The 55850-nt window shown below is 69.1% G+C and carries 55 protein-coding genes (2 of these 55 only partly in view); 18 read left to right on the top strand and 37 right to left on the bottom strand.

Translation table 11 applies throughout. The features are described from left to right. The 5 genes from ACSSVZ_RS08890 to ACSSVZ_RS08910 form a co-directional block, all read left to right on the top strand. Positions 1-229, top strand: the 3' end of a protein-coding gene (locus ACSSVZ_RS08890; RefSeq protein ID WP_453969454.1) for an alkaline phosphatase. The gene continues 1274 nt to the left of window position 1, outside the view; 229 of the gene's 1503 nt are visible here — the last part of the coding sequence; the start codon falls outside the window, past its left edge; it ends in the stop codon at positions 227-229. 86 nt (positions 230-315) lie between these two features. Next, a complete protein-coding gene (locus ACSSVZ_RS08895) occupies positions 316-774 on the top strand; it encodes a hypothetical protein (RefSeq protein ID WP_453969455.1) in 459 nt (152 codons plus the stop codon). 1 nt (position 775) lies between these two features. Next, entirely contained in the window at positions 776-1459 is a 684-nt protein-coding gene (locus tag ACSSVZ_RS08900; RefSeq protein WP_453969456.1) for an ABC transporter ATP-binding protein, read from the top strand. After that, entirely contained in the window at positions 1452-2774 is a 1323-nt protein-coding gene (locus ACSSVZ_RS08905) for an FtsX-like permease family protein (protein ID WP_453969457.1), read from the top strand. Before ACSSVZ_RS08900 ends, ACSSVZ_RS08905 begins: the two co-directional genes overlap by 8 nt. Before the next feature lie 21 nt (positions 2775-2795). Continuing rightward, a complete protein-coding gene (locus ACSSVZ_RS08910) occupies positions 2796-3287 on the top strand; it encodes a copper chaperone PCu(A)C (RefSeq protein ID WP_453969458.1) in 492 nt (163 codons plus the stop codon). A gap of 107 nt (positions 3288-3394) precedes the next feature. On the opposite strand, the gene ACSSVZ_RS08915 is transcribed toward ACSSVZ_RS08910, so the two are convergent. The 5 genes from ACSSVZ_RS08915 to ACSSVZ_RS08935 all read right to left on the bottom strand — a co-directional run bounded on the left by ACSSVZ_RS08915 (position 3395) and on the right by ACSSVZ_RS08935 (position 8270). Next, positions 3395-3952: a TlpA family protein disulfide reductase gene (locus ACSSVZ_RS08915; protein WP_453969459.1), complete on the bottom strand. Its 558-nt coding sequence runs from the start codon at positions 3950-3952 to the stop codon at positions 3395-3397. 300 nt (positions 3953-4252) lie between these two features. Then, complete coding sequence (locus tag ACSSVZ_RS08920; protein WP_453969460.1) at positions 4253-5857, bottom strand: FAD-dependent monooxygenase; 1605 nt, start codon at positions 5855-5857, stop codon at positions 4253-4255. 27 nt (positions 5858-5884) lie between these two features. After that, complete coding sequence (locus tag ACSSVZ_RS08925; protein WP_453969461.1) at positions 5885-6898, bottom strand: amidohydrolase family protein; 1014 nt, start codon at positions 6896-6898, stop codon at positions 5885-5887. Positions 6899-7025: 127 nt separating this feature from the next. Then, the gene (locus tag ACSSVZ_RS08930) at positions 7026-7616 is read right to left on the bottom strand and encodes a hypothetical protein (protein WP_453969462.1); all 591 of its coding nucleotides are present in this window, start codon (positions 7614-7616) and stop codon (positions 7026-7028) included. A 3-nt stretch (positions 7617-7619) separates the two neighbouring features. Next, a complete protein-coding gene (locus ACSSVZ_RS08935; RefSeq protein ID WP_453969463.1) occupies positions 7620-8270 on the bottom strand; it encodes a permease in 651 nt (216 codons plus the stop codon). Positions 8271-8569: 299 nt separating this feature from the next. Between ACSSVZ_RS08935 and ACSSVZ_RS08940 the strand changes: the two genes are divergently transcribed. Continuing rightward, a complete protein-coding gene (locus ACSSVZ_RS08940) occupies positions 8570-9310 on the top strand; it encodes an IclR family transcriptional regulator (protein ID WP_453969464.1) in 741 nt (246 codons plus the stop codon). A gap of 96 nt (positions 9311-9406) precedes the next feature. Here the strand turns inward: ACSSVZ_RS08940 and ACSSVZ_RS08945 are convergent, their stop codons facing one another. From ACSSVZ_RS08945 to ACSSVZ_RS08965, 5 genes are all read right to left on the bottom strand, one after another. After that, positions 9407-11917 (bottom strand): membrane-bound PQQ-dependent dehydrogenase, glucose/quinate/shikimate family, encoded by a 2511-nt coding sequence (locus ACSSVZ_RS08945; RefSeq protein ID WP_453969465.1) that lies wholly within the window; start codon positions 11915-11917, stop codon positions 9407-9409. A gap of 197 nt (positions 11918-12114) precedes the next feature. Next, positions 12115-12885 carry a VOC family protein gene (locus ACSSVZ_RS08950; protein ID WP_453969466.1) on the bottom strand — a complete coding sequence of 257 codons (771 nt, stop codon included), beginning with the start codon at positions 12883-12885 and terminating at the stop codon, positions 12115-12117. A gap of 140 nt (positions 12886-13025) precedes the next feature. After that, positions 13026-13493 (bottom strand): DUF1579 domain-containing protein, encoded by a 468-nt coding sequence (locus ACSSVZ_RS08955; protein WP_453969467.1) that lies wholly within the window; start codon positions 13491-13493, stop codon positions 13026-13028. Then, positions 13490-13882: a VOC family protein gene (locus tag ACSSVZ_RS08960; protein ID WP_453969469.1), complete on the bottom strand. Its 393-nt coding sequence runs from the start codon at positions 13880-13882 to the stop codon at positions 13490-13492. Before ACSSVZ_RS08960 ends, ACSSVZ_RS08955 begins: the two co-directional genes overlap by 4 nt. A gap of 8 nt (positions 13883-13890) precedes the next feature. Beyond that, entirely contained in the window at positions 13891-14631 is a 741-nt protein-coding gene (locus ACSSVZ_RS08965; protein ID WP_453969470.1) for a DUF899 domain-containing protein, read from the bottom strand. A 179-nt stretch (positions 14632-14810) separates the two neighbouring features. Here ACSSVZ_RS08965 and ACSSVZ_RS08970 point away from each other — a divergent pair, with 179 nt between their 5' ends. After that, entirely contained in the window at positions 14811-15320 is a 510-nt protein-coding gene (locus ACSSVZ_RS08970) for a MarR family winged helix-turn-helix transcriptional regulator (protein ID WP_453969471.1), read from the top strand. Positions 15321-15416: 96 nt separating this feature from the next. On the opposite strand, the gene ACSSVZ_RS08975 is transcribed toward ACSSVZ_RS08970, so the two are convergent. After that, positions 15417-16637 carry a polyhydroxyalkanoate depolymerase gene (locus tag ACSSVZ_RS08975; RefSeq protein WP_453969472.1) on the bottom strand — a complete coding sequence of 407 codons (1221 nt, stop codon included), beginning with the start codon at positions 16635-16637 and terminating at the stop codon, positions 15417-15419. 239 nt (positions 16638-16876) lie between these two features. Between ACSSVZ_RS08975 and ACSSVZ_RS08980 the strand changes: the two genes are divergently transcribed. Continuing rightward, positions 16877-17533: a glutathione S-transferase gene (locus tag ACSSVZ_RS08980; RefSeq protein ID WP_453969601.1), complete on the top strand. Its 657-nt coding sequence runs from the start codon at positions 16877-16879 to the stop codon at positions 17531-17533. 59 nt (positions 17534-17592) lie between these two features. On the opposite strand, the gene ACSSVZ_RS08985 is transcribed toward ACSSVZ_RS08980, so the two are convergent. From ACSSVZ_RS08985 to ACSSVZ_RS08995, 3 genes are read right to left on the bottom strand one after another with little or no spacing between them, the layout of a single operon-like run. After that, the gene (locus tag ACSSVZ_RS08985; RefSeq protein WP_453969473.1) at positions 17593-18066 is read right to left on the bottom strand and encodes a hypothetical protein; all 474 of its coding nucleotides are present in this window, start codon (positions 18064-18066) and stop codon (positions 17593-17595) included. After that, a complete protein-coding gene (locus ACSSVZ_RS08990; protein WP_453969474.1) occupies positions 18063-18866 on the bottom strand; it encodes a hypothetical protein in 804 nt (267 codons plus the stop codon). Before ACSSVZ_RS08990 ends, ACSSVZ_RS08985 begins: the two co-directional genes overlap by 4 nt. Continuing rightward, the gene (locus tag ACSSVZ_RS08995; RefSeq protein WP_453969475.1) at positions 18863-19966 is read right to left on the bottom strand and encodes a hypothetical protein; all 1104 of its coding nucleotides are present in this window, start codon (positions 19964-19966) and stop codon (positions 18863-18865) included. Before ACSSVZ_RS08995 ends, ACSSVZ_RS08990 begins: the two co-directional genes overlap by 4 nt. A 317-nt stretch (positions 19967-20283) precedes the next feature. Here ACSSVZ_RS08995 and ACSSVZ_RS09000 point away from each other — a divergent pair, with 317 nt between their 5' ends. Continuing rightward, positions 20284-21216, top strand: coding sequence for a cation diffusion facilitator family transporter (locus ACSSVZ_RS09000; RefSeq protein WP_453969476.1), 933 nt, complete (start codon positions 20284-20286; stop codon positions 21214-21216). Between the two features lie 53 nt (positions 21217-21269). Here the strand turns inward: ACSSVZ_RS09000 and ACSSVZ_RS09005 are convergent, their stop codons facing one another. The 8 genes from ACSSVZ_RS09005 to ACSSVZ_RS09040 form a co-directional block, all read right to left on the bottom strand. Continuing rightward, positions 21270-22481: a quaternary amine ABC transporter ATP-binding protein gene (locus tag ACSSVZ_RS09005; RefSeq protein ID WP_453969477.1), complete on the bottom strand. Its 1212-nt coding sequence runs from the start codon at positions 22479-22481 to the stop codon at positions 21270-21272. 6 nt (positions 22482-22487) lie between these two features. Further along, entirely contained in the window at positions 22488-23357 is an 870-nt protein-coding gene (locus tag ACSSVZ_RS09010; protein WP_453969478.1) for an ABC transporter permease, read from the bottom strand. Between the two features lie 392 nt (positions 23358-23749). Beyond that, entirely contained in the window at positions 23750-24763 is a 1014-nt protein-coding gene (locus tag ACSSVZ_RS09015) for an ABC transporter substrate-binding protein (protein WP_453969479.1), read from the bottom strand. Between the two features lie 397 nt (positions 24764-25160). Further along, positions 25161-26165: an Ldh family oxidoreductase gene (locus ACSSVZ_RS09020; RefSeq protein WP_453969480.1), complete on the bottom strand. Its 1005-nt coding sequence runs from the start codon at positions 26163-26165 to the stop codon at positions 25161-25163. A gap of 130 nt (positions 26166-26295) precedes the next feature. Then, the gene (locus ACSSVZ_RS09025; RefSeq protein ID WP_453969481.1) at positions 26296-26991 is read right to left on the bottom strand and encodes a DUF3726 domain-containing protein; all 696 of its coding nucleotides are present in this window, start codon (positions 26989-26991) and stop codon (positions 26296-26298) included. Beyond that, positions 26988-28694: a hypothetical protein gene (locus ACSSVZ_RS09030; protein ID WP_453969482.1), complete on the bottom strand. Its 1707-nt coding sequence runs from the start codon at positions 28692-28694 to the stop codon at positions 26988-26990. The genes ACSSVZ_RS09025 and ACSSVZ_RS09030 overlap by 4 nt, the downstream gene beginning before the upstream one ends. Before the next feature lie 4 nt (positions 28695-28698). Further along, positions 28699-29718 carry a membrane dipeptidase gene (locus ACSSVZ_RS09035; protein ID WP_453969483.1) on the bottom strand — a complete coding sequence of 340 codons (1020 nt, stop codon included), beginning with the start codon at positions 29716-29718 and terminating at the stop codon, positions 28699-28701. A gap of 10 nt (positions 29719-29728) precedes the next feature. After that, positions 29729-31183, bottom strand: coding sequence for an aldehyde dehydrogenase family protein (locus ACSSVZ_RS09040; RefSeq protein ID WP_453969484.1), 1455 nt, complete (start codon positions 31181-31183; stop codon positions 29729-29731). 122 nt (positions 31184-31305) lie between these two features. Here ACSSVZ_RS09040 and ACSSVZ_RS09045 point away from each other — a divergent pair, with 122 nt between their 5' ends. Further along, complete coding sequence (locus ACSSVZ_RS09045) at positions 31306-32199, top strand: LysR family transcriptional regulator (RefSeq protein WP_453969485.1); 894 nt, start codon at positions 31306-31308, stop codon at positions 32197-32199. Between the two features lie 7 nt (positions 32200-32206). Here ACSSVZ_RS09045 and ACSSVZ_RS09050 read toward each other — a convergent pair whose 3' ends face one another. The 5 genes from ACSSVZ_RS09050 to ACSSVZ_RS09070 all read right to left on the bottom strand — a co-directional run bounded on the left by ACSSVZ_RS09050 (position 32207) and on the right by ACSSVZ_RS09070 (position 37289). Beyond that, the gene (locus tag ACSSVZ_RS09050; protein WP_453969486.1) at positions 32207-33328 is read right to left on the bottom strand and encodes an SAM-dependent methyltransferase; all 1122 of its coding nucleotides are present in this window, start codon (positions 33326-33328) and stop codon (positions 32207-32209) included. An 83-nt stretch (positions 33329-33411) separates the two neighbouring features. Beyond that, complete coding sequence (locus tag ACSSVZ_RS09055) at positions 33412-34494, bottom strand: TRAP transporter substrate-binding protein (RefSeq protein WP_453969487.1); 1083 nt, start codon at positions 34492-34494, stop codon at positions 33412-33414. A gap of 115 nt (positions 34495-34609) precedes the next feature. Then, positions 34610-35989 (bottom strand): TRAP transporter large permease, encoded by a 1380-nt coding sequence (locus ACSSVZ_RS09060; protein WP_453969488.1) that lies wholly within the window; start codon positions 35987-35989, stop codon positions 34610-34612. 1 nt (position 35990) lies between these two features. Next, entirely contained in the window at positions 35991-36503 is a 513-nt protein-coding gene (locus tag ACSSVZ_RS09065; RefSeq protein ID WP_453969489.1) for a TRAP transporter small permease subunit, read from the bottom strand. 324 nt (positions 36504-36827) lie between these two features. Continuing rightward, positions 36828-37289, bottom strand: a complete 462-nt coding sequence (locus tag ACSSVZ_RS09070; protein ID WP_453969490.1) for a L,D-transpeptidase — start codon at positions 37287-37289, stop codon at positions 36828-36830. A gap of 383 nt (positions 37290-37672) precedes the next feature. On the opposite strand from ACSSVZ_RS09070, the gene ACSSVZ_RS09075 reads away from it, so the two are divergent. The 4 genes from ACSSVZ_RS09075 (at position 37673) to der (ending at position 41975) form a co-directional block, all read left to right on the top strand. Further along, positions 37673-38251, top strand: coding sequence for an NnrU family protein (locus ACSSVZ_RS09075; RefSeq protein WP_453969602.1), 579 nt, complete (start codon positions 37673-37675; stop codon positions 38249-38251). 138 nt (positions 38252-38389) lie between these two features. Next, the gene (locus tag ACSSVZ_RS09080) at positions 38390-39142 is read left to right on the top strand and encodes a tetratricopeptide repeat protein (protein WP_453969491.1); all 753 of its coding nucleotides are present in this window, start codon (positions 38390-38392) and stop codon (positions 39140-39142) included. A 77-nt stretch (positions 39143-39219) separates the two neighbouring features. Next, positions 39220-40491 (top strand): outer membrane protein assembly factor BamB family protein, encoded by a 1272-nt coding sequence (locus tag ACSSVZ_RS09085; RefSeq protein WP_453969492.1) that lies wholly within the window; start codon positions 39220-39222, stop codon positions 40489-40491. Beyond that, the gene (gene der / locus ACSSVZ_RS09090; protein WP_453969493.1) at positions 40488-41975 is read left to right on the top strand and encodes a ribosome biogenesis GTPase Der; all 1488 of its coding nucleotides are present in this window, start codon (positions 40488-40490) and stop codon (positions 41973-41975) included. The genes ACSSVZ_RS09085 and der overlap by 4 nt, the downstream gene beginning before the upstream one ends. Positions 41976-42084: 109 nt before the next feature. On the opposite strand, the gene ACSSVZ_RS09095 is transcribed toward der, so the two are convergent. The 10 genes from ACSSVZ_RS09095 to rpsF all read right to left on the bottom strand — a co-directional run bounded on the left by ACSSVZ_RS09095 (position 42085) and on the right by rpsF (position 52743). Further along, positions 42085-42849: an SDR family NAD(P)-dependent oxidoreductase gene (locus ACSSVZ_RS09095; RefSeq protein ID WP_453969494.1), complete on the bottom strand. Its 765-nt coding sequence runs from the start codon at positions 42847-42849 to the stop codon at positions 42085-42087. Positions 42850-42851: 2 nt separating this feature from the next. Then, on the bottom strand, positions 42852-44345 hold the full coding sequence (gene purF / locus ACSSVZ_RS09100; protein ID WP_453969496.1) for an amidophosphoribosyltransferase: 1494 nt from the start codon (positions 44343-44345) through the stop codon (positions 42852-42854). 278 nt (positions 44346-44623) lie between these two features. Further along, positions 44624-45316 (bottom strand): CvpA family protein, encoded by a 693-nt coding sequence (locus ACSSVZ_RS09105; protein WP_453969497.1) that lies wholly within the window; start codon positions 45314-45316, stop codon positions 44624-44626. Between the two features lie 52 nt (positions 45317-45368). After that, positions 45369-46805, bottom strand: a complete 1437-nt coding sequence (radA, locus tag ACSSVZ_RS09110; RefSeq protein ID WP_453969498.1) for a DNA repair protein RadA — start codon at positions 46803-46805, stop codon at positions 45369-45371. Next, the gene (gene alr, locus ACSSVZ_RS09115; protein ID WP_453969499.1) at positions 46805-47953 is read right to left on the bottom strand and encodes an alanine racemase; all 1149 of its coding nucleotides are present in this window, start codon (positions 47951-47953) and stop codon (positions 46805-46807) included. Before alr ends, radA begins: the two co-directional genes overlap by 1 nt. A gap of 15 nt (positions 47954-47968) precedes the next feature. Further along, positions 47969-49456, bottom strand: a complete 1488-nt coding sequence (locus ACSSVZ_RS09120) for a replicative DNA helicase (RefSeq protein ID WP_453969500.1) — start codon at positions 49454-49456, stop codon at positions 47969-47971. A 289-nt stretch (positions 49457-49745) separates the two neighbouring features. Beyond that, the gene (locus ACSSVZ_RS09125; RefSeq protein WP_453969501.1) at positions 49746-50999 is read right to left on the bottom strand and encodes a class I SAM-dependent methyltransferase; all 1254 of its coding nucleotides are present in this window, start codon (positions 50997-50999) and stop codon (positions 49746-49748) included. Between the two features lie 167 nt (positions 51000-51166). Beyond that, complete coding sequence (gene rplI / locus ACSSVZ_RS09130; RefSeq protein ID WP_453969502.1) at positions 51167-51772, bottom strand: 50S ribosomal protein L9; 606 nt, start codon at positions 51770-51772, stop codon at positions 51167-51169. Between the two features lie 246 nt (positions 51773-52018). After that, positions 52019-52267, bottom strand: a complete 249-nt coding sequence (gene rpsR, locus ACSSVZ_RS09135; RefSeq protein WP_453969503.1) for a 30S ribosomal protein S18 — start codon at positions 52265-52267, stop codon at positions 52019-52021. Then, positions 52264-52743 (bottom strand): 30S ribosomal protein S6, encoded by a 480-nt coding sequence (gene rpsF / locus ACSSVZ_RS09140; RefSeq protein ID WP_453969504.1) that lies wholly within the window; start codon positions 52741-52743, stop codon positions 52264-52266. The genes rpsR and rpsF overlap by 4 nt, the downstream gene beginning before the upstream one ends. A gap of 369 nt (positions 52744-53112) precedes the next feature. Here rpsF and fabD point away from each other — a divergent pair, with 369 nt between their 5' ends. From fabD to fabF, 4 genes are all read left to right on the top strand, one after another. Beyond that, positions 53113-54063: an ACP S-malonyltransferase gene (gene fabD, locus ACSSVZ_RS09145; protein ID WP_453969505.1), complete on the top strand. Its 951-nt coding sequence runs from the start codon at positions 53113-53115 to the stop codon at positions 54061-54063. Positions 54064-54073: 10 nt separating this feature from the next. Beyond that, positions 54074-54811 carry a 3-oxoacyl-[acyl-carrier-protein] reductase gene (gene fabG / locus ACSSVZ_RS09150; RefSeq protein WP_453969506.1) on the top strand — a complete coding sequence of 246 codons (738 nt, stop codon included), beginning with the start codon at positions 54074-54076 and terminating at the stop codon, positions 54809-54811. A 265-nt stretch (positions 54812-55076) separates the two neighbouring features. Then, a complete protein-coding gene (locus tag ACSSVZ_RS09155) occupies positions 55077-55313 on the top strand; it encodes an acyl carrier protein (protein ID WP_453957003.1) in 237 nt (78 codons plus the stop codon). Positions 55314-55413: 100 nt separating this feature from the next. Beyond that, positions 55414-55850: the 5' portion of a beta-ketoacyl-ACP synthase II gene (fabF, locus tag ACSSVZ_RS09160; RefSeq protein WP_453969507.1), read on the top strand. The gene runs 829 nt beyond the window's last position; 437 of the gene's 1266 nt are visible here — the first part of the coding sequence; its start codon is at positions 55414-55416; its stop codon lies beyond the right edge, outside the window.

Here is a 55850-nt window from a genome sequence, read left to right on the forward strand (position 1 = left end):
GGAAGGCAACGACTACACGGGCTCGCGCGCCGAGCTCACCCAGGAAGAGGCGACCGACAAGGACTACGTCCAGCAGGCGCTGATCCCGATGTCGTCGGAGACCCATTCGGGCGAGGACGTCGCGGTGTTCGCCAAGGGTCCGTGGGCGCACCTGTTCGACGGCATGATCGAGCAGAACTACATCTTCCACGTGATGAACTACGCCGCCAACGGCGGTGCGGCCCAGTAGGGTCGGCGCCGACCTCCGACCGGACACGACGGCTCGGAAAGGCCCGCTTCGGCGGGCCTTTCTCCGTTCTGTCACGGAGATCCGCTATGGGCGATGCGAGCAGCAGCGAGGCGCAATCGATGGACCGGAGACGTTTTCTCGTAGCCCTGGCGGGCATGACGGCGCTGCCGCGGCTCGCCCGCGCCGACGCCGAGCCGCTGCGCATCCGCGCGCTCTACGACAAGGGCTTCGTGTTCTCCAGCGCCGCCGAGGCGCTCGACGGCGACCGCGTCGCCTTCCGCGGCTTCATGGCGCCGCCGCTGAAGGCGGAGTCCACCTTCTTCGTGCTGACGGCGCGGCCGATGGCGGTCTGCCCGTTCTGCGAATCCGAGGCCCAGTGGCCCGACGACATCCTCGCCGTCTACGCCAAGCGGGTGGTCGACGTGATCCCCTTCAACGTCGAGATCGTCGCCCGCGGGCGGCTCGAACTCGGCACCTTCAAGGATCCGGAGACGGGCTTCGTCAGCCGCGTGCGGATCGTCGACGCCACCTTCGAGCGCGTCTGAGGTGGGCCTTCCGCTCGCCATCGACGGGCTGACGGTCACCGGCGACGGCAACCGGACGATCCTGTCGGTCGGCCGGCTGCGGGTGGCGGCGGGCGAGACGATCGGCGTGCGCGGGCCGTCGGGGGCCGGCAAGTCGACGCTGCTGCATGCGCTCGCCGGACTGGTGACGGCGGCCTCCGGCACGGTGCGGTGGGGAGAGACGGACATCGCGGCGCTGTCGGACGGCGGCCGCTCGGCCTTCCGCCGCGATCGCATCGGCATGGTGTTCCAGGACTATCTGCTGTTCGAGGAGCTGACGCCGCTGGCCAATGCCGCCCTCGCCGGCGCCTATGCGCCGCGCCGCCGCCGTGCCGCCATCGACGCGCGGGCCTGCGCCGTCCTCGACCGGCTGGGCATCGGCACGCGCGGAACCCGCAGCGTCGCGAGCTTTTCCGGCGGCGAGCGCCAGCGGGTGGCGGTCGCCCGGGCGCTGGCCACCGATCCGGCCATCGTCCTCGCCGACGAGCCGACGGCGAGCCTCGACCGGGCCGCCGCCGACGCGCTGATCGACGATCTCGTGCGGCTGGCGCGCGACGGCGGCACGACGCTGATCGCCGTCAGCCACGATCCGGCGCTGCACGCCCGCATGGACCGGCTCGTCGACGTGGTCGACGGCCGGCTGGTGGAGGGGGCCGCCGATGCCTGACGCGCTCCTCGACCTGTGGGCGGGGCTTCCGGCCGATGCCCAGGATGCCGTGGTGCTGGTCCTCCTGCTGCTGCCGGCGCTGGTGGTGGGGGCGGGGGTGATCGCCGGCTACCGGCCGTTCGCGCTGGTGCGGGCGCTGCTCTGGCGCTTTCGCTGGACCAACCTGCTGTTCGTGGCGCTGATCGCCGTGTCGATCGGCATCGGCGTCGGGTTGATCGCCCAGGAGCGCGGCCTGCGCCAGGGCACGGCGCGCGCCGCGGAGAAGTTCGACCTCATTGTCGCCGCCCCCGGCAGCGAGCTGACGATGCTGTTCGCGGCCGTCTACCTGCAGCCGAGCGACGTGCCTCTGCTCTCCGGCACGATCTACGACGAGATCGCCACCCACGAGCACGTCAGCCTTGCGGCGCCCATCGCCTACGGCGACAGCTTCGAGAGTTCGCCGGTGATCGGCACGACGGCGGACTTCGTCACCCACCTGTCCGGTGCGCTCGCCGGCGGCCGCCTGTTCGCGGCCCGCCAGGAGGCGGTGATCGGATCCCGCGTGCCGCTGGAGATCGGCGCCACCTTCGAGGCGGCGCACGGCGTCGGCGCGTCGGCCGAGCACGATGCCCACACCGGCTACGCCTACACTGTCGTCGGCCGCATGCAGCCGTCCGGCAGTCCGTGGGACCGGGCGATCCTGGTGCCGGTCGAGGCGGTCTGGGACGTCCACGGCCTGCCGCTCGGCCATGTGCACGCGCGCAGCGACCAGATCGGCCCGCCGTTCGATGCGGAGGAGTTTCCCGGCACCCCCGCCGTGCTGGTGCGCGCCGACGAGCTGTGGGCGAACTACGCGCTGCGCTCCGACTTCACCCGCGACGACACCATGGCCTTCTTTCCCGGCGCCGTTCTGGCGCGGCTGCACGGGCTGATGGGCGACGTGCGCGAGGTCATGTCGGTGATGGCCATCGTCACCCAGGTGCTGGTGACGGCCGGGGTGCTCGCCGGGCTCGTCATCCTGACCCGGCTGTTCGCGCGGCGGCTGGCGCTGCTGCGCGCGCTCGGCGCGCCGCGGCGGTTCGTGTTCGCGGTGGTGTGGAGCTACGCCGCCTGCCTGATCGCCACCGGCGCGCTCGCCGGCCTCGGTCTCGGCGTGGCGGCGACCTCGGTCATCTCGCGGATCGTCACGGAGCGCACCGACATCCTGGTGCGGGCCAGCCTCGGCTGGCCGGAATTCCACCTGATCGCCGGCTTCGTCAGCCTGACCGTCCTGCTGGCGCTGACGCCCGCCTTCATCGCTTCGACCCGGCCCGTGGTCGCCGACCTCAGGGCCTGAGACCCGTCAAGGAAACCCGCCATGGTCCGCGCCGTCTCCCGAGCCTGCCTAGCTCTCGTCGCCGCCACCTCGGTGGCGTTTGCCGCCGACGAGCACGACCCCGATCATCACGTCAGCGAGCTCGCGGGGGTGCGGGCGATCCATGCCTGGACGCGGGCCACCGACGGCGACACGGCGCTGGTCTTCGTGGAGATCGAGAACCGGTCGGAGGCGACTGTCGTGCTGGAAGGCGGGGAGAGCGAGGCGGCGGCGTCCGCCGACCTGGTCGGCTTCCAGATGACCGACGGCCGGCCGGAGTACGTGACGCTACCGAAGATGACGATCGCCGCCGGCCGGGAGCTGGTGCTGGAGCCGGAAGGCCTGGCGTTCCGCCTGACGGGGCTCGGCGCGCCGCTGGCGCAGGGCGACGAGATCGAGTTGGAGCTGGAGTTCGACATCGGCCACATGGACGTGCACGTCGCCGTCGAGGCCGAGACCGCCACCCATCACAGCCACGCCGGCCACGTGCACTGAAGGACCGCGCCCGGGATGCGCCGCGCGGCGGGCGCGGCTCGGCTCCGGAACAATACTTGGAGCCACTCCTCTTCGTTCAGATCGCTTCGATCTGAACGGGAAATGCTCTATTTCGACGCGGTGCTGAACGGCCGGCCGGCGAGCGCGCCGAGAAGTTCGCCGCGTACCTTCGGGTCGGTCCAGTCCAGGGTGCCCGACTTGAGCGCGACCATGCGGTGGTCGGCGTCGAGCAGCACGGTGCTCGGAACGCCCTTCAGGCGGAAGATCCGCGGCGACCATCCGTCCGGATCCTGCCAGACGTCGAAGCCGGTGACGCCGTATGTGGTGCGCAGGGAATGGGCGACGAACTCGTAGGACGTGCGGTCGATCGAGATGACGACCAGCTGCTTGCCAAGCCCCTGTCGCTTCAGGTCCGCGGCGAATGCCGCCACTTCCGGGAGTTCGCGCCGGCACGGGGCGCACCAGGTGGCCCAGAAGTGGACCAGGACCGGGCCCGAGGGCAGCGCGGCCTCGAGCGGCGTGTCGCCGTTCGGACCGCGCAGGTCGACGCGCGTGAAGTCGATGACCTTCGGGGCAACGGGCTGGAGCGTCTGCGCGCTCGCGGTTCCGGCGGTGAACAGAACGGCGAGGCAGGCAAGGGCTGGCAGCAAGCGGAAGCGCTTCATCGAATGTCCTTCTTCTGTGAAAGACGGCGCCCCGCCGGCCTGGCGAGACACCTCATATACCATCGTATTGCGCCGCGAAATGCTTTCGCCGAACCAAATCGATGGCGGGTTTTCAACGGATCGGAGCAGCTGGACTTGCAATTGTTGCATCCGCCTGCCGCGATCGGCCGCTGCCATGCATGCGCATGCTTGCGCAAAGATCGCACACGGCCCGCTCACGCTGGTGTGTCGGGGCGTGAGAGCGGCAGAATAGTCGCCTTCATCTGCGCCCCCGGTGCCGGCCGCAGGCGGATCCGGGTATCAGCCGTGGCCGGTGACGCGGCGGGCGAGCACTCCCGGATCGTCCGGCAGCGCGTTGCCCCGCCATGCGACGTGCAGGTCCGGCCGCAGCAGCAGGAGGTCGCGGCCGTAGACGGCGCGGGGATCCGCGTCGGGGAGCGTCAGCGTCTCGAACGGCGCGCCGATCGCCGCGAACGCCTCGCCAAGCGGCCGCGGATCGACCGATGCACCGCCGAGCACCAGCAGCGTGTAGCCGCTGTCGATCCGGTCCTGGATCGGCGTGCCGTCGTCGAGCCAGGTGTGGGGCAGGCGGAAACCCGGCCAGGCCGACGGCTCGTACGCCATGAACCCGGCGTCCGGCGCCGCGCCGTCCTCGTCGACGATCAGCGGCGACCCGGCGTAGCGGTAGCCGAGCTCTGCACCGATCATCTCGTTGGTCTTGCGCTGTTCGACGTCGGCCACGGCGGCGAGATGCTGGCGGGCGGCGGCGCCTTCCGGGGTGGCGTCGCGGATCTCCGGGCGCCATTCGCCCCGCCATTTCCGGCGCCCCGCCGAGGCGTGCCGGGAGGCGGCGACATTGCGCGCCGCGATCTGGCGCCGCTCGGTCTCGTAGGAGGCCAGCAACTCCGGCCCGCCCCAGCCGGCCAGCGTCGCCGCCAGCTTCCAGCCGAGATCGATGGCGTCGCCGACGCCGGTGTTCATGCCGAGCCCGCCGGTGGGCACCACCAGGTGCACGGCATCGCCGGCGAGAAACACCCGGCCGGCGCCGTAGCGCTCCGCCAGCAGCAGGTTCTGCTTCCACTCGCCGACATAGAGCATCTCGTAGTCGACCGGCATCGCGACGGTCCGCTCGAACATCCCGGCCATCTCGGCGTCGGTCTCGACGACGGAATGCAGCGTGAAGTGGCGGGTGTCGTCCTGGGTGATGAGGAAGGTCGCCCGGTCGTCGGCGACGTGGTAGTGGCGCCCCTTGCCGATCGGGATGCGGTCGAACAGGTCGTCGGCCCGGTAGAGCGCCTGGCGCAGGCGCAGCAGGTCGCCGTCGCCGGCAAGCGCGATGCCGAGGCGCTTGCGCACCAGGCTGCCACCGCCGTCGCAGCCGACCATGAAGGCGGCGCGCAGCGTGTCCGTCGCGCCGTCGGTCGTGCGCAGCATCGCCGTGACGGAGGCCGGGTCCTGCGTGAAGTCCTCCAGCGCGCAGCCGTAGCGCACGGTCACGCTCGGCAGCCCCTCGCAGGCGGCTTTCAGCAGCGGCTCCAGCGTGTACTGGGAAATCAGCTGGTAGGGCTCCAGCGCCAGCGAGCCGTCGCGGGTCTCCGTGATCGCCGCGCGGGCCTCGTCCACGGACGGATAGGGAAGGTGCAGGAGCGGCGGCTCGACGAGGCTGGTGACGATGAAGACGTCCATCGGCACGTCGGCCGGAAAGCCGGCGGCGCGGATCGCCTCGGCCATGCCGAGCCGCCGGTAGATTTCCATGGAGCGGGCGTTGCAGCGCTCCATCTTCGGCAGGAACTCGGGCGCCTCCTTGCGCTCGATCAGCGTGCAGCGCACGCCGCGCCGGCCGAGGTCGAGGGCGAGCGTCAGCCCGACCGGGCCGGCGCCGACGATCAGGACGGCAGTTTCCATGCGCGCGCTCCCGCCTTTGGCCCCTTGCTAGTCCTTCAGCCCGAACAGGGCCTGGGCGTTGCGGAACGAGATCTTCTCCCGGTCCTGCTGGCTCATCTCGATGGATTCCAGCACCTGGATGGTGTCGCGGATGTAGCCGGGCCCGCCTTCCGGATCGAACGGGCAGTCGGAGGCGAAGACGGCCCGGTCCGGGCCGTAGAACTCCAGCCCGCAGACGGTCGCGGCGCGTGACCCGAACACCGCCGTGTCGGCGTAGAAGTCCTTGAAATAATCGAGCGGGCGCTTCTTCAGCCGCTCCAGCACGGGGGCCAGGTCCTCGTCAGAGGTGCGCTTGCCGAGCTGGTCCCAGCCCGGCCCGACGCGGCCCTCGAAATAGGGGACCATGGCGCCGAGATGGTGGGCGACGATCTTCAGGTCCGGGATGCGGTCGAGGATGCCGGAGAAGACGAAGCGCGCCATCGCGGCGCTGGTCTCGTAGGGCCAGCCGAACGTCCACCAGATCTCGTAGTGGGATTTCTCCTCCGTGGCGTAGTCGGGCATCCGGTTGTTGCGCGACGGGTGCAGCAGGATCGGCTTGTCGTGCCGAGCGCAGATCTCGTAGATCGGCTCGAAGCGCACCTCGTCGAGGGGCGCGCCGTTGACGTTGGTGTGGATCTGGATGCCGTTGGCGCCGAGCTCGCTGAAGGCCCGCTCGGCCTCGCGCGCGGCCGCCTCGGGATCGTTCATCGGCAGCGCCGCCACGTAGCCGGCAAACCGGTCGGGGTGGCGGGCGATCAGCTCGGCGAACCCGTCGTTGGCGAGCTTCGCGAGTTCCACCGTCACCTCCGGCGGGCCCATCGCCTCCAGCGGCGGCATGCCCAGCGAGATGATCTGGGTGTAGTCGGAGAAGCGGTCCATGACCCGGAAGCGGGTGTCGAGATCGAAGATCGCGGGGACGTTCTGCATGCGCTTGCCGATGCCGGCGCCGGCCCCCTCCAGCGACTGGATGCGCTGCCAGAGGCGGTCGGGGAAGAAGTGGTTGAAGGCGTCGATGTAGCGCATGGCGTTTCCCCAGAAGGCTGGCCGGGCGTTCGCGTCCGGCGCGTTGATCCTGGGTCCGAACCTAGCAACTCCTCCCGCCGGGTGTCCAATGGATTCCCATATTATGGGACTTTGACGAATCCGTCGTTCAGGGGTCCGGATGGCGGTCCGCGCCGCCGGCGTCGTCTGCCGCGGCGGGCGACAGCAGGCCGGCCGGATCGATGTCGGGCGGGGCGTCGGCGCCGTGCCAGGCGAGCATCAGGCCGCCGGCGATGACGCCGGCCAACGCCGGTAGCATGAAGCTGGAAGCCAGCCGCACGACCAGGAAGCGGGGCCCGAGCAGCGGCAGCTCGTAGCTGACGACGCGGTGGAAGGCGAAGATCGACCACGCCGCCAGCAGCGCCACCATCTGCGGCTGACCGGCGCCGAGCTGCCAGATCACCAGCGCCAGCGGGAAGGTCAGCATCGGCCCGCCGGGAATGAAGGCGCCGACCGCGCAGGCGATCAGGATGCCCTGGAAGCCGCTGCCGGGACCGATCCAGCTGGAGACGTGCTCGGTCGGGATCAGGTGGGCAATGAACGTCGCCGCCAGGATCGCCAGCGGAATGCGGATGATCAGCACGCGGGCCTGCCGGCCGGCGATCCTGAGCGCCGTGCGGATGCGGCCGGGGTCGCGCACCAGCAGGGTGATGACGATCCCGGCGAGGATGACCGCCAGCAGGATGACCGAGGGATCCATGGCTCAGTCCTCCGGGCCGGGCTTCAGCCGCAGCCCCGGGTAGGCCCGGCAGATCATCCGCGCGAACAGGCCGGCGAGCAGCGGCAGCGGCAGGCTCGAGACGAACCGCAGCACGCCGAAGTCGAAGCCCATGAACGGGATTTCCCAGATCAGCAGCCGGCTCAGGCTGACCGTCGCCCAGGCGACCAGGAAGGCGATGAGGGCGCCCATGTCGGCGCCCGAGCGGGCGAGTGCATAGACCAGCGGGAACGACGCGAACGGGCCGCCCGGCATGACGATGCCGAACAGGGTGGCGAGCGTCAGCCCCTTCAGCCCGGACTGTTCGCCGAGCAGCCGGCCGACCTTCTCGCGCGGCACCACGACCTGGGCGAAGGCGGCCACCAGGATGCCGAGGGTGAGCTGCGGCACCACGCCGACGACGGTCCAGGCGGCGACGCGGGCCTCCTCCGCCACCGCGCCGGCGCCGTAAAGCCACCAGCTGGCCGCACCCGAGGCGAGGCACAGAGCGACGAAGAAGACGATCGACCAGTCGATCCGCCGCGGCTTCGCCGGCGGGGCGGGGCCGGCGGCCGAAGCGGCGGCGTCGGGCAGGGCGGGTCCGGACGGCGGCGCAGGCGCGTCGGGGCGATCCGGAGGGGGGCGGTTGTCGGCCATGATGACGCAGGACCCGACATGGGGACGAGGGATTCGGACGGAGGCGCGGCGGGGCGCTGCCGCATGCCATACCCGATGCGGCGCGCCGTCGACAGCTGCGGCCCGACCGGGGCGAGCCTAAAGCAACCCGGCGGCGTGCGGGAGATGCGTCCGCCGCTGCCCGCCTCGGAGGGGCATTGCGCATTCAAGTCCCATTATGTGCGATTCGTGATGGATCCGGAATGCCCGGCGCGCCAGCCCATTGATCTCGCCGTCGGGAGTTCGCAGAGTGGCGCGGACAGCGGCGTCCGGAGGACCACGTGCAAAGCCATACCAGGATGCTCGCCATCCTCGACCTGTTCGACGAGCGGGCGGTGTCCTGGAGCGTCGAGGACATCCACGCCGAGCTCGGCTACACGCGCTCGACCCTCTACCGCTACCTGAAGGTGCTCACCGACGCGGGCTTCCTCACCTCGATGCCGGGGCTCGGCTACGCGCTGGGGCCGCGCATCATCGAGCTCGACCACAAGATCCGCGTCTCCGACCCGCTGCTGCGGGCTGCCCGCCCGGTGATGGCGGAGCTGGTGGCCGACGTGCCCGGCGTGGCGCTGCTGTGCCGGCGCTACCGGCAGAAGGTGCTGTGCGTGCACCAGGAGACCAGCACCCAGGCGTTCACCAGCACCTACGAGCGGGGCAACGCCCGGCCGCTGCTGGACGGGGCGGCGTCGGTGGCGATCCTCGCCTGGATGCCCGCCGCCTGGATCGGCAGGCTCTACGAGGCGATGCCGGAGGCGTTAGCGGCGGCGGGCCACGGCGCCAGCCTGGCGGAGGTGAAGGCGGCTCTGAAGGCGCACCGGCAGGCGGGCTTCGTGGTGAGCTACGGCCAGGTGACGGCGGGCGTCATCGGCATCGCCGCGCCGGTGTTCGATGCCCGCCAGGAGGTGATCGGCTCGCTCAGCCTCACCGTCGCCGACACGCCGGCAGCCCGGGCCCGCCTCGACGCCACCCGAGCCCAGGTGACGTTCTGCACGCGGGTGGTCAACGCCGCGCTCGCCGGCTGAGACGCAAGGAAAGCCCGGTCCAGCCGGGACCGGGCTTTCGAGGCGTGCGTGACGCGGTGCCGATGCGGCGCGGCGCCCGACCGGCCGGGACGCGGCCTATTGCTGCGGCAGCGCCCAGGCCACGACGGAATCGCCGATCGGCGTTTCCATGAAGTGATGGCCGCCGGCCATGATCGCCACGAACTGGCGGCCGCCGACCTCGTAGGTGATCGGCGTCGCCTGGCCGCCGGCCGGCAGCGTCGCCGTCCACACCACCTCGCCGGTCTTCTCGTCGATGGCGCGGATCAGGTTGTCGGTGGCCGCGGCGATGAAGATCAGCCCGCCCGCCGTGACGATCGGCCCGCCGTTGTTGGGCGTCCCGATCTTCAGGGGCAGCATCGAGGGGATGCCGAACGGGCCGTTGGCGACCGCCTGGCCGAGCGGCTCGTCCCACAGCGTCTTGCCGGTCGCAAGGTCGATCGCCCGGATGCCGCCATACGGCGGCTCCTTGCACATCAGGCCGGTGAACAGCCGCCAGCCGGCGTTGATGGAGATGGCGTAGGGCGATCCCCACTGGGGCCCGGCCTCGCCCTTCGACGTGCCGGCCACGAAGATCGGCTTGACGCCTTCCTTGTCCGCTTCGGCGCGCGGGATCAGGCGGTTGAAGTTCGGCATGTCGTTGTAGTTGGCGATGAGGATGCCGTTCTTCGTATCCACCGCCATCGAGCCCCAGTCCTGGCCGCCGTTGTAGCCGGGATACTGGATCCACGAGGTGTCGGTGGTCGGTGGGGTGTACATGCCCTCGTAGGTGGCGCGGCGGAACTGGATCCGGCACCAGAGCTGGTCCAGCGGGCTCATGCCCCACATGTCCTTCTCCTCCAGCCGCGGCTTGCTCAGGACGTGATAGGCGGAGACCGGCTGGGTGGGGGAGAGGTAGTCCTGCTCCACGCCGACGTCGGTCGGAACCTCCTTCTCCTCGACCGGGAAGAGCGATTCGCCGGTCTCCCGGTTCAGGACGTAGATGTCGCCCTGCTTGGAGGAGAGGATGATCGCCGGCACCGTGCCGCTGTCGGTGGGGAAGTCGACCAGGCTCGGCTGCGAGCCGAGATCGTAGTCCCAAAGGTCGTGGTGGACGGTCTGGAAGTGCCAGACGTCCTCGCCGGTGGTGACGTCGACGGCCACCAGCGAGGTCGCGTATTCGTTCTCCTGCTCGCTGCGGTTGCTGCCGTAGTAGTCGACGGCGGAGTTGCCGAGCGGCAGGTAGACGAGACCCAGCTCCTCGTCGGCCGCCGCCATGGTCCACATGTTCGGCGTGCCGCGCGTGTAGGTCTCGCCCTCGGCCGGCTCGCCGTGGTCGTCGGGCTTGCCGAGGTCCCATGCCCACAGGAACTTGCCGGTGACCGCGTCGTAGCCGCGCACGACGCCCGACGGGGAATCCTCCGCTTGGCCGTCGTTCACCTGGGCGCCGGTGACGACCACGCCGCGCACGATCGCCGGCGGTGCGGTGACCGCGTACCAGCCGGGCACGGTGTCGCCGATCCCGTCCTCCAGGTTGACCTCGCCGTTCTGGCCGAAATCCGGGCAGAGCTGGCCGGTGCGCGCATCCACGGCGAGCAGCCGGGCGTCGAGCGTGCCCCAGATGATCCGCGTCGCGCAGAGCGCGTCGGGGCTCGGGGCGGCGGGGTCGGCGTAATAGGCGACGCCGCGGCAGGTGGCGCCGTAGGGGATAGCGTCGTCGGAGACCTTGGGGTCGTAGCGCCATTCCTCGCGGCCGGTGGCGGCGTCGACGGAGATCGCGATGCCCTTCGCCGAGCACATGTAGAGATCGTCGCCGACCTTCAGGGGCGTGTTTTCCGGCGAGTATTTCCCGGCGGCCTTCTCGTCCGGCATGTCGCCGGTGTGGAATTCCCAGACCTTCTTCAGGTTGCCGACGTTGTCCGGGGTGATCTGGTCGAGGGGCGAATAGCGCGTCGCATGGATGCTGCCGCCATAGGCCGGCCAGTCCGCCCCGGGCGTCGGCATCTGCTGCGGCGTCGCGTGGCTGGTCTGCGGCGCGGCGTCGGCGGCGTCGGTGCCAACCAGCGTGGTCTGGCCGGGGGTGGCGGGCTGCCCGGCATCCTCCACGGCGGCCGGCTGGCCGGCATCCTGGGCCGCCGCCGGATGCGCGGCAAGGCCGAGCCCGCCGAGGGCGACCAGCGAGGCGATCGCGGCGGTGGCGGTGCGTGGGCTGCGGGCCGGAACCCTGTCCACGTCGACCTGGTAGATCCGGCGCAGCACGGGCAGCGTCAGGAGCACCAGCACGAGCATCACGGTCGGCGCCACGATCCGGGGCACCTGCGCCCACCAGTCCGTTCCGACCTCCCAAAAGGCCCAAACGAGGGTGAATGCATAAGTGAGGAGATAGACCCAGACGGCGGCGATCGAGCGCACGAACAGCAGGATCGCGGTGACGGTGAGCCCGGCCCCGGCGATCGCGTAGTACCAGGAGCCGCCGAGGGTGATGAGCCAGATGCCGCCGGCGAAGAGGCTCACACCGCACACGAGCAGGACAGCGGCCAGACCCATCGTCAGGCCGTATCCCACGCCTCTGCGGTGCAGCGTCGGGGTATCGGGTGGAGTGTGTGCCATAGAAGCCTCCATTTGCGCCCCTGAATGCGAACGAAGGGGGCGCCGGGGGTGTTCCATGAAACTTCGGTAATGGGGGGCTGCCGGCACGGGGTGACCGACAGTGCCGCAGGCGGTCGCCGCCATCGACACGACAAGCGGGAGCGGACGCGTGACCGCGCCCGCTTCCCTCCGGGCCGGATGACCGGCCGTGCCGGACGCTACCGTTTCGGCGCGACCATGGCGAAGTAGGCGCCCTGGGGATCGAAGCACTGGACGATCCAGTTGCTGCCGGGAACCTCCATCGGCCCGTTGACCACCTTGCCGCCGCCGCTCGTCAGCCGCTCGATCGCCGCGTCGATGGCGTCGACGGCGATGTAGTAGCCCCAGGCGCAGACGGGGACCTCGGGCGGCCGGCGCATCATGGCGCCCATCATGTTTCCGCCCTTGCCGAAGATCTGGTAGACGCCCATCGGCCCCATATCCATGGCGTCCATCTTCTCCCAGCCGAAGTGCGACGCGTAGAACGCGAACGCCGCCTCGGGGTCGTCGGTGAACAGCTCGTGCCAGCCGAACGTGCCGGGCGTTCCGGTGGCGAGCGACGGCGGCGGAGCGCCGTCGCCGCGGAACAGGCAGATCACCGCGCCCTGGGGATCGCCGACCACGGCGAAGCGGCCGATGCCGGGAACGTCCTCGGGTCCGTGATGCACGGCACCCCCCGCATCGACGACGGATTTCGCGGTCGCGTCCACGTCGTCGACCGCCAGGTGCCCCATCCAGGCGGGCTGCGCTCCCGACTGGGCCGCGCGCTCGGGGATCTCCATCAGGCCGGCGATTGGTGCCGCCCCGACTCTGAACAGCGTGTAGTCCATGCCGGGCATGCCGGCGTCGGCGGCCTCCCAGCCGATCGTCCGCGTGTAGAAGGCTTCCGCCGCCTTCGGGTCGGACGTCATCAGTTCGTACCAGCAGAAATCACCCTGGGACATCGGCATGTCTGGTCTCCTTGAACGCGCAGTGCGACGACGGTTTCTGGAACAGGCGGGAGTGTGGGCCGGGAAGCCGACAACTGTGTGATCTGGTGTGTGATCTGGCGCGCCCGTGGGGCTCGGGCCGCGCCGGCAGCCGCGGACCGTCAGAGACGCTGGTAGCGGGCGTTCATGATCTCGGTCCAGGTCCCGTCCGCGGCCTCCATGTAAGAGACGAAGGTACGGGTTGTTCCATCGAGGACGGTGACGACCTCGCGGTAGCTGGCGCTCTTCGTCGGGTCGGAGAAGTCCGGCCCCTGGCAGTCGAGGGTCAGCGTGTTCGCGGTGCGGTCGAGGGTGCCTTCGTAGACGAACATGTACGGCATCATCGAGCCCACCCACGAGCCGACGAACGATGCCACCCGGGTATCGTAGCCGAGGGTGATGAGGCTGGTCACCGGCGTGCCGTCCGGCGCGGTGCCGCTGCCTTCTCCCACGATCCAGAACCCGCCGACCGACCGGACGGTTTCCCGGCCGGGCGGCATGGCGCCGCACTGCGGCGCACTGGCCGTGTAGGACCAGTCGCCGACCAGCTGGTCGAGCCACGCGTGCTCCTGTCCCGGTTCGAAATTCATTCTGTTCTCCGTTGTTGGGTCCATCCTGCGGCGGACGGATTGCTGGCTGGATCGGCGGAGTGAGCGAAGACGATGCGGTTGCCGTCGGGATCGCGCACGACGGTGCCGCTGGTGATCGGCCCGTCGAAGCTCCACTCGCTTTCGTGGCCGGCGGCGGCAAGCGACCGCCGCGCAGCCTCGATGTCGTCGACCACCAGGGTGATCGACGAGGTTCCGGCACGCTCGGCGTCGGCGAACACCTGCAGCCAGCCGCCGGCCGGGAACCACCACTCGGCGAGCCCCTCCATCGGGGCGGCGTCGTGAGGCCGTCCGAACAGCGCCGCGTACCAGGCGACCGCCGGAGCGTGCTCGCGCACCGCGATCGCGGCGAGGACGTTGGTGACCGTCACCGGCTCGGCTACTCGGCGGCGGCGTGGCAGCAGGCGGCGGACGGCGTCGCCTCGTACTCGTCGTGGCGGCGGACGAAATCCATCGTCGAGCCCTCGTTGCGGCCGAACGGCGCGCGGTCGAGGATCATCAGCGTGCCGATCAGCTCCTCCGGCCCGCGCGCATAGCTCGAATAGGTGTGGTAGACGGTGCCGTCGGCGTCCTTCACGAAGGCGCTGAGACCCGGCAGCTCGTCGAAGGCCCGGTCGGACGGGGTGTCGGTGAAGTTGTAGAAGACCGAGCCGCTGGCGAGTTCGTCCTTGCTGAAGGAGACGCCGAAATCCTGGTTGAACCGGCTTTCGAAGGCGGACACCCACGGGAAATGCCAACCCATCCGCTGCTTGTAGGCCGTGATTTCGGCAAGCGGCGCCCGCGACACCGCCACCAGCGTGACGTCGTGGTGGTTGAGATGGGGCAGGGTGCCGTCGAAATGATCGGCCAGGAACGAGCACCCGGGGCAGCCGGCCTCCCAGCCGGGCGCCAGCATGAAGTGGTAGACGACGAGCTGGCTGCGGCCGTCGAATAGGTCGGCGAGGCTCTTGCGGCCCGCCGGCGTATCGAAGACGTAGTCCGCGTCGATCCGGACCCACGGCAGGGCGCGCCTGGCCGTGTTGACCTCGTCGCGTAGCCGCGTCTCTGCCTTTTCCTTGGCGAGAAGAGCGCGGCGGGCTTCCAGCCATGCGTCGCGAGAGACAACCTGATGATTGGTCATGTCGAATTCCCTTTCGAAACGGCGAAGACAGCTCCGGTCGGGTCGCGCCGCGGACGGCGAAGCGGATAGTCTCAAGCTGTTGAGTCCGGAGCGATTTCCGATCAGCGGACGGAATGGCGCCGGGCGCCTGCTCCGTCCTGTGACCTTGACAATTGCATTGATATCAATATAAAAGAGCCATGTCAAACCCAGCCGACGTCCCGTTCTCGACGACGATCCTCGTTCGCGACACCTGCCTGTGCCTGCACGCCCAGCGGGCGGCACGGGCGCTGGCGCGGCGGTTTGACGACGAGCTCAAGCCCTACGGGCTGACCAACGGCCAGTTTTCCCTGCTGATGTCGCTGAACCGGCCGGAACCGCCTCCGATGGGGCCGGTCGCCGAGCTGCTGGCCATGGACCAGACGACGCTGACGGCGGCGCTGAAGCCCCTGGAACGGCGCGGGCTGGTGGAGCGGCGGGCGAACCCCAGCGATCGCCGCAGCCGGCTGCTGGCGCTCACCGACGCGGGCCGCAGGACACTCGCCGCCGCGGTGCCGGTCTGGAAGCGCGTCCACGGCGAGATCGAGGCGGGGCTCAGCGATCCGGAGATGCTCAGGGCCGATCTCAGGGTGCTGTCGTTCGGTCCGCCGCCGCCGGGCGACGGCGCGATCGAGGTGGCGCCGCCCCAGGCGCGGCGGCGCGGAAACTGAGGCGGGGAGGGACGCGCCGCCTCCTCCCGGGCGTCCCAGACGAACCGGCCTCCGCCTGTTCAGATCGCCCGGACGGGGAAGGCGCGGACCTGGCGCCTATTCCATCGCCAGGATCATGTTGCGCACGACCGGATAGATCTCGCGCTCCCAGCGCTTGCCGTTGAAGACGCCGTAGTGGCCGACGTTGGCCTGCAGATGGTGGCGCTTCAGGTGCGGGCGCAGCGAGCGGCAGAGGTCGTGGGCGGCAGCCGTCTGGCCGAGGGCGCAGATGTCGTCGCGGCCGCCTTCCACGGTGAGCAGCGCCGTCTTGCGGATGGCGCCGGGATCCACCGTGCGGCCGCGGTAGCCGAAGGTGCCCTTGGCCAGCTCGTTCCTCTGGAACACCCGGTCGATGGTCTCGATGTAGAACTCGGCGGTGAGGTCGAGGACGGCGAAATACTCGTCGTAGAAGGTCTTGATCTTCTCCGCCTCGGCCGTTTCGCCGTTGGCCAGGTGCTCGTAGAGCTTGCGGTGGGCGGTCTTGTGCCGGTCCATGTTCATGGCAACGAAGGCGGTGAGCTGCAGGAAGCCAGGATACACCTTGCGGCCGCCGCCGGCATAGCGCCCGGGCACTTGGGCGATCACCGACTGCTCGAACCACGACAACGGTTTCGACGTGGCGAGATCGTTCACCGCCGTCGGGCTCTCCTCCACGTCGATCGGCCCGGCCATCAGCGTCATCGAGCGCGGCGTGTCGGGATGGCCGTCCTCCGACATGATGGCGACGGCGGCGAGCGCCTGCACGCACGGCTGGCAGACCGCCAGGATGTGCGCGCCCGGGCCGATCTCCTCGAGGAAGCGGATCAGGTAGTCGATGTAATCCTCGACGCCGAAGCGGCCGGCCTCGAGCGGCACGTCGCGGGCATTGATCCAGTCGGTCACGTAGACCTCGTGGTCCTTCAGGAGCGTCTGGACCGTGCCGCGCAGCAGCGTCGCGAAATGCCCCGACAGCGGCGCCACCACCAGCACCTTCGGCTGCGCCGTGTCGATGTCCTTGGCGAATTTCAACAGGGTGCCGAACGGCATTTCCAGCGCCACCTCGGTGGTCACCGGCACGTCCCGGTTGCCCACCATCACGCTGTCGATGGCGAAATCCGGCCGGGTGTGGCTGAGCTCGTAGCGCGACAGCATCTCCAGCCCGGCGTCGATCCGCCGCCTCAGCTGGGCGGCGATGCCCCAGTCCATCAGGTCGGGCCAGTCCGTCTGCGGCATGGCCCGGGCCAGCGCGCGGAACGGCGCGATGAGATCGTCCTGTAGCTGATAGGCCTGATAGAGCATCTGTCCGTCCCGATCGTGACCGGCAAAATGCCGCGCTGCAAAAAAGTTAGTGTGATTTTGCCCGCAGTGCGAGAGGATTGTCGCCGGAGCCACCGTCTGCGGGTGGTCCGCAAGGGCTGGACGCCGGTCCGAAAGAAGACAAGCATGTCCCGGGCCAGGTGGTCGATCCGGCCGGCGGCAGGCGCGTCTTTCCGCCGGGGGGCGGGCCGCAACAACGCGAACAGGGGCTGATGGCACAGATGGCCGGTGCGAAGCTGACGATCTCCTCGAAGAACTACTCGTCCTGGTCGCTGCGCGGCTGGCTGTTGTGCCGGATGGCCGGGCTCGCCTTCGACGAGGAGCGGATCGGCATGGACGATCCCGACAACCGCCAGGAGCTGCTGCTGCTGTCGCCCTCGGTGCTGGTGCCGCGGCTGACGAACGGCGACGTGACCGTGTGGGACACCCTGGCGATCGCCGAATATCTGGCCGAGATCGCCCCGGACGCCGGCCTGCTGCCGGCCGACCAGGCGGTGCGTGCCCACTGCCGCGCGGTGTCCGGCGAAATGCACTCCGGCTTCTACAACCTGCGCTCGGCGCTGCCGATGAACCTCAAGGCCCGCCACGAAAGCTTCAAGATCTTCTCGGGCGCGCGTCCCGACGTGGAGCGCATCAAGACGATCTGGACCGAGTGCCTGGAGACCTACGGCGGCCCGTACCTGTTCGGGAAGACCCCGACGGTGGCCGACGCCATGTACGCGCCGGTGTGCAGCCGCTTCCGCACCTACGCCGTCGAGCTGGAGCCGCCGCTCGCCGCCTACCGCGACCACATCCTCGACTGGCCCCTGATGCAGGAATGGACCGACGGCGCCCGCGCCGAGCCCGACGAGATCATCGAGCTGGAGGTGGAGTTCTAGAGCCTTTTCCGGTCAGCTGGACTCACCTGGCCGAAAAGAAATGGCTCCAGAATCAAACTCTAGCCGAGCGACCGGTCCGGGGCGGGCATCGCCGACCCGTCGCCCCAGGCGACCGCCCACAGGCCGCGGATCGTCAGCAGCAGGGCGCCGGTGCCGATGGTCCAAGTGTAGATCCGGATCAGGCCCGTCCAGACGGTCGGGAGCGCCATGCCCAGCAGGATGAACTCCAGCGCGGCGAGGATGCCGATCGCCGCAAGCCGCACCAGGATGCCGGTCAGGTCCCGGGCGTGCAGGCGGCTGGCCGTCACCTCGGAGCGGTAAAGGTGCACCTGGGCGATCGCCGCGGCGGCGACCAGCAGGACGAGCGTCGCGAGCGACAGCCCGCGCAGCCAGTCGGTGCCGATCCCGTCGGCGGCGATACCGAGGCCGATGGCGATGGCGAACGCCGCCAGCAGGCACCCGTAGCCGGCGACGATGAGCCGCGACGGGCGGGCGGTGGCGGCTGCCAGGCGATCGGCGGGGATGTCGGTCATGGGCGTCTTCGTCCGTCGCCGGCGCCTGCGGCGGGTGTGCCGCTGTCGAAGAGGTCGCGCAGCGCCTCCGATCGGAAGACCATGTGATAGTCGGTCTGCGGGAAGATCGCCGCGAAGCAGAGTTCGGGAACCGCTTCCCGGGCGTCGGGCGCCAGCCCCGCCCGGATCTCGTCGTTGTAGTACGCGAAGATGGATTCGTCGGCGACGATCGCGTCGGCGCGGCCGTCGATCAGCATCTGGGAATGGACGCGCTGGTTGGCGATCTCGATGTAGCTCTCGAACGCCGGCATGCGCTGGCGGATCGCCTCGAGCACGGCCGACGCGCCGCTGAAGGCGACGATGTGGAGGCCGTCGAGATCGTCGGCGGCGAACGTCCCCGGATGGTCCGCGCAGCGGTAGCCGATGCCGTTCTGGTAGGTGATGTAGGGCCGGGAATGGAAGCCCTCCAGGCTCATGCCGTCCGGCACGGTGGCCACCGCATCGAAGCGGTCATCGTTGAGAAAGCTGGTCCAGTGCCGCGAGAACGGCAGCACGAAGAACTCCACGTCGCCGGCGGCGGCCTGCGCGCCCAGCGTTGACCGGATCGCGACGCTTTCGCGGCCTTCGCCCTCCGCGTTCATGTAGGGCGGGATCAGCCCGGCCACGACCCGGATCGTCGGTGCGGCCACGCCGGCGCCCGGCACCGGGTCCGCCGGCGCCGACAGATGGCTGGAGCGGGCGGCGACCATGAACAGCAGCGCGCCGCCGATGGCGAGCGCCAGGATGGTGACGGGCGGGCCGGCCGGGCGCCCGCCGCTCACGGGTCGCGCTCCTGGGGCCCCGGCTCCGGAGGCGGGGGCGGCGGGGCAGGCGGGCGGTTGCGCAGCACGTGCCGTCCGCGCCGGCGCGCGCCGCCGGCCGTGCCGGTGCCGGAATAGTCCACGTCCCACTCCACCTCTTCCAGCATCAGGTAGAACTTGCCGGTGTTGAGCAGGTCGAGCAGGCTGTTGATCAGGAAGATCGTCAGGATCCACAGCGCCGGCCAGTAGAGCATGCGGTCGGCCATCGTCGGATCGAGGGCGGCCACCACCGTCTCGAACAGCAGCGACGACGCGTTGGCGATGATCGCCGGGGAGGTGGGCGAGGGCGCCAGCCCGGCGCCGGTCAGGCTGGGCAGCTCTTCCGCACAGTCCGCCCTGCGGCCGGCGGCGGGCGCCTCGGTGGCGACGCAGCCGGCCGCGGCCTGGGTCTGGGCGATGACGACGCAGTGGCCGGTGGCGGCCGGACAGGTGCTGCCGATCGCCAGCGGCCCCAGCGTGAGGAGCACGCAGGCGAGGTTGTTGCGCATCCACAGGATGGAGCCGGGCGGCTTCAGGCTGACGGCGGCGCTGGCCGAGCGTCGCGCGAAATCCTGCTTGCGGTATTCGATCGCCGCGATCCAGGCGGAGTTCAGCAGCAGCAGCACGATCTGCATGGTGAAGAAGCCGTACAGCCCGCTCTGCGAGAACGGCTTGCTCGACAGCATCAGGAAGCCGATGTGCTCGAATTCCGAGCCGATCAGGTAGAACAGCATCGCGTGCAGCAGGATGATGAACCAGTGCACCGAGATCTCGTAGTGCTGCAGCGGCGACAGGTCGTGCATCTCCGGGTGGTGCCGGACGGTTTCGTGCACCAGCAGGCGGAAATTGCGCGGCACCCAGAAGAACCGGATGCCGAGCAGCACGATGTTGAAGAACACCAGCAGGAACAGCAGCTTCTCGCTGTTGGTCTGGTCCGGCGAGAACAGCACCGTGGTGAGGAAGTTGTACGAGCCGGTGAAGACCTCGCCGAGGCCGAGCGCCATGATGAAGGCGAAGACGGCCTGGAAGACCTCGATGCCGCGCACGGAGAGCTTGTATCGGAGCGTGTATCTGGGGGCCACGTGCGGCTCTCGGCGATGAGGTGTCGAAGGGTCGTGGCAAGGCGCCGGCGGCCGGCAGCTGGAACGCCGCCGCCGGTGCGGGCAGGATGGGTGCGTCGCACACCTTGCCCCGGCCGGCCGTTCCAGGCAATCGGTTGTGCGCATCGAAAGCCGGGTGCGGCCGGGCGGGGCGCCCGGCGGAACGCCGGCCCCGGGACGCGCGTTCGTCCTGCACCCATCATCTGCGGGCTGGCGGCGGGACGTGTCCGGACCGGGCGCCGGATCGCCGCGCCCGCATCCCGCCAGTCACGGCAAACCTCACAGTCACGGGAAACCTCATGGCGTCCGGCTCCAAGCATGTCATCTACGCCGCCCTTGCCGGCAACCTCGCCATCGCGGTGACCAAGTTCGCCGCCGCCGCGTGGACCGGCTCCAGCGCCATGATGTCGGAAGGCATCCATTCCACCGTCGACAGCACCAACCAGGCGATCCTGCTGCTCGGGATGAAGCGGTCCTCGCGGCCGCCGGACGCGCGCCATCCCTTCGGCTACGGGATGGAGATCTATTTCTGGGCGTTCGTGGTTGCGCTCCTGATCTTCGCGCTGGGTGGTGCGGTCTCCATCTACGAAGGCGTGCACCGGGTTCTTGCGCCCGAGCCGATCCACCAGCCGTGGGCGAACTTCGTCGTCCTCGGGGTCGCCATCGTGATCGAAGGATCCGTGTTCAGGATCGCCTGGAAGGAACTGCGTCACCAGCAGCCCAACCGGACGATCTGGCGTGCACTGAGAGCCAGCAAGGACCCGAGCGTCTTCGCGATCTTCTGCGAGGATTTCGCGGCGCTGGCGGGGCTCTCGGTGGCCCTGATCGGTGTGGGGCTGGCCTACTTCCTGGAGATGCCCATCTTCGACGGGATCGCCTCGGTGCTCATCGGCCTCATCCTGGTCGCAACGGCGGTGTTCCTCTCCCGCGAGACGCTCAGCCTGATGACCGGGGAAAGCGCCTCGCAGGGCGTGCTGACCGACGTCCACGCGGTGCTCAACGCCGACGACCGGGTCAATCATGTCGACGAAGTGCTGAGCATGCATCTCGGTCCGCGCGAGATCATGATCGCGGTCTCCATCGACTTCGCCGAGCGACTGAGCGGCGAGGAGGTCGAGGCCACCATGCGCGAGCTCACGCTCGCCCTGGAGGCCGAACGCGAGGAGATCAGCCGCGTCTTTCTGCGCCCGGTGCGCTCGGAGAAGCCGGAGCCGACGCCGGTGCTGCCCTGAGGCGCGCGGGGCGGGGAACGCGCGGACGCGCGGCGGCCCCGGCCGGATAGCCCTCAGCCGCCGTCGGTGGTGAGCGCGGCGATCGCGTCGGTGGCCGACATCTTGCCGACCACCCGTCCGTCGGCGTCGACCACCACCAGCGGCGTCGACCGGCCGGCATAGAGCGACAGCACGTCGGAGAGCACCTGGTCGTCGCGCGCGGTGCGCGGCGCCGGCAAGTTGCCGGGCGTGCGCCACCAGTCGTCGGATTTCTCGCGGTGCTCGTAGAGGACCGTTTCGCTCACCGCGGCGAGCGGCCGGTCGTCCGCGTCGACCACGATCACGTCGCTGACGCCGTCGCGGGCAATGGCCGCCGACAGCGCCTGGCGCGAAACCTCGGCGACCGCCATCGTCGTCGCCTTGCGGGCGGTGCTGGCCAGCGTCACCACCTGGCCGCGGTTCACGTCGCGCACGAAGCGCTCGACGTAGTCGTCGGCCGGGTGAAGCAGGATGTCCTCGCCGGTGCCGACCTGGCGCAGCTCGCCGTCGTTCAGGATGGCGATGTGGTCGCCCAGCTTCAGCGCCTCGTCCAGGTCGTGGGTGATGAACACGATGGTCTTGTGCAGCTTCGCCTGCAGCTCCTTGAGCTGGGCCTGCATGTCGCCGCGGATGAGCGGGTCGAGGGCGGAGAACGCCTCGTCCATCAGCAGGATGTCGGCGCTGGTCGCCAGCGCCCGGGCAAGGCCGACGCGCTGCTGCATGCCGCCCGACAGGTGGCGCGGGTAGCGGTCCTCGTAGCCGGCGAGGCCGACCGTCTCGATCTGCTCCATCGCCCGCTCGCGCGCCTGCTCCCTGGCGACGCCGTCGATCCGCAGCGGGTACATGACGTTCGCCAGGATGGTCTTGTGCGGCAGCAGCGCGAAGCGCTGGAACACCATGGAGATCTTCTGCCGGCGCAGCGCGCGCAGCCGCCCCTCGTCGAGGGCGAGCACGTCATCGCCGTCGATGAGGATGCGGCCGGCGGTCGGCTCGATCAGCCGGTTGATGTGGCGGATCAGCGTCGATTTCCCCGACCCCGACAGCCCCATCACCACGAACGTCTCGCCGGCGGCGATGTCCAGGTTGATGTCGCGGATGCCGACGACGTGGCTGTGCTCGTCGAGGATCTCGCGCTTCGAGGCGCCGGCCTGGACGCGGGGCAGCATCGATGCCGGATCGTCGCCGAAGATCTTGTAGACGTGCTCGATGGAGATCTTCGGGTCCCTGGGCGGGGTGGGCTTGCTCATCGGGGCCTAGCTGTTGTGGAGGTGCTGCTGGACGCGGCGGCCGTAGGCCTGGGCGATCCGGTCGAAGATGATGGCCAGGAACACGATGGCCAGGCCGGCGAGCAGGCCACGGCTGACTTCCAGCCGCTGGATGCCCTGAAGCACCTGGTAGCCGAGGCCGCCGGCGCCGATCATCGAGGCGATCACCACCATGGAGAGCGCCATCATGGTGGTCTGGTTGATGCCGGCCATGATGGTGGGAAGGGCGAGCGGGATCTGCACCGAGAACAGCCGCTGGTGCGAGGTGGCGCCGAAGGCGGTGACCGCCTCGATCACCTCCGCATCGACCTGGCGGATGCCGAGGTTGGTGAGCCGGATCACCGGCGGCACCGCGAACACGATGGTGGCGAGCAGGGCGGGGATCTTGCCGGGGCCGAACAGCATCACGAAGGGGATCAGGTAGACGAAGATCGGCATCGTCTGCATCACGTCGAGCACCGGCAGCATGACCGACTGTAGCCGGTCCGAGCGCGACATCAGGATGCCCAGCGGAATCCCGACCAGGATGGCGAGCGCGGTCGCCGTGATCATCAGCGCCACCGTTGCCATCGCCGGTTCCCACAGCCCGATCACGCCGATCAGGAACAGCATCACCGCAATGCCGAGCGTGGTGACGATTGAGCGGGTCGCGGCGTAGCCGAGCGCCGCGATCGCCAGGATGACCACGTACCAGGGCAGCCAGAGAAGCCCGTCCTCGATGTTGTTGAGCAGCCGCAGCACCGGCAGGAAGATCAGCTCCAGCTCGCGCCCCCATTCGATGACGACCCAGTTGAAGGCGTCGTCGATCAAGCGGCGGAGCCCGCGCGTGTCAATCAGGTCCGGAAAGCCGGAATCCATCGTCGTGTCCCTCTGGTTCGGCAGATCTCGTGTCGCCCGGGCGACACCGCCCCCTGCGCCGGTTCTCGGTCTCGGGGCCTCACCTCCGTGGAGCCTGTCGCAGGCGTTCGGGCCGGTCCGGCCCCCACGCCTGGCATCCGCCCCGGATCACCACGACGCCGGGCGGCCGCGACTCGGCGTCTTGGAACGTCACCGTTTCCAGACGCCGCAAGCGGGGCGCGGTCTGCCGACCCGTCCCGCCTCGTTCATCGCGCCCGTCCTCGCGGCGCGGCCCCGTCCGGCCCGATCGGAACCGGTCCGGTCCGGTGGCGCGCGGTACGGGAACGCGGCCAGGCGCGGACGCCCGACCGCCGGCCGGATCGGCACGCAGCGTGCCGGCCCGGTCCCATCACCTACTGCAGCGAGGCCTTCACCGTCTCCGCCACATCGTCCGGAACCCAGGCGGTCCAGACGTCCTCGTGGTTCTTGAGGAAGTAGGCGGCGACGTCCTCGGGGCTCGCCGACTGCTCGTCGCCCCAGGCCAGGACCTCGTTCACCACGTCGTTGGGCACCTGCATCTTCGACAGGAACTCGGCCACGGCAGGCGCCTTGTCGCGCAGCGCGGTGGTGGCGGCGACGGCGACTTCGCCCTTCTGCCAGCCGGTGAGCTGCGGGTCGGCGCAGTTCATGTCGGTCAGGCATTTGAACTTGTCCGGATCGTAGTCCGGCATCTCCAGCCGCACGAGGCCGTAGCGGCCGATCACCGCGGTCGGACCCCAATAGTAGCCGACGATCGGCTCCTTGCGGGTGACCTTGCGGGCGAACGAGGCCTTCAGGTTGGCGCCCGACCCGGGCGAGAACAGCTCGAACGTCTCGCCGAGATCGAGGGCCTTGAACAGGTTGTTGGTGATGATCTCGCAGCCCCAGCCGGGCGGGCACCCGTAGAGCCGGCCCTTGTCGGGCGCGGAGACCTCGGCGAAAACCTCCCAGTTGTCCTTGAGGTCGGTGACCGACTTGATCTCCGGGTGCTCCTCGGCGAGGTAGTCCGGGATCCACCAGCCTTCGACGCCGCCGGAGCCGAAGATGTCGCCGGCCTTGTAGACGTTGCCCTTCTCCATCGCCTTCTCCCAGATCGCCTGGGCGGTGGAGACCCACATCTCGGGCGCGATGTCGGGCTCGGATTTCGTCAGCATCGAGGTGGCGGTCGGAACGGTGTCGCCGGGAACCAGCTGGGTGTTGCAGCCGTAGCCTTCGGACAGGATCTCATCGGTGACGCTGGCGAGCATGCTCGCCGACAGCCAGGTCATGTTGGCGATGCTGATCGTGTCGTCGGTGCCGCATGCGGCAGCCTTGGCGCCGGTCGGCGCGAGGCCAGCGGCGAGCAAGGCGATGCCTCCAGCCGCAAGTAGCGGTTTCATGCAGGTCATGGTGCTGCTCCTCTTTAGGTCCGTTTGGGACGACGCTGACATCTCGCAGCGCCGGTTCGGGGCATCCCGCGGAGAGGCGGGACGCGATGTAAGCCGAGCCGGAACCCGCCTCGGACGAGGCTGGCGCATTGGCGTATTCAGGACAATTGTAAAGTTTTGTCGTTTGCTTCAATTACATTGAAGCGTGTGCCTTCAACGCGACCAGTGTGAATTTTCTGTGCAGCCGGAGTCAAATGGACGGCCCGGGGCCGCCGCGGACCGCCGGTCCCGGAAACCGTGGTCTCGCGCCATTCAGGGTACGGCCGCTTCAGGACCTTTGGTCGAGCGACGTGCGGACGCCGGCCACGGCCACCGAGCGGCCATTGGCGCGGGGCAGGCTGCCGGGGACCGCCCGATCTCAGCCCGCGTAGACCTTGATCCGCTCCATCAGGGCGGCGGGCACGTCGGTACCGTCGCGCTCGATGCGGGCGCGGTTGGCAAACCGCCGGCTGCCGGGCACGCGGGCGCCGTCCTGGGCCTCGATGGCGGCGACCAGCTCGGCGACGGAGCCGGCGAAGGCGCCGCCGGAAAACGCGTCCGGGTCGACGGCGAAGAAGAACTGGCCGGTGCGGGGAGGGCCGCCGGCGGTGCCGGAGAAGGGGCTGGCGTCCTTGCCCAGCGTGGCGCCGGAGAGCGCGGCCGCGAAGATCTCCACCATCAGCCCCGCGCCGAAGCCCTTGGCGCCGCCCGACGGCGTCATCGAGCCCTTCAGCGCGGTGTCCGGATCGGTGGTGGGGTTGCCGTCGGCGTCGAGCGCCCAGCCTTCGGGGATGGCCTCGCCCTCCCGGGCGCGCATCATGATCTCGCTCTTGGCGACCGTGCTGGCGCTCTGGTCGATCAGCAGGCTCGGCCCGTCGGGGCCGGGAACGGCCAGCGAGAACGGATTGGTGCCGATCACCGGCTTGCGGCCGCCGACCGGGGCGATGGAGGCCGGCGCGTTGGTGAAGCCGAGGCCGACCAGGCCCGCCGCCGCCAGCCGCTCGGTGTGGTAGCCGAGCACGCCGCAGTTGTAGGAGTTGAAGACGGCGAGGCCGGCGCAGCCGTTGTCGCGCGCCGCCGGCACCAGCTCGGCGAACCCCGCCTCGATCGCCGGATGGGCGAAGCCGCTCGCCGCATCGACGCGGATGGCGCCCGGTTTCGGCCGCGAGACCGTGGGGCTGGCCTGGCCGTCGACCTTTCCGCAGACGACGTGCTCGCAGTAGATCGGGATGTAATGGAGGCCGTGGCTGCGGATGCCGTCGCGCTCGGCGGCGGCGCAGGCGCGCGCCATCGCCGCCGCCGCCGGGGCGCTTGCGCCGGCGCCGGTGAGCGCGCGGGTGGCGAGGGCTTCGATGTCGGCGAGGCTGAGGCGGGTGCTGGTCAAGGCGGGATCCATGGGCTGGAGGTGCGACACCGCGGCCGGCCCGATCGGCCGGTCCGGCTGGAAACGGCAGAGGTTCAGTCGGTTGGACAGCGTCCTCGTCCCGGACCGGTCGCTTCCGGCCGCATCCGGGTCAGTCGCTGTCGATGCGGCCGGCGCCGGCTCCGCGCTCGCGCGATGCGTCGGAGGCGGGCACCAGCGTGCGGGCGAACAGGCGGGCGATGACGTCGGACGCCGCTTCCTGCGGCACCCCCGAAGCGGTGACGCGGGCCCGGCTGTCGGCGTCGCCGTAGACGCGCAGGGCCGGCGCGGCGGCGGCCGGGTCGGCGATCTCGATCAGCAGGTCCGACGGCACCGTCCAGGTCGACAGGTCGTCGCCGCCGAGGAGCGACACCTTCGGCGCCGCCACCAGCACCGCCGGCGCGCCGTCGCCGTCGCCGAGGATGACCGACACCGCCGGCGCCTCGGCCACCGTCGCCAGCAGCGCGACCACCAGGACCGGCGACGACACCGAGACGAGCCGGATCGTCGTCGACCCGGCGTTGATCAGGTCGGCGGCCACCACCCCCGCGTGGCAGGAGCACAGCGGCCGGTCGTCGGCCGGAACGATGGTCCAGCCGGCGCCGGTGTCGGTGCCGCGCCCGACCGAGGTCTTGTTGTCGAGGCTCGCCTCCAGCGCCGCGGCGCAGATCGCCAGCGCCGGCAGTCCGGCCAGCGCCAGCCACTCCGCGGCGCGCCCGGTCTCCTGGGCGATGCCGTAGGGCAGGCCCGCGCCGATGCCGGCCTTGCGGACGGAGACTTCGATTTCGTTGAGAGACAGCCTGCTCATTGCGGCCTTCCTGGCGCCAGCACGAACCAGTCCGGTCCGCCGCGCATCAGTTCGTCGGGCAGCGGCGCTCCCGCGAACATGGTGATGCGCGTCCACAGGTCCGACTTCGGGTCGAACTTGGACGCGCCGAAGAAGGACAGTTTACAGCGCAGCAGGTCGATCGGAAGGCATTCCTCGCCGATCAGGTTGTCGCGGATCTCGCCATAGGGAAAGCGGGCGACGGTCTGGACGCGCGCCGCCGTCTGGCGCACCTCAGGGTGGGCGAGGGTGGCGTCGACGACCCGCTGCCCGTCCGCGAACTCCTCGAGGACGGCCGCCAGCGCCTGGACGTCGCGGGCGATCGCCAGCGGCATTTCCCGGTCGGCGCCGTCCTCGGTGGCGCGCACGCCGAGGCGCGGTTCCAGCTTTTCCTCCGAGACGTACCAGAAGCGCTGCTGGGAGGGCGGCGCGCCGAAATCGATGGCGAGCGCCCAAGCGTAGCGGGTGCGGATGATCTCCTTGAGCCGGCCGATGGTCATCGCGGCGTCGAAGCGGACCGCCTCGCCGGCGCTCATGGTGGCGGTGAGCGGATCGACGAGGGCGCCGTGCGGCTCCAGCAGCAGGGTGACCGTGAGCTCCTGGGCCTCCAGGCCGAGGCTGGCTTCCGCATGGCGGTAGATCGCGTCGAAGGGCCGGGGACCACTGAGCGGATCGGCGGCCTCGATCCAGCCGGACAGCGCGGCAAGATCGTCGGCGAGCCGGGCGATCCGCGCGGCCTGGCGGGCGTCGTCGACGTGCCATTCTGCGACGTGGGCGCGGGCGAGCGCCAGCGCCGCGCGCACCCCTTCGGCCGCCGCGTGGGTGGCTGCGTCGAGGCTGCGCACGCTGGCCAGCGCCGCCTCGCGCGCGGCGATCCAGTTGTTGATCAGCACCGGCTGGTTGGCCAGGAACGGCGCCATGCCGAGGCCCGTCGCGTTGCCGATGCCGAGGCGCCGCCGCGTCGCGCGCGCCAGCGGCACGAACCGCTCCGGCGCGCGGTTGCGGGCGATGTGTTCGACGAGGTCCAGCGTGAAGCAGCGGATCAGGTAGACGTTCAGCATCTCCGCCTGGAACGGCCCGGCGAGCTCCGGGCGGTCGGCGAAGCGGGCGCGGTCGGAGATGCCGAACTTGCCGTTGCCGTAGACCGCCGTCGTCCGCATCAGGTAGCCGACGCCCGCCACCAGCTCCGGGTCGGGCTGGTCGCCGGCGGCGAGGCGCTCCACCACGTGCTCGAAGAAGCGGACACTGCGGTTGGCCCGCGACAGCACCAGCTCGCTGGAGCGGTAGCGGCCCGCCTCCTGCTGCGGGGTGTTGTCCGCCAGCCGCGCGATGTCGGCCGCGTCCGGCACGCCGTCGAACAGCGAGAACGTCGCGTCCCAGGCGTCGGCGATCACCCGGTCGCTGCGCCGCTCGGCGTCGAGCTGGCGCGAGTAGGCGATCAGCGTGTAGGTGCGTTCCGGCCCGCGCGCATGATAGAGGACATGGCCGTAACCCTCTGCATCGAGGGCGGTTTCGCCGCGCTCGATCCGCCATTCCTCGTCGCGCAGGCGGCGCATGAGCGTCGGCATGAACGACAGCCGCGAGGGAAAGAAGCTGCCGAGCCGCTCCAGGCGCATCACCGTGGAGGGTGGGCGCGGCGCGACAGCCGGGAGCGAAGCCATATCGATCTGGTCGTGCGCCGTCATGGCGCTATTCCCTCGGACTGTTGGCGGAAACGGCGTGTCCCGCCGGCACGAACGCGGCCTCGTAGAAGGCCAGCCAGTTGCCCCCCATGATCCCCGCCACCTCGGTCTCGGAAAAGCCCACCGCCGACAGCCCCCCGGCAATGGTCATGAAGTCGCGGTTGTCGCGGAACCAGTCCGGCTGCGCCGGGAAGCCGGCCGCCGCCGCCGATCCCTCGCCGAAATCGAGGTCCTTGGTCCAGCGGCCATTGCGCATCCATTCCACGACGCTGTCCGGCTGATCGATGCACAGGTCGCTGCCGATGCCGAGTTTCTCGGCGCCGATCATCTCCGCGGTCCTCGCCACCATCTCGCAGAAGCTCTCCAGCGTGCAGTCCGACTTGTCCTTCAGATGGTGCGGGTAGAGCGAAAAGCCCAGCATGCCGCCGCTGGCGGCAAGCGCCTTCAGCACCGTGTCGGACTTGTTGCGCAGGCCGTCGTGCCAGAAGGACGGGTTCGCATGGGTAATCGCGATCGGCCGCTCGGAGATCTCGATCGCCTCCAGCGTCGAGCGCTCGGCCGAATGGCTCATGTCGACGGTCATGCCGACGCGGTTCATCTCGGCGATCACCTGACGGCCCATGCGGGTGATGCCGGGGTCTTCGGCCTCGTAGCAGCCCGTCGCGAGCAGGCTCTGGTTGTTGTAGGAGAGCTGCATGAAGCGGACGCCGAGCCGGTGCAGGATCTCCACCAGGCCGATGTCGTCCTCGATCGGCGAGCAGTTCTGCAGCCCGAAGACGATGGCGGTGCGCCCCTCCGCCTTGGCGGCGCGGATGTCGGCGGCGCTGTAGGCCGGACGGATCAGCTCGGGGTGGCGCTCGAACCAGCCGTTGAAGCGCTCCAGGTTCGCCACCGTCTCCCGGAACGTCTCATGATAGCAGATGGTGACCTGGACCGCGTCGACGCCGCCGTCGCGCAACTGGCGGAACACGGCCTCCGACCAGTTGGAGTATTGCAGGCCATCGATGATGAAGGGGGGACGGACCATCCGATCGCTCTCAGGTCTCGGGAGTGCCGGCCCGGATGTAGGCCGTCTTCACCTGGGTGTAGAATTCCGCCGCGTAGCGTCCTTGCTCGCGCGGGCCGTAGCTGGAGTTCTTCCGGCCGCCGAACGGCACGTGGTAGTCGGTGCCGGCGGTCGGCAGGTTGACCATCACGCACCCGGTCCTGGCGGAGCGGCGGAAGTGGGTGGCGCGCGCCAGCGAGCGTGTCACGATGCCGGCGGTCAGCCCGTACTCGGTGTCGTTGGTGACGGCGAGCGCCTCGTCGTAGCTGCCGACCGCGATCACCGCGGCGATCGGGCCGAAGATCTCCTCGCGGTTGATGCGCATGGCGTTGCTGGAGCCGGTGATCAGCGCCGGGCTCATGAAATAGCCGTCGGTGGCGCGTTGGACCCGCTCGCCGCCGCAGGCGATCGTGCAGCCCTCCTGACGGGCGAGGTCGATATAGGCGAGGTTGGAGGCGAGCTGCGCCTCGCTGGCGACCGGCCCCATGGTTACCCCGTCCTCCAGCGCATGGCCCACCTTCATGGCCCCGAGCGCCGCGACGAGCTTGTCGACGAAGGCGTCGTGCACGGCCCGGTGGACGACCAGGCGCGAGGAGGCGGTGCACTTCTGGCCGGTGCCGGAGTAGCCGCCGGCCACCGCGCAGGCCACCGCCACGTCGAGATCGCCGTCGTCCATCACCACCAGCGCGTTCTTCGAGCCCATCTCGAGCTGGACCTTGGTGAGGTTGCGCGCGGCCGCGACCGCGACGCCGCGGCCGACCTCCAGCGAACCGGTGAAGGTCACGGCATCGACCCCCGGCGCCTCGACCAGCGCCTGGCCGACGCCGGAGCCTGAGCCCATCACGAGGTTGAACGTGCCGGCCGGCAGGTCCTGGCGCGCGATGATCTCGGTCAGCGCCCAGGCGGACGCGGGGGTGAGGTTCGCCGGCTTCCAGATGACGGCGTTGCCGAAGGCGAGCGCCGGGGCGATCTTCCACGCCGCCGTCGCCGTCGGGAAATTCCACGGCGAGATGACGGCGACCACGCCCATCGGCTCGCGGGTGACGTCGACCTCGATGTCGGGACGCACCGAATCGGCCTTGTCGCCCTGCAGCCGCAGCACCTCGCCGGCGGAGTAGGTGAAGAACTGGCCGGCCCGGTAGACCTCGCCGACGCCCTCGGCGCGCGGCTTGCCTTCCTCTCGCGACAGGAGCTCGCCGAGTTCGGCCGAGCGCGCCATCAGCTCCCGCCCGATCGCATCGAGCGCCGCGGCGCGTCGTTCCAGCCCGGTCTTGGCCCACGCTTCGGCGCCGGCCCGCGCCGCATCGACGGCGGCGGCGACATCGCCGGCGGAAGCCTGGGCGTAGCGGCCGATGACGTCGGAGAGATCGGACGGATTGACGTTCTCGACGGCGTTCGAGCCCGCAAGCCAGGCGCCGCCGACATGGTTGGCAAAGGTGTCAGTCACTCGGGGGAACCCATTGCTTGACCGTCGAAGGGCGAAACTCCGGTCAACTTGCGGTGCGTGCTCACTTCAATCAAATCGAAACTTCTGTTACGAACTTCAGTGCAACTTAATTGGTGAGTGCCATGGCCCTGACCCTCGGTCAGCTGCGCGTCTTCCTCGAAGTCGCGGATCTGGGAAACATCAAGGACGCCGCCGAGAAGATCGGCCGGACGCCGTCGGCGGTGTCCATGTCGTTGAAACAGCTCGAGGAACACCTGGGCGGCGCGCTGTTCGAGACCGACCGCAAGACCACGCTCACCTCCCTCGGCGAGTACGTGCTGACGGTGGCGCGCGCCGAGGTGCGGGGCTTCGACCGCTCCGTCGCCGCGGTCCAGGCGTTCGCCCGCAACGAGATCGGCCGGCTGGAGATCGCCTGCGTGCCGTCGGTCGCCACCCAGCTGATGCCGATCGTGCTGAACAGCTTCCTCGCCGCCCGGCCTGACATCGAGCTCGACGTGCGCGACGCCGATTCGGAATCGGTCGAACTGGCGATCGAGCGGCAGAGGGTGGAGCTGGGCATCGCCGGCCGGCCGGCCAACGCCGGCATCGTCGCCTTCACGCCGGTGTTCCGCGACCGCTTCGTGCTGGTGTGCGCGGCCGGCAACCCGCTCGCCGCCACCGATGCGCCGGTCCACGCCCACGAACTCGGCAACGTGCGGTTCATCGCCAACGGCGCCTCGGCGCGGATGCACGATCCGGAGTTCCAGGCGATCTCGCGCGCCTCGCGGCTGATGGTGCGCAACGTCACCTCGTTGCTGGCGCTGGTGCGCGCCGATTTCGGCGTGACGGTGCTTCCGGCGCTGTCGGTGGCCGCCGACAAGGCGGTGTGCTGCCGGCCGCTCGCCGGCGACGACCTCTACCGCGAGGTCGGGCTCCTGTGGCGGGCCGGGCGCACGCTGTCGCCGGTCGCTGAGGCGTTCAGCGACGCCTTCCGCGCGGCAATCGCGACATCGGGGATCGACGCCCGGCTGGACTGACACCGGCTCAGGCCTTCTCCATCACCACGACGATGTGGATGTAGTCCATGGCGTGGCCCTCTGGCGCCGCGGCGACGTGGTCCTCGTAGCGCTGGTAGAAGTCGTCGACGAGCGCCTGGGCCTCGTCGCGCGGCCGGGCGTCGAGGGCGGTCAGGTACACCGTCTCCGACCACGAGCGCATGGTCGGGATCAGCGTCTTGGCGAAGTCCGCGCCGGACATCGCCCCGGCGGACTCGGCGAACTTCGTCTCGTAGGGGCAGCGGGTGTAGCTGGAGAAGGCGTCGACGAGCTTGAGACCCGCCTTCGCGACGGGCGACGACGGGTCCTTCAGCGGCGCGGTGAACTCCTCCAGCGTCCGGTAGTACTGCACGAAGGTGGCGCGCTCGTACTCGCTCTGGCTGATCTTGCCCTCGTCGCGCAGCTCGCCCCAGAAGCGGTCGAACAAGTTGAACATGTGGGCGCCGCCGGTGGTGCCCAGATGGCGGCCCTGTTCGTCGATGCCGAAGTTCAGGCAGATCATCCGGCCGCCGGACTTCAGTTCCGCGGCGCGGGCCAGCAGGATCCGCTCCCAGTCGGCGCGCGCCTGCTCGGTGAAGGCGGCGGCCTCGTCGCCCTCGGCGCCCACCGCGTGGCAATGGGTCGAGATCTCGCACGGCTTCTGGGAAAGGTAGTGCATGGCGGTGGCGGAGAAGCCGAGGTCGAGCGTGCCGGCCGGAAACAGCTGGGTGTGGAACCCGGTGCCGCAGCCGTAGACGAAGACGTCGTCGAGGACCTTCTGGTAGGCCAGCGCCGCGTCGCCCTGCAGGCCCTGCATGGTGCGGAACAGCGTCGAGAAATCGTTCGACGGCAGGTCGGTGTAGGTGATCGCCACCTCGCGGGTGTCGCCCGCCTGGCGCAGCCCCTGGAAGGCCTGGAACCACATCTCGCGGCTGGTGCCGCCATCGGCGGCGCCGTAGTCGGCGACGCGCACGACGCCGGTGGCACCCGGCTGCGGCTTCAGCGCGTCCTGGACGATCGGCAGCATCTTGTCGATCGCCTGCTTGGCGCCGTAGGTCCGCTCGGAATAGTAGCCTCCGCCGCGCATGGACAGGACGGCCTGGGTGCTGATTCCGGTCTGGGAGGCGGTCATCTTGGTGTGTCCTTGAACAATCGACTGGCAATCGGAAAGGGCCGGCCGGAGGGTCTCCGGCCGGCCGCGTCGCGGGTGTGCGGTCAGACCGGGCGGGCGTTGATGTAGGCGCCCTCGGAGATCGCGGTGTACGGCTTGATGGTCTTCATGAAGTCCTGGATGGACGCATAGACCTTGGTCGCCAGCGGATCGGAGTCCGCCACCGTCTGGACGACGCCGGCCGACACCTCGGCGAGCTTCTTCAGGATGTCGTCGTTGAGGGTGCGCACGTCGACGCCCTCCGACCGCATCTGGGCGAGCGCCTGACCGTTCTTGGCCACGAACTCGTTCAGCACGATCTGGTTGGCCATCACGTTGGCGCCGCGAACGATCTCCTTGAGGTCGTCGGGGAGCTTGTCCCAGGCGGCCGGGTTGATCATGCAGTCGAGCACGCCGCAGGGCTCCATCCAGCCCGGCCAGTAGTAGTACTTGGCGACCTTGTGCAGGCCGAACGCCATGTCGTTCATCGGGCCGACGAAGTCGGCACCGTCGATCGCGCCGGACTGCAGGCCCTGGGGCACTTCGCCAAGCGGCATCTGCACCGGCGTCGCGCCGACCTCGGTCAGCACCTTGGCGCCGAGGCCGCCGGAGCGGACCTTGAGGCCCTTGTAGTCCTCGATCGTGTTGAGCTCCTTGTTGAACCAGCCGGCCGCCTGCACCGAGGTGTTGCCGGAAGGGAAGAACTTGACGCCGAGCTTGCCGTAGACCTCGTCGGCCAGCTCCTGGCCGCCGCCGTAGGAGAACCAGGCGTTCTGCTCCTGGGTGGTGAAGCCGAACGGCATCGGCGTGAAGAACTGCATCGCCGGCAGCTTGCCGGCCCAGTAGGCGGGATAGCCGTGGCCCATCTCCAGCGTGCCGTCGGCGACCGCGTCCAGCACCTGGAACGGCGGGACGATTTCACCGGCAGCGTAGAGCTTGACGGACATGCGCCCGCCGGACGCCTTGGAGATGAAGTCGGCGACGATTTCGGGCCCGGTGGCGAGCAGCGGCGAGTTCTTCGCCCAGGTCATCTGCATGCGCCATTCGATCTTGCCCTGGGCGATTGCCGGGGCGGCGAGGCCGGTGGCCACCGCCGTTCCCGATGCCAGGCCCAGTCCGGCCCTGGTGACGAATTGTCTGCGGTCCATGTCGAAGTTCCCCTCAGTGTTGCGACAACGGTCGGTGTCGATGATCCGCCGTCGTTGCGGCGGATCACGCGGGCCTGCGCCGGTCCCCTCGACCGGTTGTGCTGCCCGCGATTTCTCAGCCCGAGAGCACCCCGGGCAGCCAGTGGACGAGGCCCGGCCAGATCCACAGCACCGCCACGGCGACCAGCTGGATCACGACGAACGGGATCACCCCCCGGTAGATGGTTGGAAGCGACAGGCCGCTTGAGGCGCCCTGCAGGTAGAAGATGCCGAAGCCGAACGGCGGCGTCAGATAGCTCGTCTGGAGGATCACCGCGGCCGCGACGCCGAGCCAGAGCGGGTCGACGCCCTGCATGATCAGCCCGGGGGCGAAGATCGGGATGACGATGAAGATGATCTCGAAGGTGTCGATCATGAAGCCGAGCAGGAACATCAGACCGAGCACGAAGATGGTCGCGCCGATGGCGCCGGCCGGCAGCGAATGCAGCAGCTCGATCACCACGTCCTCGCCGCCGAAGCCGCGGAAGACGAGCGAGAAGATCGTCGCGCCGATGAGGATCGCGAAGATCATCAGCGAGATGCCCATGGCGTCGCGGATCGCCTCGGCGAACGTTTCCCAGGTGAGCGAGCGGTTCATCAGCGCCAGTACCACCGCGCCGATGCCGCCGAGGGCGGCCGATTCCGTCGCGGTGGCGATGCCGGTCAGGATCGAGCCCAGCACCAGCACGATCAGCCCCAGCGGCGGGACCATGGCGAACAGCACCCGGACCGGCAGGTTGGCGCGTTCGGCGTCGCTCATTGGCACCGGCGGGCAGCTTTCGGGGTCGGTGAGGGCGCGGAACAGGATCCAGGCGATGTAGAGGCCGACGAGCACAAGGCCGGGCAGCAGCGCGCCGGCGAACAGGTCCGTCACCGTCACCGGGTCGGAGGAGAAGATCCCCATCCGCAGCTGCGCCTGGGTGTTGGCGTTCTGCAGCATGGTGCCGAGCAGGATCAGCACGGTGGAGGGCGGGATCAACTGGGCCAGCGTGCCGGAGGCGCAGATCACCCCGCACGACAGCGACTGGCTGTAGCGGGCGCGCCGCATCGCCGGCAGGCTGATCAGCGCCATGGTGACGATGGTGGCGCCGACGATGCCGGTGGAGGCGGCCAGCAGCGCGCCGACCAGGATCACCGAGATGCCCAGGCCGCCGCGCATCCCGCCGAACAGCTGCCCCATGGTGATGAGCAGGTTTTCCGCGACCTTCGAGCGCTCCAGCACCGTCCCCATGAACACGAACAGCGGCACTGCGACGAGGGTCGGGTTGAGGCCGATGTCGAGGAGGCGGGAGGGCAGGGAGCCGAGCAGGATCGGGTCGAACGCCCCGAACAGGCTGCCGATGCCGGCCATCAGCACCGCCGAGCCGCCGAGCGCGAACGCCACCGGGAAGCCGGTGAGGAGCGCGACGATGACGCCGAGGAACAGGAGGACGCAGGAAACGGCTTCCGCTTCCATCTCAGTCCGAGCTCCCCGGTCCGTACAGGATGACGTGCAGGCTGCGCAGCACCGTGGCCACCCCCTGGATCGCCATCAGCCCGCAGAAGGCGACCACGGCGGTCTTCATCAGGTAGAGGAACGGCAGGCCGTCGATGGAGGGCGAGGCCTCGAGCAGGTTCCACGACCGCACCAGCGCCGGCCAGGCCTTCACGGCGACGACCGCCATCATCGGCCACAGGAACAGGACGGTCCCGACGAGGTTGGTCCAGGCGCGCCCGCGCGGGCCGAGCAGCCGGTAGATGAGATCCACCCGCACGTGGCCGTCGCGGGCATAGACGGCGGAGGCCCCCAGAAAGACGAGGGCGCCGTTCAGCCAGACGAAGCTCTCAGACAGCCAGGGGTAGCCGATCGACAGGCCGTAGCGCAGCAGCGCGACGGCGGCGGCAAGGAAGACCACGACGGGGAGGAGCCACTTGAGGAGTTCGCCGAACCCCTCCATCACCCGGTCGATGGTGCCCGCCGCCCTCAGCATCGCTCACCACCGGTCGCGGTTGCTGCGGATCGGACAGGCGGGCAGATGCCCCTCCGCACGACAGACGCGCCATCGCACAGACATCGGCTGTCCTCCTAGCGGATCGGTATGGAAGGAAGGATCGACACGGGTCATCATTTCAAGAAGCGTGCCAAGCGGTTCCGGTTGAGGCAAACCGGAATTACTTGTTCACGCTTCAAAATAATTGAAGCGTGCGCAGTTGCGTGCGCAGCGCACCGGCCGCGCTGCGCACGCGCGCGGAAATGCGCAGATGATCGCCCGAAAAGGGCCCGAATGCGCAGTTTGGTGCATGCGCACGCGCGCCTATTTGCGCACGACGATGCGCGTGTTCGCGGCGCCGTTCGCCTGCACCAGGTCGTACAGCGCCTTGGCGTTCGACGGGTGAAGGCGGACGCAGCCGTGCGAGGCCGGCCGCCCCAGGCTCTTGAGCGCCGTCGTTCCGTGGATCGCGTAGCCGCCCCGGAAGAAGATCGAGTTCGGCATCGGCGCGTTGTCGTATTTCTTCGAGAAATAGCGCCGGTACATGCGGGTCGGCCGGTAGCTGCCGGTGGGTGTCCGGTAGCCCTTGCGGGCCGTCGAGACCGGCCACGCATAGAGCGGCGTGCTGCCGACCCGCACGTACATGCGCTGGTCGGAGAGGTCGATCGTCGCCGTCACCGTCGCCGCCTGCGCCGCCATCGGGACCGCTGCCGCCCCGGCGGCGACTGCGATCGCGAGCGCGGCAGCCCGCACCGATCCCCAACGCCCACTGAGCCTGAAACGCATGGATGCCCCCAACGATTCGCCGGTCGCCACCGCGCCGTCCGATCCGGACCGGCCAGCCGGGGCGGCGGACTGCCGATCTTAGTCCCCTAATCGTCCGATCCCGTACGGCAAACGCGCCGACCTGCGATGACAGGACCGTGATCGGCCGGCCGCGCGCTGGCCCTGTCCGGTCCGACAGGTCGGAAGCCCGGCGGGCGGGATCAGGGGAGCGGATACGTCGCACCCGCCCGACCCCGCGCGGCCAAACTCAGGCGAGCGGCGGAAAATGCCGGAAGAACCGTGGTTCCAGTCCGGCCCGTTTCGCCGAGATCGCTTCGGTCCGGACTGGAAATGCTCTAGAGATGGTGCCCTTGCGCGACGCTGACGGACCGGAGACGGCGACCATGTGGATATTCCTGCTCGGCCTGGTGATTTTTTTCGGCACCCACCTGCTGCCGGTCGATACCGGCCTCCGCGCCAGCCTGCGCACCCGGCTGGGCGAGGGCACCTACCGCGTCGTCTATTCGATCGTCGCCTTCGTCGGCCTCGTCCTGATCATCTGGGGCTACGGCGAATGGCGCGATGCCGGGCCGCCGATTCTCTACGTTCCGCCGGTCTGGACCCGGCATCTGGTCATGCTGATCATGCTGCCGGTGTTCGTGCTGCTGGTCGCGGCCTACGCCCCCGGCCGGATCCAGCGCGCCGCCAAGCACCCGATGATCCTGGCGGTGAAGATCTGGGCCCTTGCCCATCTGCTGGCGAACGGCGATGCGGCCTCGGTGCTGCTGTTCGGCTCGTTCCTCGCCTGGGGGGTGATCGCCCGCATCTCGCTGAAGCGCCGCCAGGCGGCAAACCCGCACGTGGTGCCGGTGGCGGGATCCGGACGCAACGACCTGATTGCCGTGGTCGTCGGCCTCCTTGTTTACGCCCTCTTTGTCTGGAAGGTGCACGTCTGGCTGATCGGGGTGCCCATAATCGCCTGATCTTCACTTCGTTTTCGCGGCCGCCTGAGCGCGCCAAATGGCTTGGCCCGCGGCCCGGAACGCGTTACACGGCGCGACCGGGACCGGATTGGCGGCGGCGACGAACGCGGCAAGAGAACCGATGAGGATCGACGGACGATGACGGACATTTTTCAGGAGGTCGAAGAGGACCTGCGGCGCGAGCGCATGCGGTCGCTCTGGGACCGGTTCGGGATCTATGTCGTCGTCGTCGCGGTGCTGATCGTTGCCGTCACCGCCGGTTATCGCGGCTACATCTACTTCCAGACCAAGGCCGAGCAGGCCGCCGGCGACCAGTTCCTGACGGCGCTCGACACCGCGGCGGCCGGTGACAGCGCCGCTGCCGCCGAGGCGCTGACGGAATTCGCCCAGAGCGCGCCTGGCGACTATCCCATCCTCGCCCGCTTCCGCGCGGCCAGCGAACTGGCGCTTTCCGGCGACACTGAAGCTGCCGTCTCGAGGTTCGACGCGCTTGCCGCCGACGGCGGCCTGTCGCAGCGCCAGCGCGATCTGGCGCGGGTGCGGGCGGGCTACGTGCTTCTGGATACCGGCGACAAGGCCGGCATCGAGGACCGCCTGACGGGCGTTGCGACCGAAGTGGGCGCCTGGCGCAACTCGGCCCGCGAGATCCTCGGCATCGCCGCCTATCAGGACGGCGACTACGCGGCCGCGGAGAAGTGGTTCGGCGAGATCGACATGGATCCCGCCGCACCCCAGGACCTCAAGGCCCGGGTTCAACTGTTCATGGGCCTGATCAATGGATCCCGTGCCGCCCCCGCGGCAAGCGAGGCCGCGTCGGCAGACGACAGCGGCACGGCGGCGCCACAAGGTGGCGATGCGGCCGGTGCGGGGGCGTCGGAGGTGAGTAAATGATGAGTTGTTTGCGTCCGGCCGCGGCTTTGATCGCGGTTGCGGTTCTGGTCAGCGGGTGCGGGTCGGTCGGCGATACGATGGACTCGATCAATCCGTTCCGGAAGAAGGACACGATCCTTCCGGGTGAGCGGAGCCCCATCTTCACCAATCAGGACACGCCGGACGAGACAAACACCGACGTCGCGTCGGTCTCCATCGGGGCGGCCTCGTCTATGGCCGACTGGCCGCAGGTGAGCGGGAATCCGCAGTCCAACACCGGGCATCTTTCCTTCAGCGGCAGCGGCGCCCGGGCCTGGAAGTCCTCGATCGGCCGCGGCGGCGGCAGCGTCATGCAGTTCGCCAACGAATCCCAGCGCATTGCCGCGCGGCCCGTGGCTGCGGGCGGCAACGTCATCGTCTATTCGCCCGATGCGACCGTGACCGCTCTCTCCGTTTCCAGCGGCGGGCGCGGCTGGAGCACCAGCCTCCGTCCGGAGAAGGAAAACGACGTCGCCAGCGGCGGCGGTGCGGCGATCGACGGCGGCAAGGTGTTCGTGGCGACCGGCTACGGCACGCTCGCGGCGCTCGATCTCGGATCGGGCAAGGTCCTCTGGACGGTCGAAATGTCGATTCCGGCGCGCGGCGCGCCGACGGCGACGGCCGGCAAGGTGTTCGTCGTCAACCAGTCCAACGAGGTGGTGGCGGTCAATCAGTCCGACGGTGCCGAAGTCTGGACCTACCGCGGCATTCCGGAGACGGCCGGCCTGCTGTCGACCGCCAACCCGAGCGTGTCGGGCGACACCATCGTCGTGCCGATGAGTTCGGGCGAGGTGCTGGCGCTGTCGGCATCGAAGGGCGAGCCCAAGTGGATCGACTCGGTGACCCGTTCGACCCGCACGCTGGCCGTCGCCGGTCTCACCGACGTCTCGGGAAGCCCCGTCATCGACGGCGGAACCGTGTTCGCCACGGGTGTCGGCGGCCGCACCATCGCGGTCAGCCTGACGACCGGCGAGCGGATCTGGGAGCAGAACGTCGGCAGCGCCTCGACCCCGATCGTCTCCGGCACCGGCGTGTTCCTCATCGACCTGGAGGGCAGGATCGTGGCGCTCGAGAAATCGACCGGCAAGATCGCCTGGCGCACCGCGCTTCCGCTGAAGAAGAAGGGCCGCTTCGCCTGGAATGGCCCCATACTCGCCGGCAACTCCCTGTGGGCGATCTCCAACGAAGGCGTGCTTGTTGTGGTGAATCCGGTCGACGGCCAGATCCGGTCCCAGACGAACGTGGCCAGCCATGGCTTCACCGCGCCGATCCTGGCCGCCGGCAACATGATCTTCGTTTCGGATTCCGGCGAGATCTCGGCCCTGCGATGAGATCAAGATCCCGGCGCTCCGATGACGACGCTGCCGACCGTTCCGGACGACGGCAGGCCCGCGTCGCCATCGTCGGGCGCCCGAATGTCGGCAAGTCCACGCTTTTCAACCGGATCGTCGGCAAACGTCTGGCGCTGGTCGACGACACCCCTGGCGTCACCCGCGATCGCCGCGAGGGGCAGGGCCGGGTATCCGACCTGCGATTTGTCGTCATCGACACCGCAGGCCTGGAGGATGCCGGTCCCGACACCCTGGAAGGGCGGATGCGGCAGCAGACCGACATCGCCATCCAGGCGGCGGACGTGGTGCTGTTCGTCGTTGACGCGCGCGCCGGGATCACCCCCGCCGACGAGGCCTACGGTGCGCTGCTGCGACGCTCCTCGCATCCGGTGATCGTGCTGGCCAACAAGGCCGAAGGCCGCAGCGGCGACACGGCCGCGCTGGAGGCCTACAGCCTCGGTCTCGGCGACCCCATCCCGTTTTCCGCCGAGCACGGCCAGGGCATCGACCTCCTCTACGACGCGCTCGACGCGGCCTTCCAGACGCTCGATCTCGGCGGCGACGTGGAGCCGGATGAGCTGGATGGTCCCGACGAAGCGATCCCCGGCGTTCTCGACATCGGGGACCTGGCGCCGGAGCACGACGCCCCGGCGGAGGACGATGCCGGCCCCGGCCGGACCCGCCCGATCCAGGTGGCGATCATCGGCCGGCCGAACGCCGGCAAGTCGACGCTCATCAACCGCCTGATCGGCGAGGAGCGGATGCTGACCGGCCCCGAGGCCGGCATCACCCGCGATTCCATCAGCGTCGACTGGACCTGGCGCGACCGCGCCTTCCGCCTCGTCGACACCGCCGGCATGCGCAAGAAGGCCAAGGTGCAGGCCAAGCTCGAGCGCCTGTCGGTCAACGATTCGATCCGCGCGCTGCGGTTCGCCGAAGTCGTCGTCATGACCATCGACGCGACCGTCCCGTTCGAGAAGCAGGACCTGCACATCATCGATCTGGTGGAGCGCGAGGGCCGCTCCATCGTCATCGCGCTCGACAAATGGGATCTGGTCGAGGATCGCGACCAGACGCTGAGCGCGCTGCGCGAGGCGGCCGATCGGCTGCTGCCGCAGCTGCGCGGGCTGCGGCTTGTGCCGGTCTCTGGCCTGACGGGTCTGGGCCTCGACCGGCTGATGGAAGCGGTCGTGAACACGGTGGAGCGCTGGTCGACCCGCGCCACGACGGGGCAGCTGAACCGCTGGCTCTTCGCCGCCATCAACCGGCATCCACCGCCGGCCGTCAGCGGCCGCCGCATCAAGCTGCGCTACATCACCCAGGTGAAGACGCGGCCGCCGCACTTCGTGGCGTTCTGCTCGATGCCCGACGACCTGCCGGCGGCCTACAAGCGCTATCTGGTCAACGGTCTGCGCGAGACCTTCAAGCTGGACGGCGTGCCGATCCGGCTGACCCTGCGCAAGGGCGACAACCCCTACGCCTGAGGCGGGCGGGGCATCCGCGCGGCGCAAATGACGCCGCGCAAAATCAGATTTCTCAATCTTATCAAGACGCTAAAAAGAGCAGCTTAGGCTACCGCCTGCGCGATCGGCTTCAGGCGATGCCGACGGTGCGTTCGCTCGCCGGAATGCCGTCGTCGGCCATCGGGCGGCCGAGTTCGATCAGGCTGCCGTGCTCCAGACAGGCGGGCGTCAGCAGCGCCAGGATAGGCATCGCGTGGGCGCCGGGCGGCGTGGCCGCATCCTTCGCCTCGCCGGGGAACGCCTTGCCGCGGAAATGGGTGCGGGTCGGACCCGGGTCGACGATGTTCACGCGGACGTTGGTGTGCCGCACCTCGTTGGCATAGGTCCGCACCAGCGCCTCCAGCCCGGCCTTCGAGGCGGCGACCGCGCCCCAGAACGGCTCCGCGGTGCGGGCCTGGGCGGCGGTGAGGAACACGGCGCGGCCAGCGTCGGACTGGCGCAGCAGCGGATCGAGGGAGCGAATCAGCCGCCAGTTGGCCGTCAGGTTCAGGCCGATCGTCTCGTCCCAGACCTTCGGCGGAATGTGCCCGAGCGGCGACAGCTGGCCGAGGATGCCGGCGTTGCCGACGAGCACGTCGAGGCGGCCCCAGCGCTCGAACAGCGCAGCCCCCAGCCGGTCGATGGCGTCGTAGTCGGTGAGGTTGATCGGCACCAGGGTGGGGGCAGGGCCGCCGGCAGCGCGGATGGTGTCGTCGAGTTCCTCCAGCGCACCCACGGTGCGACCGACGGCGACGACGTTGGCGCCAGCCGCGCCGAGGGCCAGCGCGACGGCGCGGCCGATGCCCCGGGTGGCGCCGGTCACCAGGGCGACGCGGCCTTCGAACGCTCCCGGCATGGTCAGCCGACCTCGGCCAGCAGCGACAGCTGCGGATCGGTGTTGTTCTCGAGCCGGTCCGTCAGCCGGGTCGGATAATCGCCGGTGAAGCAGGCATCGCAGAACTGCGGGTTTTCGTTGGTCCGGCCGGGCTGGCCCGCGGCGCGGTAGAGACCGTCGATCGACAGGAACGCCAGGCTGTCCACCTTGATGTAGCGGGCGAGCTCCTCGACGCTCATGCGGGCGGCGATCAGCTTCGACTTCTCGGGGGTGTCGACGCCGTAGAAGCAGGAGTCGGTCGTCGGGGGGCTGGCGATCCGCATGTGGACCTCCGCCGCGCCGGCCTCGCGCACCATCTCGACGATCTTCAGGGAGGTGGTGCCACGGACGATCGAATCGTCCACCAGCACGACCCGCTTGCCCTGCAGGATCTCGCGGTTGGCGTTGTGCTTGAGCTTCACGCCCATGTGGCGGATCGCGTCGGTCGGCTGGATGAAGGTGCGGCCGACATAGTGGTTGCGGATGATGCCGAGGTCGAACGGCAGTCCCGCCGCTTCGGCGAAGCCGATGGCGGCCGGCGTGCCGGAATCGGGGACCGGCACGACCACGTCGGCCGGCACCGGCGATTCGCGCGCGAGTTCGGCGCCGATGCGCTTGCGCACGTCGTAGACGTTCTTGTTCGACACGATCGAGTCCGGCCGGGCGAAATAGACGTACTCGAAGATGCAGAAGCGGGAGCTGGGGGTGCTCGGAAACGGATGCAGCGATTCGATGCCGTCGCTGGTGATGACCACCACTTCGCCGGGCTCGATGTCGCGTACGAAGCGGGCGCCGATGATGTCGAGGGCGCAGGTTTCCGACGTCAGCACGTAGGAGCCGTCGAGGTCGCCGAGCACCAGCGGCCGGACGCCCAGCGGATCGCGGGCGCCGACGAGCTTCTTGTCGGTCATCCCGACGAGGGCGTAGGCGCCCTCCAGGTTGCGGAGCGCGTCGATGAACCGCTCGATGAACGAGCGCCGGTCGCTGGTCGCCACCAGATGGATCAGGGTCTCGGTGTCGGAGGTCGACTGGAAGATCGAGCCGCGTTCGCGCAGGGCGCGCTGCAGCGTGCGGGCGTTGGTGATGTTGCCGTTGTGGGCGACCGCGAAGCCGCCGCCGGCGAACTCGGCGAAGAGGGGCTGCACGTTGCGCAGCGCCGCGCCGCCGGTGGTCGAGTAGCGCGTGTGGCCGATGGCGCGGTTGCCGTGCAGCCGGGCGATCACCGCGGGCTTGGTGAAGTTGTCGCCGACCAGGCCGATGTGCCGTTCCGTGAAGAACTGGGCGCCATCGTAGGAGACGATGCCCGCGGCCTCCTGGCCGCGATGCTGGAGGGCGTGCAGGCCGAGCGCCGTCAGCGCGCCTGCGTCGTCATGGCCGAAGATGCCGAAGACGCCACACTCGTCGTGGAAGTGGTCGTCCGCTTCGTCGGCGAAGGCGCCGGCATCCGCGGGGCTCACTGAATCGTAAAGACGGGGCATTCGGGACCGGACCTCATTAACCCCCCAGGATCAACGTGCGTGCGGCTGGCTTCACCCGACCGCAGATAGGTTGATCCCTGACCAATATCCAGTGCACCCCGGCAGCTTTCATACAAGCCGTGGGCGCACCTGGACCTCATAGAAGGAACGCCGCCCCTGTGGCCCAGAGCATTTCCCGTTCGGATCGAAGCGACCGGACCGAAACGGAGTGGCTCGGGACGTTGAATCCCGAGCCATTCCCGATCGATCGTGTGCGGTCGCCTCACCAACGAGAGGCTCTAGTTCCCCGGCGTTCCGGCGTCGTTTCCGGCGGGGGCCTCAGGCGCCGGAGCGCCCTCGGAATTGCCCTCACCGGTGGACTGGATCAACTGATCCATCTGGTTGCGCTCCTGCGACCCGTAGTCCGGAGTGGTCCGGGTCGGCGCGGTCACGTTGTCGTCGACGGGAGCGCCGCTTTCGCGGGGCTTCACGGCGTCGCGGAAGGTGGCTTCCGGATCGTCGGGCAGGGCCGCCAGCAGGCGGTTGCCGAGATCGTTGAGGGTCGGGCGCGAGGCCGACTGGACCACCCAGGTCGGCTGGTTGCGCTCCGGCACGAGCCAGTTGAAGAAGATCAGCGCGACGACGATCAGCAGCACGCCGCGGGCGACGCCGAACAGGAAGCCGAGGAAGCGGTCGACGAAGCCGGCGCGGCTGTCGACGACGAAATCGGAGAACTTCATGGTGATGAAGCTGACGACGATCAGCGTCACCAGGAAGATGATGGCGGCGGAGACGGCAAGGGCGATCGTCGGCTGGGAAATGTACTTCTCGATGGTCGGCACGAGATCGTCGTGGAACATGTAGGCGACCACGGCGGCGATCACCCAGGCGGCGATCGACAGCACTTCACGCACGAAGCCTCGGATCATCGCGAGCAGCGCCGAGATCAGCACGACCGCGAGGACAAGGGCGTCAAATGCGGTGAAGGACATGGACCGGGCTCCTCACGCCACCGCGCCGTTCCGGGCGCGTTTCAAGCACATCTCAGGATGACGCGGATTGTTTGCGATCAGACGCATCGTCGCCGCCACCGCGCAGCCCGTCAGGCTCGCCGTCCTCGAACAGTCGTCCGATGAGATCATTGAGACTGCCGATCGCAACTGTTCGCAAACCCTTGGGTGAGTCCGTCGCTACCGATTCCGGGACCACAGCCTGCCCAAACCCGAGTTTTTCCGCTTCCTTCAGCCGTCCCGCCGCATGGGCGACCGACCGGACACGACCAGACAGGCTGACTTCGCCGAAATAGACGCAATCACTGGGCAGGGCAAGCCCGCCAAGCGAGGAGATCAGCGCCGCCGCAACCGCAAGGTCGGCCGCCGGCTCGGTGATGCGCAGGCCGCCCGCCACCGCGAGATAGACGTCGTTGCTGCCGAGGCGCACACCGCAGCGCGCCTCCAGCACGGCGATCACCATCGCCAGGCGGCTGGAATCCCAGCCCACGACGGCCCGGCGCGGCGTTCCGAGCGTGCTCGGGGCCACCAGCGCCTGGATCTCGACCAGCAGCGGCCGGGTGCCCTCCATGCCGGCGAACACCGCCGCACCCGGGCTGGCGGTGTCGCGTTCGCCGAGGAACAGCTGGGAGGGGTTATCCACTTCCCTGAGGCCCGAGCCGGTCATTTCGAAGACGCCGATCTCATCGGTCGGCCCGAATCGGTTCTTGGTGGCGCGCAGCAGGCGGAAGGAATGGCTGCCGTCGCCCTCGAAGGTGATGACGGCGTCGACCATGTGCTCGACCACCCGCGGCCCGGCGATCTGGCCGTCCTTGGTGACGTGGCCGACCAGCACCACCGTCGCGCCGGAGGTCTTGGCGTAGCGGATGAGCGCCTGGGCGCTGGCGCGCACCTGGGAGACGGTGCCGGGCGCGGATTCGGCGATCGACGTCCACAGGGTCTGGATGGAATCGATGATCACCAGGCCGGGGCGGGGACCCGCCTGCAGCGTCGCCAGGATGTCCTCGACGCAGGTCTCCGAGGCAAGCGCCACGGGCGCGCCGCTGGCGCCGAGGCGCTCGGCGCGCATCCGCACCTGGGGGATCGCCTCCTCGCCGGAGATGTAGACGACGTGGCCGCCGTCCATCGCAAGCCTGGCTGCCGCCTGCAGGAGGAGCGTCGACTTGCCGATCCCGGGGTCGCCTCCGACCAGCAGCACCGAGCCCGGCACGAAACCGCCGCCGGTGACGCGGTCGAGTTCGGCGATGCCCGTCTGCAGCCGCGGCGGTTCGTCGCTGGTGCCGGCCAGGCTCTCCAGCTTCACCGGCCGGCCGCGCACCGAGGAGACCTTGCCGGTGCCGGCCAGGATCGGGTCGGTGGCGGTTTCTTCCGAGATCGAGTTCCAGGCGCCGCAGGACTCGCACTTGCCCGCCCACCGGTTGGTGACGGTGCCGCATTCCTGGCAGACGAAGCGCGGTTGCCGCTTGGCCATCAGCGCGCATCCAGTCCGACATAGCGCCGCGCGTAGCGGCGGGAGAGGCCGGTCAGCAGTTCGTAGCCGATGGTGCCGGCGGCGTGGGCGACGTCGTCGACGGCGACATGGGGGCCGAACAGCTCCACCCAGCTGCCGCGCCGCACGAGGGCTTCGGGCACGGCGGTCACGTCGAGGGCGATCAGGTCCATCGACACCCGTCCGACATAGGGCAGGCGGTGCCCGGCGGCCCAGGCGGACGCTCCGGCCGTCTCGCGGCTCTCGCCGGCGTTGCGCAGCAGCCCGTCGGCGTAGCCCACCGAAACGATCGCCACCCTGCCGGCCCGGTCGAGGCTGCCGACGGCCCCGTAGCCGACCGGCTCGCCGGCGCTGACGTCGCGGACCTGCAGCACGCGGGCCTCCAGGGTGACGACCGGCGCCATCGGGTTGTTGCCCTCGACCCGCGCCCGGCCGCCATAGAGCGCGATCCCCGGGCGCACCAGGTCGAACAGGAAGTCGCCACCGGCGAGCGCGCCCGCCGAGTTGGCGAGCGACGCCGGAAGATCCGGGTAGAGCGCCTTGGCGGCCCGGAAGGCGTCGAGCTGCTGTCGGTTCAAGGGATGGTCGGGCGCGTCGGCGCAGGCCAGGTGGCTGATCAGAAGCTTCGGTGCAACGCCCGGCTCCATGTCGACGCCGGAAAACGATTCCGCCTCGGCATGGGTCAGGCCGAGCCGGTTCATGCCGGTGTCGACGTGGATGGCTGCGGGCAGCTCGCGTTCCACCGAGCGGGCGAACCGCCCCCAGTCCTCGATCTCGCCGGGGCTGCCGAGCACCGGGATGATCTTCGCCTCGCGATAGTCGGCCTCCGCGCCCCGAAACAGCCCGTTGAGCACGTAGATGGTGGCCTCGGGCAGCACCTCGCGCAGCCGCATTCCCTCTTCGGGAAGGGCGACGAAGAAGGTCCGGCAGCCGGCGTTCCAGAACGTGTCGGCCGCGCGTTCCAGGCCGATGCCGTAGCCGTCGCCCTTGACCACCGCCGCGCAGTCGGCGGGCCGGCTGCGGTCGCGCAGCCGGCTCCAGTTCCCGGCAAGGGCGGCGAGGTCGATGGTCAGCCGTCCGCCGGCATGCTGTTCGCGGGGAAAGGCCGGGGAAAACGGGTTCAGATACACGGCGTTCCGATCCAATCAGTCCAGGCGTGCGGGAAGGTGGTCGTCCGGGGCGAGGCTGGAGAAGCGGGTGACCTGGGCGTCGAACTGCAGGTTGACGGTGCCGGTCGGGCCGTGCCGCTGCTTGCCGACGATCACCTCGGCGCGGCCGGCGACCTGCTCCATCTGGGCCTGCCACTCGAAGAACTGCTCGGTGCCTTCCTTCGGCATCTTGCTCTGCAGATAGTACTCCTCGCGGTACACGAACATCACCACGTCGGCGTCCTGCTCGATCGAACCCGATTCGCGCAGGTCGGACAGCTGCGGCCGCTTGTCGTCGCGCGATTCGACCTGGCGGGAAAGCTGCGACAAGGCCAGCACCGGCACGTTCAGTTCCTTGGCCAAGGCCTTGAGGCCGGTGGTGATTTCGGTGATCTCCTGGACGCGGCTGTCGGACGAGCGCTTGCCGGAACCCTGCAGGAGCTGCAGGTAGTCGATGATGAGGACGTCGAGCCCCTGCTGCCGCTTCAGGCGGCGGGCGCGGGCGGTGAGCTGGCCGATGGTGAGGCCGCCCGACTGGTCGATGAACAGCGGCAGCGTGCGCATTTCCTGCGCCGTCGCGGCCAGCCGTGCGAACTGTTCCTCGTCGATGTCGCCGCGGCGGATCTTCGACGACGACACGCCGGACTGCTCGGCGAGAATGCGCGTGGCCAGCTGTTCCGACGACATTTCCAGCGAGAAGAAGCCGACGACGCCGCCGTCGAGCGCCTTGATGGTGCCGTCCGGCTGGGTCTCCGCCTTGTAGGATCGGGCGATGTTGAAGGCGATGTTGGTCGCCAGCGACGTCTTGCCCATCGCCGGACGTCCGGCAAGGATGATCAGGTCCGATGCCTGCAGGCCGCCGACCTGCCGGTCGAGATCGACGAGGCCTGTGGACACGCCGGACAGGTGGCCGGAGCGCTCGAACGCGGCAGCCGCCATGTCGACGGCCAGGGTCACCGCGTCGCCGAAGGAGCCGAAGCCGCCCTCGAAGCGGCCGCTCTCGGCGATCGAGAACAGCTTGCGCTCGACGTCCTCGATCTGGTGGCGCGGCGTCGCGTCGATCGGCGAATCGTAGGCGACGTTGACCATGTCCTCGCCGATGGTGATCAGCAGGCGCCTGAGCGCCAGATCCATCAGCGTGCGGCCGTAGTCCTCGGCATTGATGATCGTCGTCGCATCGGCGGCGAGGCGCAGCAGGTACTGGGTGACGGGCAGGTCGCCGATCTTCGCGTCGGCCGGAAAGAACGTCTTCACGGTGATCGGCGAGGCGACCTTGCCGGCGCGGATCAGGTGGGCGACCTTCTCGTAGATCTGCCGATGCTGCTCGACGAAGAAGTGGGTCGGCTCGAGAAAGTCGGTGACGCGGTAGAACGTCTCGTTGTTCACCAGGATCGCGCCGAGGAGCTGCCGCTCGATCTCGATGTTGTGGGGCGCCGTGCGGGCGGCCGCCGTGTCGCTGGTCAGGGAAAGGGCCGAGGTGGCCATAGTTCGCCTCCGTCCCCGCTTTCCACGCCGGCACCGGACCGTGCGCGCCTTCGCCCGTGCCGGGGGCGATCGTCGCGACGGAGCTGGCCGGGCGGTCGTCGGACCGTGTTCATCCGTATTGCATGGGCGATGCCCGCGGCCCGCCTGCCGGTGGCCGGGTGGCTCCCGCATGATCCATAGCGGCGAAATCCGGCGAGCGGGAGAACAAGCGTACCCGATTCGCCGATTGTGCCCGCTATCCCCCGGTGTCGGCCGAAATGCGACGCCGGGGGTTGACGCCGCCGGGCCGCTACTCTCCCGCCTCGCGGAAGGAGATCGGCGTGCTGTCGATCTCCCGGAGCCGGTCTTCGACCTCGAACATGTAGTTCCGGGTCAGGGGCAGGGCGTGCTGGTTGCGGGTGATCTGGATCTGGAAGTTCATCATGTCCTGGTAGCGGAACGCCGTCTCCGACCCGGCCAGATAGAACTCCCACATGCGGCAGAAGCGTTCGTCGTAGAGCGCCTTGGCCTCCTCCCGGTGGGCCATGAACCGTTCCCGCCACGCCTTCAGCGTTTCCGCGTAGTGGAGGCGCAGGATCTCGATGTCGGTGATCTTCAGCCCCATCCGCTCGATGACCGGGACCACCTCCGACAGCGCCGGGATGTAGCCGCCAGGGAAGATGTACTTGGAGATCCACGAGTTGGTGTCGCCGGCCCCGTCGAAGCGGCCGATCGAATGGAGCAGCATCACTCCGTCGTCGGCCAGCAGCGACCGGCACTTGCGGAAATAGTCCTCGAAATAGCCGACACCGACGTGTTCGAACATTCCCACCGAGACGATCCGGTCGTAGGGACCGTCGAGGTCGCGGTAGTCCTTGAGCTGGAATTGCACGCGGTCGGAGAGGCCCATCTCGGCGGCACGGGCGTTGGAGCGTTCGTACTGCTCCGTCGACAGGGTCACACCCGTGACTTCGGCATCGAAGTGGCGCGCGATGTAGAGGCCCATGCCGCCCCAGCCGGAACCGATGTCGAGGACCCGCTGTCCCGGCTCGAGCGCCAGCTTGGCGGCGATGTGGCGCTTCTTGGCCAGCTGCGCCTCTTCCAGATCCGTATCGGGCGTCTCGAAGTAAGCGCACGAATACTGCGAATCGGCATCGAGGAAGAGCCGATAGAGATCGCCGTTGAGGTCGTAGTGGTGGGCGATGTTGGAGCGCGCGCGCGAATGGGTGTTGTGCTGGCGCAGGCGGCGGGTGAGGTAGCGGTAGGTTTCTTCGGCGCGGAGCCACCAGCCGGGCCTGTCGAGGCCAGCATTCGAGAGCACCACGGCGAGGAAATCGTAGATGGTGCCACGCTCGACGACGAGCGATCCATCCATGAAGCATTCTCCGACCTTCAGGCCGGGGTTGAGAATGCAGCTTCGTTCCGCCTTCGCGGTCGCGAACCGGACGCGGACCGGGATGCCCGATCCGTCGCCGAACTCGTGCACCATGCCGTTCGCGCTCACCACCGTGAGCGCTCCAGACTTCACGACACGCGACAGGAAGCCTTTGAGCAACTGATCCATAACGCCTCGGATGGCCGGCCGGTGGAAGGACCGGCGATTCTCCGTTCAAGATGACGTTATCGTAAGCAAAGGAGCGCTCGAACCTCAAGCGCTCCCTGAACACAGGTCAAGAGTTTCGCCGTCGAGTGCTTCCCCTTCAGATCGCACGGATCGGAAGGGGCAAGGACTCAGCGGTCTTCGTCGCCTTCGGACGCTGCCGGTTCTTCGCCGGTTGCATCCTCGGCGTCGACTTCGGCAGCCGTCTCGGCGTCTTCGTCCTCATCCTCCTCGAACGCGAACTGGTCGTAGGAGAGCACGTCCTCGCCGGCCGCCTGGCGGGTCGCCTCGTCCGGCGAGCGGGCGATGTTCATGCTCACCGACACGGCCACTTCCGGGTGGAGGCGGATCGAGATGGTGTGAACGCCGAGGGTCTTGATCGGCTGGTTCAGCTCGACCTGATTGCGCCCGACCGAGAAGCCGCCGGCGTCGAGAATCTCCGAGATGTCGCGGGTGGAGACCGAGCCGTACAGCTGGCCGGTCTCGCCGGCCTGGCGGATCACCACGAAGGAGGTGCCGTCGAGCTTCTCGCCGACCTGCTCGGCTTCCTGGCGGCGCTCGAGGTTGCGGGCCTCAAGCTGGGCCCGGTCGCGCTCGAAGCGCTTCTGGTTCGCGTCGTTGGCGCGCAGCGCCTTGCCCTGAGGCAGAAGAAAATTGCGGGCGAAGCCGTCGCGCACGCGCACGCTGTCGCCCATCTGGCCGAGCCTGGGGATTCGCTCGAGAAGAATGACCTGCATTTTCGGGTACCTTTCCGTCTGTCCCGCACGGTGATCATCCCGCCGTCGGGCGACTGCCCTTGTCCGGCGCGGAAGATGATCGTGGTCGATGCTCTGGAGCGGTCGTGCGCGGGGGCGCGACACGGCAGGCTCCAGGAGGCGGTTAGAGGCCGGTCGCGGGTTGCCCCGGCCGGTCCCAGCGGTGCCCGCGGCGGCACGGTTCGCACGAACCGTCGCCGCCGCCGGCGTTTTCGATAAGGGCGCTGTCTACTTGATCACGTAGGGCAGCAGGCCGAGGAAGCGGGCGCGCTTGATCGCCTTGGCGAGCTCGCGCTGCTTCTTGGCCGACACCGCCGTGATGCGCGACGGCACGATCTTGCCGCGCTCGGAGACGTAGCGCTGCAGCAGCTTCACGTCCTTGTAGTCGATCCGCGGCGCATGCTCGCCGGAGAACGGGCAGGTCTTCCGGCGGCGGAAAAACGGCCGGCGGGTGGGCAGCTGGGCGATGTCGATCATTCTGCAACTCCACGACGGTCGTCACGGCGGTCACCGCGTTCTCCGCGGTCCGGGCGATCTCCGCGCTCGGGACGGTCGCCACGCTCCGGGCGATCTCCGCGTTCCGGGCGGTCGCCACGGTCGAAGCGGTCGCCACGGCGACGGTCGTCGCGTTCGCGCTTCTGCTTCATCACGGACGGTCCGTCCTCGTGGGCGTCCACGCGGATGGTGATGTAGCGCAGGATGTCCTCGGAGAGGCGCATCTGGCGTTCCATCTCGGCGATGGCAGCCGGCGGCGCGTCGATGTCCATCAGGGCGTAGTGCGCCTTGCGGTTCTTCTTGACGCGGTAGGAGAGGTTCTTGAGACCCCAGTTCTCGATGCGTCCGACGGAGCCGCCGTTGCCTTCGAGTACGGCCTTGTACTGCTCGATCAACTGATCGACCTGCTGGCCTGAAATGTCCTGGCGAGCCAGGAACACATGCTCATAAAGTGGCATGGATGTGCCTTCCTCTGTTGACTATCCCACCCGGCGCAAAGCCTCGTCGAAGCCTTCGAGAAAGGCGTTCGAATACGCCTTCGCGAGCGGAGACACGGGAAAGCGGCTTCCAGTGTGGAAAACCTGTCGCAACCGGTCGACTACCGAGAGCGACTTTCCGTTCAGCCTCCAGCCGAATGTGATGTAGGTCGGTCTATCTATCCTCTCCGCGCAAAAATGCAACTGGTTTGAGCGGTTGCAAGCATCTGGACTTGACACGGCGGCGCGGTCTCGTCTTTGTCCGGCCGCACACGAGACGAGTGACCGCGCCTTCTGCGACGGTCGCTTCACGGCCGCTCTGGGGCCGCTCGCAAGGAACGCCATTATCTAATGACGATCGCTTTCACGTTTCCGGGGCAGGGCAGCCAGACCGTCGGTATGGGCCGCGACCTTGCCGTGGCCTATCCCGCGGCGCGCGCGGTGTTCGACGAGGTCGACGACGCTCTCGGCGAGAAGCTGTCCGCGACGATCTGGGACGGCCCGTCGGAGACGCTGACCCTGACGGCCAATGCGCAACCGGCACTGATGGCGGTCAGCCTCGCGGCAATCCGCGCGCTCGAAGCCGAAGGCGTTCGCGTCGCCGATGCCGCAACCTTCGTCGCCGGCCACTCGCTGGGCGAATATTCGGCCCTCGCGGCCGCCGGCAGCCTGACGATCGCCGACGCCGCGCGCCTTCTGCGCCGCCGCGGGCTGGCGATGCAGGAGGCCGTGCCGGTCGGCGTGGGCGCCATGGCGGCGCTGCTGGGTCTCGACCGCGAGGCCGCCGAAGGCGTGGCCCGCGACGCGGCCGACGGCGACGTGGTGGCGATCGCCAACGACAATGCGCCGGGCCAGGTGGTGATCTCCGGCCATCGGGCAGCCGTCGAGCGCGCCATCGAGATTGCCAGGGAGCGCGGCGCCAAACGTCCGATGCTGCTGCCGGTCTCCGCACCGTTCCATTGCCCGCTGATGGCGCCCGCCGCCGCCGTGATGGCCGAGGCTCTCGCCGAGGTGGATCTGCAGCCGCCGGTGGCGCCGCTGGTCGCCAATGTCCGGGTGCTGCCGATCGCCGATCCGGACGAGATTCGCGCCTGCCTCGTCGAACAGGTGACCGGTACCGTCCGCTGGCGAGAATCGGTCGAGTGGCTGGCCGCGAACGGGGTCGAGACCGTTGTCGAGATCGGCGCGGGAAAGGTCCTGACGGGGCTCGCCAAACGCATCGATCGCGCCCTGGAGGGCGTGGCGGTAACCGGACCCGACGACGTGCGCGCGCTCGCCGAGCGTCTCGGCACCCGAAGCTAGGACAACAGAGATGTTCGACCTGACAGGCAAGTTCGCGCTGGTGACGGGCGCAAGCGGCGGCATCGGCGGGGCCATCGTCCGCGCCCTCCACGCGCAGGGCGCCACCGTTGCCCTCTCGGGCACCCGCCGCGAGGCGCTCGACACGCTCGCCGGCGAACTCGGTGACCGCGTCCACGTCGTCCCGGCCGACCTGGCGGACCGCGACAGCGTCGAGGCCCTCGTTCCCGCCTGCGAGGAAGCCGCCGGCCCGGTGGACATCCTGGTGAACAATGCCGGCATCACGCGCGACATGCTGGCGCTGCGGATGAAGGACGAGGACTGGGACCGGGTCATCGAGGTCAACCTGTCGGTCGCCTTCAAGCTGTCGCGCGCGTGCCTGCGCACGATGATGCGCAAGCGCTCCGGCCGGATCATCAACATCTCGTCGATCGTCGGCGTGACGGGCAACGCGGGGCAGGTGAACTACGCCGCCGCGAAGGCCGGCATGATCGGCATGACCAAGGCGCTCGCGAAGGAAGTGGCGAGCCGCAACGTCACCATCAACGCAATTGCCCCCGGCTTTATCGAGAGCCCGATGACAGATGCGTTGAACGCGGACCAGAAATCGTCGATTCTGTCGGCCGTCCCCGCCGGCGTGCTGGGCAAGGGATCGGACATCGCCTCCGGGGTGGTGTATCTGGCCAGCGACGAAGCGGGTTACGTGACCGGTCAGACACTCCACATCAATGGCGGCATGGTGATGATCTGAGCCACTGCCGATGGGCCGCAAGGCCCGGAAATCCTGGACCGGACGGGCGGCGGCGCTTCTGGTCAAGCCTTTGAAAGTGTGTTACCTACCGCCGCGCCCTGAGGACGGACCGAGACCTGAGCGCTCCTGCTTGACAGGACGCCTGTGTCGAGGTCGAACGGTCCTGGATCATCCGCTGGGTCTTTCCTGAAAAGAAGAAACGCGGTCAGTGAGGCCGGGTCATCCCGGCAGGATAGTTTCGCCAAACACAATCGAGGAACCGAGAATGAGCGACATCGCGGAACGGGTGAAGAAGATCGTCGTAGAGCACCTCGGGGTAGAACCGGAGAAGGTCACCGACAATGCGAGCTTCATTGACGATCTCGGGGCTGACAGCCTCGACACCGTCGAGCTCGTCATGGCCTTTGAAGAAGAGTTCGCCGTCGAGATTCCTGACGATGCAGCAGAGACGATTCTGACCGTTGGTGACGCGGTTAAGTTTCTCGAGAAGAACACGCAGTAACAGCGCGTCCGAAACGGTCGGTCCCGCACGTGGCGGGACCGGTAGCCGGCATTTGGACAAGAGGATGCGCCGAACAACCAAAGAGGCGAGCGGCTAGTTGATGAGACGCGTTGTCGTAACGGGGCTGGGGACGGTCAACCCGCTCGGATGCGGGGTCGAAACAGCCTGGGCCAACGCGCTTGCAGGTAAAAGCGGCGCTTCGAAGGTCGATCATTTCGAGGTCTCCGACCTCGCATGTCAGATCGCCTGCCAGATTCCCCGCGGTGACGGGGCGAACGGCACGTTCAATCCCGACGACTGGATGGAGCTGAAGGAGCGTCGCAAGGTCGACGATTTCATCGTCTTCGCCATGGCCGCCGCGGAACAGGCGCTCACCGATGCCGACTGGAAGCCGAAGTCCTACGAGGACCAGACCCGCACGGGCGTGCTGATCGGCTCGGGAATCGGTGGCCTCATGGGTATCGAGGAAGGTGCGATGACGCTCCGCGACCGCGGCCCGCGTCGGCTGTCGCCGTTCTTCATCCCCGGCCGGCTGAT

The sequence above is a fragment of the Amorphus sp. MBR-141 genome (assembly GCF_053628695.1).

Coding starts and splice junctions, on each gene's coding strand:
- radA (WP_453969498.1), bottom strand. CDS start 46,805: ATGGCCAAGCGGCAACCGCGCTTCGTCTGCCAGGAATGCGGCACCGTC.
- ACSSVZ_RS09045 (WP_453969485.1), top strand. CDS start 31,306: ATGGCCCTGACCCTCGGTCAGCTGCGCGTCTTCCTCGAAGTCGCGGAT.
- ACSSVZ_RS09005 (WP_453969477.1), bottom strand. CDS start 22,481: ATGAGCAAGCCCACCCCGCCCAGGGACCCGAAGATCTCCATCGAGCAC.
- ACSSVZ_RS09060 (WP_453969488.1), bottom strand. CDS start 35,989: ATGGAAGCGGAAGCCGTTTCCTGCGTCCTCCTGTTCCTCGGCGTCATC.
- ACSSVZ_RS08975 (WP_453969472.1), bottom strand. CDS start 16,637: ATGCTCTATCAGGCCTATCAGCTACAGGACGATCTCATCGCGCCGTTC.
- ACSSVZ_RS08905 (WP_453969457.1), top strand. CDS start 1,452: ATGCCTGACGCGCTCCTCGACCTGTGGGCGGGGCTTCCGGCCGATGCC.
- ACSSVZ_RS08945 (WP_453969465.1), bottom strand. CDS start 11,917: ATGGCACACACTCCACCCGATACCCCGACGCTGCACCGCAGAGGCGTG.
- ACSSVZ_RS08920 (WP_453969460.1), bottom strand. CDS start 5,857: ATGGAAACTGCCGTCCTGATCGTCGGCGCCGGCCCGGTCGGGCTGACG.
- ACSSVZ_RS08955 (WP_453969467.1), bottom strand. CDS start 13,493: ATGAATTTCGAACCGGGACAGGAGCACGCGTGGCTCGACCAGCTGGTC.
- ACSSVZ_RS09085 (WP_453969492.1), top strand. CDS start 39,220: ATGGACTCGATCAATCCGTTCCGGAAGAAGGACACGATCCTTCCGGGT.
- ACSSVZ_RS09065 (WP_453969489.1), bottom strand. CDS start 36,503: ATGCTGAGGGCGGCGGGCACCATCGACCGGGTGATGGAGGGGTTCGGC.
- ACSSVZ_RS09080 (WP_453969491.1), top strand. CDS start 38,390: ATGACGGACATTTTTCAGGAGGTCGAAGAGGACCTGCGGCGCGAGCGC.
- ACSSVZ_RS09000 (WP_453969476.1), top strand. CDS start 20,284: ATGGCGTCCGGCTCCAAGCATGTCATCTACGCCGCCCTTGCCGGCAAC.
- ACSSVZ_RS08895 (WP_453969455.1), top strand. CDS start 316: ATGGGCGATGCGAGCAGCAGCGAGGCGCAATCGATGGACCGGAGACGT.
- ACSSVZ_RS08970 (WP_453969471.1), top strand. CDS start 14,811: ATGTCAAACCCAGCCGACGTCCCGTTCTCGACGACGATCCTCGTTCGC.
- purF (WP_453969496.1), bottom strand. CDS start 44,345: ATGCCCCGTCTTTACGATTCAGTGAGCCCCGCGGATGCCGGCGCCTTC.
- ACSSVZ_RS09120 (WP_453969500.1), bottom strand. CDS start 49,456: ATGGCCACCTCGGCCCTTTCCCTGACCAGCGACACGGCGGCCGCCCGC.
- ACSSVZ_RS08985 (WP_453969473.1), bottom strand. CDS start 18,066: ATGACCGACATCCCCGCCGATCGCCTGGCAGCCGCCACCGCCCGCCCG.
- ACSSVZ_RS09050 (WP_453969486.1), bottom strand. CDS start 33,328: ATGACCGCCTCCCAGACCGGAATCAGCACCCAGGCCGTCCTGTCCATG.
- ACSSVZ_RS08910 (WP_453969458.1), top strand. CDS start 2,796: ATGGTCCGCGCCGTCTCCCGAGCCTGCCTAGCTCTCGTCGCCGCCACC.
- rpsR (WP_453969503.1), bottom strand. CDS start 52,267: ATGATCGACATCGCCCAGCTGCCCACCCGCCGGCCGTTTTTCCGCCGC.
- ACSSVZ_RS09010 (WP_453969478.1), bottom strand. CDS start 23,357: ATGGATTCCGGCTTTCCGGACCTGATTGACACGCGCGGGCTCCGCCGC.
- ACSSVZ_RS09070 (WP_453969490.1), bottom strand. CDS start 37,289: ATGCGTTTCAGGCTCAGTGGGCGTTGGGGATCGGTGCGGGCTGCCGCG.
- ACSSVZ_RS09035 (WP_453969483.1), bottom strand. CDS start 29,718: ATGGTCCGTCCCCCCTTCATCATCGATGGCCTGCAATACTCCAACTGG.
- ACSSVZ_RS09125 (WP_453969501.1), bottom strand. CDS start 50,999: ATGGATCAGTTGCTCAAAGGCTTCCTGTCGCGTGTCGTGAAGTCTGGA.
- ACSSVZ_RS09105 (WP_453969497.1), bottom strand. CDS start 45,316: ATGTCCTTCACCGCATTTGACGCCCTTGTCCTCGCGGTCGTGCTGATC.
- rplI (WP_453969502.1), bottom strand. CDS start 51,772: ATGCAGGTCATTCTTCTCGAGCGAATCCCCAGGCTCGGCCAGATGGGC.
- ACSSVZ_RS08925 (WP_453969461.1), bottom strand. CDS start 6,898: ATGCGCTACATCGACGCCTTCAACCACTTCTTCCCCGACCGCCTCTGG.
- ACSSVZ_RS09025 (WP_453969481.1), bottom strand. CDS start 26,991: ATGAGCAGGCTGTCTCTCAACGAAATCGAAGTCTCCGTCCGCAAGGCC.
- ACSSVZ_RS08915 (WP_453969459.1), bottom strand. CDS start 3,952: ATGAAGCGCTTCCGCTTGCTGCCAGCCCTTGCCTGCCTCGCCGTTCTG.
- ACSSVZ_RS09155 (WP_453957003.1), top strand. CDS start 55,077: ATGAGCGACATCGCGGAACGGGTGAAGAAGATCGTCGTAGAGCACCTC.
- fabG (WP_453969506.1), top strand. CDS start 54,074: ATGTTCGACCTGACAGGCAAGTTCGCGCTGGTGACGGGCGCAAGCGGC.
- ACSSVZ_RS08930 (WP_453969462.1), bottom strand. CDS start 7,616: ATGGATCCCTCGGTCATCCTGCTGGCGGTCATCCTCGCCGGGATCGTC.
- ACSSVZ_RS09030 (WP_453969482.1), bottom strand. CDS start 28,694: ATGACGGCGCACGACCAGATCGATATGGCTTCGCTCCCGGCTGTCGCG.
- ACSSVZ_RS08935 (WP_453969463.1), bottom strand. CDS start 8,270: ATGGCCGACAACCGCCCCCCTCCGGATCGCCCCGACGCGCCTGCGCCG.
- ACSSVZ_RS09075 (WP_453969602.1), top strand. CDS start 37,673: ATGTGGATATTCCTGCTCGGCCTGGTGATTTTTTTCGGCACCCACCTG.
- ACSSVZ_RS09095 (WP_453969494.1), bottom strand. CDS start 42,849: ATGCCGGGAGCGTTCGAAGGCCGCGTCGCCCTGGTGACCGGCGCCACC.
- ACSSVZ_RS08950 (WP_453969466.1), bottom strand. CDS start 12,885: ATGCCGATGTCCCAGGGTGATTTCTGCTGGTACGAACTGATGACGTCC.
- ACSSVZ_RS08980 (WP_453969601.1), top strand. CDS start 16,877: ATGGCCGGTGCGAAGCTGACGATCTCCTCGAAGAACTACTCGTCCTGG.
- fabD (WP_453969505.1), top strand. CDS start 53,113: ATGACGATCGCTTTCACGTTTCCGGGGCAGGGCAGCCAGACCGTCGGT.
- ACSSVZ_RS08965 (WP_453969470.1), bottom strand. CDS start 14,631: ATGACCAATCATCAGGTTGTCTCTCGCGACGCATGGCTGGAAGCCCGC.
- rpsF (WP_453969504.1), bottom strand. CDS start 52,743: ATGCCACTTTATGAGCATGTGTTCCTGGCTCGCCAGGACATTTCAGGC.
- ACSSVZ_RS09055 (WP_453969487.1), bottom strand. CDS start 34,494: ATGGACCGCAGACAATTCGTCACCAGGGCCGGACTGGGCCTGGCATCG.
- der (WP_453969493.1), top strand. CDS start 40,488: ATGAGATCAAGATCCCGGCGCTCCGATGACGACGCTGCCGACCGTTCC.
- ACSSVZ_RS09015 (WP_453969479.1), bottom strand. CDS start 24,763: ATGACCTGCATGAAACCGCTACTTGCGGCTGGAGGCATCGCCTTGCTC.